The organism is Bacillus sp. 2B09 (assembly GCF_003946835.1).
Taxonomy (GTDB): domain Bacteria; phylum Bacillota; class Bacilli; order Bacillales; family Bacillaceae; genus Bacillus; species Bacillus altitudinis.
On record NZ_RPSG01000005.1, the window covers coordinates 288,358 to 330,978 of the forward strand.

The 42,621-nt window shown below is 40.4% G+C and carries 51 protein-coding genes, 9 tRNA genes, 1 rRNA gene and 1 pseudogene (1 of these 62 only partly in view); 41 read left to right on the forward strand and 21 right to left on the reverse strand.

The annotated features are described in order from the left end of the window. Both EBQ12_RS12455 and EBQ12_RS12460 read left to right on the forward strand, forming a co-directional pair. Positions 1-130 carry the final stretch of a PP2C family serine/threonine-protein phosphatase gene (locus EBQ12_RS12455; protein WP_008346897.1) on the forward strand. It extends 470 nt beyond the left edge of the window, so 130 of the gene's 600 nt are visible here — the last part of the coding sequence; the start codon falls outside the window, past its left edge; the stop codon is at positions 128-130. A gap of 76 nt (positions 131-206) precedes the next feature. Continuing rightward, the gene (locus tag EBQ12_RS12460; RefSeq protein WP_125590228.1) at positions 207-2,366 is read left to right on the forward strand and encodes a Tex family protein; all 2,160 of its coding nucleotides are present in this window, start codon (positions 207-209) and stop codon (positions 2,364-2,366) included. A 19-nt stretch (positions 2,367-2,385) separates the two neighbouring features. Here the strand turns inward: EBQ12_RS12460 and cmpA are convergent, their stop codons facing one another. Then, positions 2,386-2,520: a cortex morphogenetic protein CmpA gene (gene cmpA, locus EBQ12_RS12465; protein WP_008346893.1), complete on the reverse strand. Its 135-nt coding sequence runs from the start codon at positions 2,518-2,520 to the stop codon at positions 2,386-2,388. A gap of 99 nt (positions 2,521-2,619) precedes the next feature. Between cmpA and EBQ12_RS12470 the strand changes: the two genes are divergently transcribed. The 9 genes from EBQ12_RS12470 to EBQ12_RS19620 all read left to right on the forward strand — a co-directional run bounded on the left by EBQ12_RS12470 (position 2,620) and on the right by EBQ12_RS19620 (position 4,320). Next, positions 2,620-3,087: a SprT family protein gene (locus EBQ12_RS12470; protein ID WP_007496463.1), complete on the forward strand. Its 468-nt coding sequence runs from the start codon at positions 2,620-2,622 to the stop codon at positions 3,085-3,087. Positions 3,088-3,204: 117 nt separating this feature from the next. Then, positions 3,205-3,279 (forward strand) — tRNA-Asn (locus tag EBQ12_RS12475). Between the two features lie 4 nt (positions 3,280-3,283). Beyond that, positions 3,284-3,374, forward strand: a tRNA-Ser gene (locus EBQ12_RS12480). A 9-nt stretch (positions 3,375-3,383) separates the two neighbouring features. Continuing rightward, positions 3,384-3,455 (forward strand) — tRNA-Glu (locus EBQ12_RS12485). A 21-nt stretch (positions 3,456-3,476) separates the two neighbouring features. Next, positions 3,477-3,551 (forward strand) — tRNA-Gln (locus EBQ12_RS12490). Positions 3,552-3,581: 30 nt separating this feature from the next. Then, positions 3,582-3,657 (forward strand) — tRNA-Lys (locus EBQ12_RS12495). A gap of 7 nt (positions 3,658-3,664) precedes the next feature. Continuing rightward, a tRNA-Leu gene (locus EBQ12_RS12500) sits at positions 3,665-3,747 on the forward strand. Positions 3,748-3,795: 48 nt separating this feature from the next. Further along, positions 3,796-3,879, forward strand: a tRNA-Leu gene (locus tag EBQ12_RS12505). A gap of 255 nt (positions 3,880-4,134) precedes the next feature. After that, complete coding sequence (locus EBQ12_RS19620; RefSeq protein ID WP_057078423.1) at positions 4,135-4,320, forward strand: ATP-binding protein; 186 nt, start codon at positions 4,135-4,137, stop codon at positions 4,318-4,320. A 238-nt stretch (positions 4,321-4,558) separates the two neighbouring features. Here the strand turns inward: EBQ12_RS19620 and EBQ12_RS12515 are convergent, their stop codons facing one another. The 3 genes and pseudogenes from EBQ12_RS12515 to EBQ12_RS12525 form a co-directional block, all read right to left on the reverse strand. Next, a complete protein-coding gene (locus tag EBQ12_RS12515; protein ID WP_125590230.1) occupies positions 4,559-5,080 on the reverse strand; it encodes a hypothetical protein in 522 nt (173 codons plus the stop codon). A 5-nt stretch (positions 5,081-5,085) separates the two neighbouring features. Next, positions 5,086-5,169 (reverse strand): annotated as a pseudogene (locus EBQ12_RS12520) (toxin C-terminal domain-containing protein); the annotation flags it as partial. Next, positions 5,138-5,695 (reverse strand): S8 family serine peptidase, encoded by a 558-nt coding sequence (locus EBQ12_RS12525; protein WP_164511651.1) that lies wholly within the window; start codon positions 5,693-5,695, stop codon positions 5,138-5,140. The gene EBQ12_RS12525 and the pseudogene EBQ12_RS12520, both read right to left, overlap by 32 nt. A gap of 410 nt (positions 5,696-6,105) precedes the next feature. Between EBQ12_RS12525 and cspC the strand changes: the two genes are divergently transcribed. After that, positions 6,106-6,309 (forward strand): cold shock protein CspC, encoded by a 204-nt coding sequence (gene cspC, locus EBQ12_RS12530; protein ID WP_008346765.1) that lies wholly within the window; start codon positions 6,106-6,108, stop codon positions 6,307-6,309. A 288-nt stretch (positions 6,310-6,597) separates the two neighbouring features. Here the strand turns inward: cspC and EBQ12_RS12535 are convergent, their stop codons facing one another. Continuing rightward, positions 6,598-7,059 carry a CarD family transcriptional regulator gene (locus EBQ12_RS12535; protein WP_113747458.1) on the reverse strand — a complete coding sequence of 154 codons (462 nt, stop codon included), beginning with the start codon at positions 7,057-7,059 and terminating at the stop codon, positions 6,598-6,600. 250 nt (positions 7,060-7,309) lie between these two features. After that, positions 7,310-8,359: an NAD(P)-dependent alcohol dehydrogenase gene (locus EBQ12_RS12540; protein ID WP_017358458.1), complete on the reverse strand. Its 1,050-nt coding sequence runs from the start codon at positions 8,357-8,359 to the stop codon at positions 7,310-7,312. A gap of 223 nt (positions 8,360-8,582) precedes the next feature. On the opposite strand from EBQ12_RS12540, the gene EBQ12_RS12545 reads away from it, so the two are divergent. Further along, a complete protein-coding gene (locus EBQ12_RS12545) occupies positions 8,583-8,984 on the forward strand; it encodes a MerR family transcriptional regulator (RefSeq protein ID WP_017358457.1) in 402 nt (133 codons plus the stop codon). A 42-nt stretch (positions 8,985-9,026) separates the two neighbouring features. Here EBQ12_RS12545 and bglS read toward each other — a convergent pair whose 3' ends face one another. Beyond that, positions 9,027-9,758 carry a beta-glucanase gene (bglS, locus tag EBQ12_RS12550; protein ID WP_039169887.1) on the reverse strand — a complete coding sequence of 244 codons (732 nt, stop codon included), beginning with the start codon at positions 9,756-9,758 and terminating at the stop codon, positions 9,027-9,029. Positions 9,759-10,016: 258 nt separating this feature from the next. On the opposite strand from bglS, the gene EBQ12_RS12555 reads away from it, so the two are divergent. From EBQ12_RS12555 to EBQ12_RS12590, 6 genes are all read left to right on the forward strand, one after another. Beyond that, a complete protein-coding gene (locus EBQ12_RS12555; protein ID WP_057078413.1) occupies positions 10,017-10,589 on the forward strand; it encodes a TetR/AcrR family transcriptional regulator in 573 nt (190 codons plus the stop codon). A 79-nt stretch (positions 10,590-10,668) separates the two neighbouring features. Then, positions 10,669-12,108, forward strand: coding sequence for a DHA2 family efflux MFS transporter permease subunit (locus tag EBQ12_RS12560; RefSeq protein WP_125590234.1), 1,440 nt, complete (start codon positions 10,669-10,671; stop codon positions 12,106-12,108). Positions 12,109-12,298: 190 nt separating this feature from the next. After that, positions 12,299-13,192 carry an alpha/beta hydrolase gene (locus EBQ12_RS12565; RefSeq protein ID WP_125590236.1) on the forward strand — a complete coding sequence of 298 codons (894 nt, stop codon included), beginning with the start codon at positions 12,299-12,301 and terminating at the stop codon, positions 13,190-13,192. A gap of 149 nt (positions 13,193-13,341) precedes the next feature. Continuing rightward, positions 13,342-13,719: an MmcQ/YjbR family DNA-binding protein gene (locus EBQ12_RS12570; protein ID WP_045035188.1), complete on the forward strand. Its 378-nt coding sequence runs from the start codon at positions 13,342-13,344 to the stop codon at positions 13,717-13,719. A 111-nt stretch (positions 13,720-13,830) separates the two neighbouring features. After that, complete coding sequence (locus EBQ12_RS12575) at positions 13,831-14,592, forward strand: SDR family NAD(P)-dependent oxidoreductase (protein WP_125590238.1); 762 nt, start codon at positions 13,831-13,833, stop codon at positions 14,590-14,592. Between the two features lie 916 nt (positions 14,593-15,508). Further along, positions 15,509-16,657 (forward strand): type II asparaginase, encoded by a 1,149-nt coding sequence (locus EBQ12_RS12590; protein ID WP_046527098.1) that lies wholly within the window; start codon positions 15,509-15,511, stop codon positions 16,655-16,657. Between the two features lie 34 nt (positions 16,658-16,691). Here the strand turns inward: EBQ12_RS12590 and EBQ12_RS12595 are convergent, their stop codons facing one another. The 3 genes from EBQ12_RS12595 to EBQ12_RS19625 all read right to left on the reverse strand — a co-directional run bounded on the left by EBQ12_RS12595 (position 16,692) and on the right by EBQ12_RS19625 (position 18,281). After that, complete coding sequence (locus EBQ12_RS12595) at positions 16,692-17,585, reverse strand: alpha/beta fold hydrolase (protein WP_052320377.1); 894 nt, start codon at positions 17,583-17,585, stop codon at positions 16,692-16,694. A 56-nt stretch (positions 17,586-17,641) separates the two neighbouring features. Beyond that, entirely contained in the window at positions 17,642-18,094 is a 453-nt protein-coding gene (locus EBQ12_RS12600; protein WP_007496431.1) for a MarR family winged helix-turn-helix transcriptional regulator, read from the reverse strand. A gap of 64 nt (positions 18,095-18,158) precedes the next feature. Next, a complete protein-coding gene (locus EBQ12_RS19625) occupies positions 18,159-18,281 on the reverse strand; it encodes a hypothetical protein (RefSeq protein WP_017366680.1) in 123 nt (40 codons plus the stop codon). 137 nt (positions 18,282-18,418) lie between these two features. On the opposite strand from EBQ12_RS19625, the gene EBQ12_RS12605 reads away from it, so the two are divergent. The 6 genes from EBQ12_RS12605 (at position 18,419) to EBQ12_RS12630 (ending at position 25,694) form a co-directional block, all read left to right on the forward strand. Then, positions 18,419-19,024, forward strand: a complete 606-nt coding sequence (locus EBQ12_RS12605; protein ID WP_052320378.1) for a TetR/AcrR family transcriptional regulator — start codon at positions 18,419-18,421, stop codon at positions 19,022-19,024. 31 nt (positions 19,025-19,055) lie between these two features. Further along, positions 19,056-20,252: an MFS transporter gene (locus EBQ12_RS12610; RefSeq protein ID WP_125590241.1), complete on the forward strand. Its 1,197-nt coding sequence runs from the start codon at positions 19,056-19,058 to the stop codon at positions 20,250-20,252. Positions 20,253-20,392: 140 nt separating this feature from the next. Then, positions 20,393-21,424 (forward strand): acyltransferase family protein, encoded by a 1,032-nt coding sequence (locus EBQ12_RS12615; RefSeq protein WP_046527102.1) that lies wholly within the window; start codon positions 20,393-20,395, stop codon positions 21,422-21,424. Positions 21,425-21,573: 149 nt separating this feature from the next. Then, positions 21,574-23,751: an MMPL family transporter gene (locus EBQ12_RS12620; protein ID WP_046527103.1), complete on the forward strand. Its 2,178-nt coding sequence runs from the start codon at positions 21,574-21,576 to the stop codon at positions 23,749-23,751. Between the two features lie 102 nt (positions 23,752-23,853). After that, positions 23,854-25,038 (forward strand): sensor histidine kinase, encoded by a 1,185-nt coding sequence (locus tag EBQ12_RS12625; RefSeq protein WP_241215642.1) that lies wholly within the window; start codon positions 23,854-23,856, stop codon positions 25,036-25,038. A 5-nt stretch (positions 25,039-25,043) separates the two neighbouring features. Continuing rightward, positions 25,044-25,694 carry a response regulator gene (locus EBQ12_RS12630; protein WP_017358441.1) on the forward strand — a complete coding sequence of 217 codons (651 nt, stop codon included), beginning with the start codon at positions 25,044-25,046 and terminating at the stop codon, positions 25,692-25,694. A 58-nt stretch (positions 25,695-25,752) separates the two neighbouring features. Here the strand turns inward: EBQ12_RS12630 and EBQ12_RS12635 are convergent, their stop codons facing one another. Beyond that, positions 25,753-26,169 carry a hypothetical protein gene (locus EBQ12_RS12635; RefSeq protein ID WP_072368465.1) on the reverse strand — a complete coding sequence of 139 codons (417 nt, stop codon included), beginning with the start codon at positions 26,167-26,169 and terminating at the stop codon, positions 25,753-25,755. Then, positions 26,166-26,606, reverse strand: coding sequence for a LytTR family DNA-binding domain-containing protein (locus tag EBQ12_RS12640; RefSeq protein WP_057078396.1), 441 nt, complete (start codon positions 26,604-26,606; stop codon positions 26,166-26,168). The genes EBQ12_RS12635 and EBQ12_RS12640 overlap by 4 nt, the downstream gene beginning before the upstream one ends. Before the next feature lie 161 nt (positions 26,607-26,767). On the opposite strand from EBQ12_RS12640, the gene EBQ12_RS12645 reads away from it, so the two are divergent. After that, positions 26,768-27,556 carry a GNAT family N-acetyltransferase gene (locus EBQ12_RS12645; RefSeq protein ID WP_125590243.1) on the forward strand — a complete coding sequence of 263 codons (789 nt, stop codon included), beginning with the start codon at positions 26,768-26,770 and terminating at the stop codon, positions 27,554-27,556. Here EBQ12_RS12645 and EBQ12_RS12650 read toward each other — a convergent pair. Beyond that, positions 27,548-28,021, reverse strand: a complete 474-nt coding sequence (locus tag EBQ12_RS12650; protein ID WP_008346715.1) for a GNAT family N-acetyltransferase — start codon at positions 28,019-28,021, stop codon at positions 27,548-27,550. The genes EBQ12_RS12645 and EBQ12_RS12650 overlap by 9 nt on opposite strands. A gap of 51 nt (positions 28,022-28,072) precedes the next feature. Between EBQ12_RS12650 and EBQ12_RS12655 the strand changes: the two genes are divergently transcribed. Beyond that, positions 28,073-28,342, forward strand: coding sequence for a YesK-like family protein (locus EBQ12_RS12655; RefSeq protein ID WP_017366688.1), 270 nt, complete (start codon positions 28,073-28,075; stop codon positions 28,340-28,342). 12 nt (positions 28,343-28,354) lie between these two features. Here the strand turns inward: EBQ12_RS12655 and EBQ12_RS12660 are convergent, their stop codons facing one another. The 3 genes from EBQ12_RS12660 to EBQ12_RS12670 all read right to left on the reverse strand — a co-directional run bounded on the left by EBQ12_RS12660 (position 28,355) and on the right by EBQ12_RS12670 (position 29,963). Then, positions 28,355-28,879 carry a GNAT family N-acetyltransferase gene (locus tag EBQ12_RS12660; RefSeq protein WP_008346711.1) on the reverse strand — a complete coding sequence of 175 codons (525 nt, stop codon included), beginning with the start codon at positions 28,877-28,879 and terminating at the stop codon, positions 28,355-28,357. Then, positions 28,876-29,271, reverse strand: a complete 396-nt coding sequence (locus tag EBQ12_RS12665; protein WP_017358436.1) for a VOC family protein — start codon at positions 29,269-29,271, stop codon at positions 28,876-28,878. Before EBQ12_RS12665 ends, EBQ12_RS12660 begins: the two co-directional genes overlap by 4 nt. 68 nt (positions 29,272-29,339) lie before the next feature. Beyond that, on the reverse strand, positions 29,340-29,963 hold the full coding sequence (locus EBQ12_RS12670; protein ID WP_048001231.1) for a GNAT family N-acetyltransferase: 624 nt from the start codon (positions 29,961-29,963) through the stop codon (positions 29,340-29,342). A gap of 150 nt (positions 29,964-30,113) precedes the next feature. Between EBQ12_RS12670 and EBQ12_RS12675 the strand changes: the two genes are divergently transcribed. The 6 genes from EBQ12_RS12675 to EBQ12_RS12700 all read left to right on the forward strand — a co-directional run bounded on the left by EBQ12_RS12675 (position 30,114) and on the right by EBQ12_RS12700 (position 34,188). Then, positions 30,114-30,665, forward strand: a complete 552-nt coding sequence (locus tag EBQ12_RS12675; protein WP_035704289.1) for a TetR/AcrR family transcriptional regulator — start codon at positions 30,114-30,116, stop codon at positions 30,663-30,665. A 115-nt stretch (positions 30,666-30,780) separates the two neighbouring features. Next, a complete protein-coding gene (locus tag EBQ12_RS12680; protein WP_430384051.1) occupies positions 30,781-31,284 on the forward strand; it encodes a dihydrofolate reductase family protein in 504 nt (167 codons plus the stop codon). Positions 31,285-31,393: 109 nt separating this feature from the next. Continuing rightward, entirely contained in the window at positions 31,394-31,867 is a 474-nt protein-coding gene (locus EBQ12_RS12685) for a MarR family winged helix-turn-helix transcriptional regulator (protein WP_017358433.1), read from the forward strand. Beyond that, entirely contained in the window at positions 31,851-32,474 is a 624-nt protein-coding gene (locus tag EBQ12_RS12690; protein WP_008346699.1) for a nitroreductase family protein, read from the forward strand. The genes EBQ12_RS12685 and EBQ12_RS12690 overlap by 17 nt, the downstream gene beginning before the upstream one ends. 17 nt (positions 32,475-32,491) lie before the next feature. Continuing rightward, the gene (locus EBQ12_RS12695; protein WP_024719164.1) at positions 32,492-33,544 is read left to right on the forward strand and encodes an LLM class flavin-dependent oxidoreductase; all 1,053 of its coding nucleotides are present in this window, start codon (positions 32,492-32,494) and stop codon (positions 33,542-33,544) included. A 350-nt stretch (positions 33,545-33,894) separates the two neighbouring features. Continuing rightward, positions 33,895-34,188, forward strand: coding sequence for a hypothetical protein (locus tag EBQ12_RS12700; RefSeq protein WP_008346693.1), 294 nt, complete (start codon positions 33,895-33,897; stop codon positions 34,186-34,188). Between the two features lie 43 nt (positions 34,189-34,231). Here EBQ12_RS12700 and EBQ12_RS12705 read toward each other — a convergent pair whose 3' ends face one another. Beyond that, positions 34,232-34,786, reverse strand: a complete 555-nt coding sequence (locus EBQ12_RS12705; protein ID WP_017358429.1) for a helix-turn-helix domain-containing protein — start codon at positions 34,784-34,786, stop codon at positions 34,232-34,234. Positions 34,787-34,900: 114 nt separating this feature from the next. Between EBQ12_RS12705 and EBQ12_RS12710 the strand changes: the two genes are divergently transcribed. Continuing rightward, positions 34,901-35,500, forward strand: a complete 600-nt coding sequence (locus EBQ12_RS12710) for a LysE family transporter (protein ID WP_017358428.1) — start codon at positions 34,901-34,903, stop codon at positions 35,498-35,500. Positions 35,501-35,504: 4 nt separating this feature from the next. On the opposite strand, the gene EBQ12_RS12715 is transcribed toward EBQ12_RS12710, so the two are convergent. Beyond that, positions 35,505-36,056: a GNAT family N-acetyltransferase gene (locus EBQ12_RS12715; RefSeq protein ID WP_125590248.1), complete on the reverse strand. Its 552-nt coding sequence runs from the start codon at positions 36,054-36,056 to the stop codon at positions 35,505-35,507. A gap of 126 nt (positions 36,057-36,182) precedes the next feature. Here EBQ12_RS12715 and EBQ12_RS12720 point away from each other — a divergent pair, with 126 nt between their 5' ends. Together EBQ12_RS12720 and EBQ12_RS12725 are read left to right on the forward strand one after the other, a co-directional pair. Next, complete coding sequence (locus EBQ12_RS12720; protein ID WP_008346686.1) at positions 36,183-36,368, forward strand: CsbD family protein; 186 nt, start codon at positions 36,183-36,185, stop codon at positions 36,366-36,368. Between the two features lie 153 nt (positions 36,369-36,521). Further along, a complete protein-coding gene (locus EBQ12_RS12725; protein WP_017358426.1) occupies positions 36,522-37,184 on the forward strand; it encodes an O-methyltransferase in 663 nt (220 codons plus the stop codon). Between the two features lie 35 nt (positions 37,185-37,219). Here the strand turns inward: EBQ12_RS12725 and EBQ12_RS12730 are convergent, their stop codons facing one another. Beyond that, positions 37,220-37,540, reverse strand: coding sequence for an AzlD domain-containing protein (locus EBQ12_RS12730; RefSeq protein ID WP_008346681.1), 321 nt, complete (start codon positions 37,538-37,540; stop codon positions 37,220-37,222). Beyond that, entirely contained in the window at positions 37,537-38,262 is a 726-nt protein-coding gene (locus tag EBQ12_RS12735; RefSeq protein ID WP_007496390.1) for an AzlC family ABC transporter permease, read from the reverse strand. Before EBQ12_RS12735 ends, EBQ12_RS12730 begins: the two co-directional genes overlap by 4 nt. Before the next feature lie 295 nt (positions 38,263-38,557). Between EBQ12_RS12735 and EBQ12_RS12740 the strand changes: the two genes are divergently transcribed. Both EBQ12_RS12740 and EBQ12_RS12745 read left to right on the forward strand, forming a co-directional pair. Beyond that, entirely contained in the window at positions 38,558-39,433 is an 876-nt protein-coding gene (locus EBQ12_RS12740) for a DMT family transporter (protein WP_017358425.1), read from the forward strand. Between the two features lie 79 nt (positions 39,434-39,512). Next, positions 39,513-40,532, forward strand: a complete 1,020-nt coding sequence (locus EBQ12_RS12745) for a S66 family peptidase (RefSeq protein ID WP_125590250.1) — start codon at positions 39,513-39,515, stop codon at positions 40,530-40,532. A gap of 39 nt (positions 40,533-40,571) precedes the next feature. Here EBQ12_RS12745 and gltP read toward each other — a convergent pair whose 3' ends face one another. Continuing rightward, positions 40,572-41,822, reverse strand: coding sequence for a glutamate-aspartate/proton symporter GltP (gltP, locus tag EBQ12_RS12750; protein WP_024719154.1), 1,251 nt, complete (start codon positions 41,820-41,822; stop codon positions 40,572-40,574). Positions 41,823-42,191: 369 nt separating this feature from the next. On the opposite strand from gltP, the gene EBQ12_RS12755 reads away from it, so the two are divergent. From EBQ12_RS12755 to EBQ12_RS12765, 3 genes are all read left to right on the forward strand, one after another. After that, a tRNA-Arg gene (locus tag EBQ12_RS12755) sits at positions 42,192-42,268 on the forward strand. Between the two features lie 15 nt (positions 42,269-42,283). Continuing rightward, positions 42,284-42,357, forward strand: a tRNA-Gly gene (locus tag EBQ12_RS12760). Positions 42,358-42,491: 134 nt separating this feature from the next. Then, positions 42,492-42,621: ribosomal RNA gene (locus EBQ12_RS12765) — 16S ribosomal RNA — on the forward strand; the annotation flags it as partial.

A 42,621-nucleotide genomic window follows, 5' to 3' on the forward strand; every position in this document is an offset into this window, starting at 1 on the left:
ACTGAATGTGCCAAACATGCGAATGTGTTTAAAGCATAGCCATTCAGTTGCAGATATCGCCAAACAACTTGAAACATACACACAAGACAAGAAAGACGATCTCACCTATGTACTTGGTCAGCTTACATGAAATAGCTGACCTTTTTTCTGTTTTGCCGGTTTTTTTGATACACTAAAAGAGAAGACACAGTGAGAGGATGCAAAGTATGAAGACATCTGACTTTTTATTGAAACAAATTGCGACAGAATTAAAGCTTTCAACAAAACAAATTGGAAGTGTGATACAGCTATTAGAGGATGGCAACACCGTCCCGTTTATTGCACGTTACCGGAAAGAGCAGACAGGCTCACTAGACGAGGTGCAAATTCAAACCATTTCTGAACGCTATACATATATCCAAAATGTGACGAATCGAAAAGAAGAAGTGATTCGCTTAATCGCTGAACAAGACAAATTAACAGATGAATTAAAACAGAAGATCGAACAGGCGCATAAGTTGCAAGAGGTCGAAGATTTATATCGTCCATTTAAACAAAAGCGTAAAACAAAGGCAAATGTAGCCAAAGCAAAAGGACTTGAGCCGCTTGCGGAGTATTTACTGAAGCTGCCAAACGATGATATTGAAAAGAAAGCATCGGCTTTTATCAATGAAGAAAAAGAAGTCACAACAGCAGAAGAAGCACTGGAGGGCGCCCAGCACATCATTGCTGAACAGCTTGCGGATGATCCTGATATGCGGAAATGGATTCGCAGTGAGACGTACCAAAAGGGAAGTCTTGTCACATCAGGAAAAGACGTTGAAAACGACGAGAAAAACGTCTATGAAATGTATTACGACTATCAAGAGCCGATTAAAAAAATTGTGCCTCATCGTGTACTCGCGGTCAACCGAGGCGAGAAAGAAGGGATTTTGAAAGCAGCCATCGAACCGCCTGCTGAAAATATTCGTTTCTACCTCGATAAACAAGTCTTAAAAGGCAAGCAAACGACGGCGAGGCCTTACATTGAAGCGGCCATTGATGATGCATACAAGCGCTTGATTCAGCCTTCAATTGAACGGGAAATACGAAAAGAGCTGACAGAAAAAGCAGAGGAACAAGCCATTCATATTTTCGCTGAAAACTTAAGAAAGCTCCTACTTCAACCGCCGATGAAAGGGAAACGTGTACTTGGGGTAGACCCTGCGTTTCGTACAGGCTGTAAATTAGCCGTCGTGGATGATACAGGAAAAGTCCATCATATTGGCGTCATTTATCCGCATCCGCCTGTACAAAAAAAAGCGGAAGCCAAACAAAAAGTGAAAGAAATCGTTCAATCATCGAACATTGAAGTCATTGCGATCGGAAACGGAACAGCCTCAAGAGAGACCGAACAATTCATCGCAGACTTGCTCCAAGAGCTGGACCAGCCAGTTTCATATTTGATCGTGAATGAAGCAGGGGCAAGTGTATACTCTGCATCTGCGCTGGCAAGAGAAGAGTTTCCAGACTTGCAAGTGGAAGAAAGAAGTGCCATTTCCATCGCCAGAAGGTTGCAGGACCCATTAGCAGAGCTTGTCAAAATAGATCCAAAATCTGTCGGTGTAGGACAATACCAGCACGATGTGAGTCAAAAGCAATTAAACAGCTCGTTAACCTTTGTGGTAGAAACGGTTGTTAACCAAGTCGGTGTGAACGTTAATACAGCCTCACAGGCGCTGCTGCAATATGTGTCAGGTCTTTCAAAAGCCGTCGCAGGAAACATCGTCAAGCGCCGTGAAGAGATTGGGAGATTCACAAGCAGAAAAGAGCTGAATGATATCCCTAGGCTTGGTGCAAAGACTTATGAGCAGTGTATCGGCTTCCTGCGCATCACAGATGGACAAGATCCACTTGATCGCACGGGTATTCACCCTGAAAGCTATAAAGAAACAAAACAGTTCTTACGCATGATCAACATGACGCCAGACGATCTTGGAACAGAACAGTTAAAAGAGAAAATTGCAGGGGTGAAGCTGGACGAAGCAGCAGAACAGCTTGAAATTGGTTCAATCACCCTTCAAGATATCATTGATCAGCTGACAAGACCTGAGCGTGATCCGCGTGATGAAGTACCAAAGCCGCTGCTCAAAACAGACGTGTTGAAATTGGAGGACTTGAAGCAAGGGATGGAGCTACAAGGAACGGTGAGAAACGTCGTTGACTTCGGCGCATTCGTTGATATTGGTGTCAAGCAGGATGGACTTGTCCACATTTCCAAGCTAAGCAATCGATTTGTGAAACATCCGCTCGACGTGGTATCAGTTGGTGACATTGTGACCGTATGGGTAGACTCCGTTGACCAGGCAAAAGGCCGGGTAGCTCTATCGATGCTAAAACCAGAGTAAACAAAAAACGAGGCGCACCTTAGGATGGGGTGTGCCTTGATGTGACTGAATGTTTTTTTCTATAGAAGTACCAGCATTGATTGAGCAATTTGATTTGATAATGATTTTTCTCATAAAATGCTTTCTGCATCTGATTTTTCAGCCAGTTGGGCATCGCCCATTCCTCCTTTGATCAAAACAGTGGGTGTACCTTCAATGTATGCAAAGGGGAAATTGTCCCGTTCGAGGTTTTTATAGAAAGGAACGATCTTGATTGAACGAAAGAGAGTTACAGCAGTTAACAGAAGACATTTCAGAGCAGTTCTTTGGTAAGGCGTTTCGCCATCAGGCTGTTTTTAATGACCGTCTTAAAACGACAGGCGGGCGATATTTACTTGGAACACACCATATTGAGCTAAATCGCCGATATCTTGAGGAGCATGGCAGAGACGAATTGATCGGTATCATTAAGCATGAACTATGTCATTATCACCTACACCTTGAAGGGAAGGGCTATCAGCATCGGGACAGGGATTTTCGTGAACTCTTGCAGCAAGTAGGAGCCCCGCGCTTTTGTACCCCGCTGAAGACCGTTCAAAAGAAAAAAAGAGCGGTGACGCTTCATTACTATGTGTGCACAGGTTGTGGAAGACATTATACGAGGAAGCGCCGATTTGACACAACGCGATATGTCTGCGGGATTTGTCATGGTAAGTTAAAAAAGGAAGGGGAAAAGGCTTGACTGTTATATTAGTATATGTTAAATTATAAAAGCCGTCGCAAATGGAGCAGGAATGAAACGTTTAAAAATTCTTGACACATTTTTCTGGCATAGATATAATGAAACATGTCTTATTATTCCGCAGTAGCTCAGTGGTAGAGCTATCGGCTGTTAACCGATCGGTCGTAGGTTCGAGTCCTACCTGCGGAGCCATAATGGAGAAGTACTCAAGTGGCTGAAGAGGCGCCCCTGCTAAGGGTGTAGGTCGCGCGAGCGGCGCGAGGGTTCAAATCCCTCCTTCTCCGCCATTATCATATGGCCCGTTGGTCAAGCGGTTAAGACACCGCCCTTTCACGGCGGTAACACGGGTTCGAATCCCGTACGGGTCATGTTTTGTTATTTTGATTCGTTGGGCTATAGCCAAGCGGTAAGGCAACGGACTTTGACTCCGTCATGCGTTGGTTCGAATCCAGCTAGCCCAGCCATTTTTTTATATGTTTTTCTGCATAGCAGATGAGCCATTAGCTCAGTTGGTAGAGCATCTGACTTTTAATCAGAGGGTCGAAGGTTCGAGTCCTTCATGGCTCACCATTGTCACGCGGGTGTGGCGGAATTGGCAGACGCGCTAGACTTAGGATCTAGTGTCTTTATGACGTGGGGGTTCAAGTCCCTTCACCCGCATTGTTTTTTCAAACAGTGCACTTATGAATATATGAGCACATCAAACACGCGGTCGTGGCGGAATGGCAGACGCGCTAGGTTGAGGGCCTAGTGGGTGAATAACCCGTGGAGGTTCAAGTCCTCTCGGCCGCATCTAAGAAACCAAAGGTTGTAGACCTTTGGTTTTTTTGTATTATCTAAATGTAGCTGGCAGGATAGCTCAAGATTCACCAAAAGCAAAAAATAGAGTATCAAATGAATGAGGGCGTATTAGGTGCGTTCTTACATTAATGCTAAGTTCTCCATCTCACAATCAATAATGGATGCTTTACATGATGATGAGAAAGGAAACTTTGGTGTCGTTTTTACATTTGACGAACCGGGTGAAAGGGAAGATGCTTGAAATAGATGAATCTTGAACCAAGTGAAGAAGATCAAAAGATGCTTGGATCAATGTTTCAAAGCCAATGCCTGATTAAAGATATTTACGGGCGTACCTCTAAAATCTTAATTGAATGCCTGTTTGAAGAGTGGATGGGGACTTTCGAGACCAATAAAAGTGAAGTGGCCTATGTTGAAGAGATGTATTTTTAAAATTTCGTTCATAATTGAGCGGCTTTTTTATTTGTATAAAATCAACTTTTGGGAGGATTGGTACAATACATAATCTCTAGGTTGAAGGTCTAGTGAGTGGATGAATAACCTAGAGATGTTAAATTCTTCTCAACCGTATTTAAAGAAACCAAAGGTTTATGAACCCTTGGTTTCTTCTTATCGATGGCTTCTTTGCATTTTTGTATCAGAAGCTTAATATAAAGAGCATTGTTTAATTTTACTTTTCATAATATGTGTCATACAATCCTTGATAGTGGTTTTTTAAATTTTGTATTAGATTTTGGTCATAAGAGATAAAGTCGATCACATCTTCGCTAATATAGACAAGATAGTTCTCATTATAAATAACAATATAAGATGAACGCATTCCTTTCACAACACTTTTAATATATTGATACACTTCCTCAAAACGAATGTTTTTAATAGTTGTAAATATGACATTAGCATCTATTTCATCGTGATAAGTAATGGTTTCAGACCAATTTTTGATCTTTATATACTTGCCTATATTTGTTTTTTCTCGATACCTGCGATCATTTTTAATATAACCCGAAATAAAGGTAACATTAATTTCTTGTGGATGATCCAGTGTCTCGGATAATATATCTTTTAGTAAACTAAGTTTCCCATTGTCAAAAAGTTCAACTCCAAATCGAACTCTTAATTGGGGTGAAACTTGAAAAAAAGGAATTTCCATATTTTTTGTAAAATTCATGTGGAATTTTTTGGTTTTATCCATGATATTTAATCTCCTATTCTTCTTAATTCAGCATCATAAGTCCCTGATCTAGTCTTTTTACTTGCTAAATTCTTTACTGTTGAAGCGCCTTAAATGTGCTTTTTCAATAGCAGCTTTTAAACGCGAATCATCTATAGCAAAACCAAAGCTCAAATTAATTATATCTACACCCTGTTTAATACTCCATTCTATGCCTTCTATAGTATCAGAAGGATCGCCTTTTCCGTGTTCATCCAAAACTTGAATATCATATAAATTGGTATTCTCGGTAATTAATATTTTTGTATTTTTAATTTGAGTATTAGTAAGTATGCTTGCAATCATTGTTCCATGTGGAAAAAATGGCTTAGTTTCTGAAGTGCGATCAATTGCATTGTATGTATTTTTAATATGTTTTTTTATTTGGGGTATGTTTTGTTCAATTCCACTATCCAGTACTGTAATTTTTACTGGTTGGGTTTTTGTTATTTCTATTTTCTTATTAGGTAAAATAATACAAATTGACCAATTATTATCACGATGTTCTTTTGATAATTTAAATTTCGTGGTCTCATGTTTTTCACAACCTACAATGTATAAAAGACATAAACAGATCAATATATATTTTTTTATCACCAACTATCACTCCAAATTAAAAATACATGATTTTCTATTGTATATATAAATAATGTGATTTTTAATAAAATATGGGTAAAAAACATTATATAACAAATAATATAATGTTTAAATTCAACTTTGTTAAATATTTATTATTGATATTTATGTTATCGTTCTTTAATATACTTAAATATTTTTAAAACTAATAGGAAGTCTGATTTTTATATAATTGAAATAAACGTTTTGTGTAATGAATTTCGAGTTAACATATTAAAAAATTGCAATAATTTCCGCTTCATGTTACAATAAGAATAATTATTTTTGTTCGGCGTAAAGGATAGCATGAAGAAAGACTTTTCGTCTTGAGGATACTTTGGGCAAGGATAGTATAATACATTGTGTGGTAAACGCACGAGGAGGCAACAAACATGGAACAAGGTACAGTAAAATGGTTTAACGCAGAAAAAGGTTTTGGATTTATCGAACGTGAAGAAGGCGACGATGTATTCGTACATTTCTCAGCTATCCAAGGTGACGGATTCAAATCTTTAGACGAAGGTCAAAAAGTATCATTTGACGTAGAGCAAGGTTCTCGTGGAGCTCAAGCTGCTAACGTTCAAAAAATTGCTTAATCTTCATTCTATCAAAACGGGTTCTCTGTAGAGAGCCTGTTTTTTTGTGCTTTCATTTATTTCTGCAATAAAAAACCCTACTCAACGTACAAGTAGGGAGATGTTACAAGGTAATCGTAAAAAAATTCATGCTTCAAAGGTTTATCAACAGTATAGCATATTGGATTTACAATATGCGGAATTTGCCTAAATAAATTCTTTTTTTCTTTAATAAAATTGAAGGATGGATCGTTCTAGAGAACATGTATTCAAAAATGGTGAGGGATACCGTAAAGAGCGGCATAGTTCTTAACAGAAACTTTTAATTTGTTTTTCTGTAATCCCTTCGATAACTTCTAATTCACTTAACAAAAATTCATGAGCCTCATCTAGCATTTTCTTTTCACTTGCATTTAGTGCTTTCTCTTTCTTCATCCGCATCAGATCACGCACAACTTCAGCACCATCTTGGATGTCACCCGTTTTTATTTTGTTTGTATTAATTGTATGGCGTTCTTTCCATGTCAGTAATTGAGCTGATTCGCCATGCTGAAAAATGTGCATCACATTGTTTAATGCCAGTATATCTGTAACAGGTCTAATACGTGAACTTGACATTTTTCGTGTTGGAATCATCACTTTCATATGACTGATTGACATTTTAATCACATAATACTGTTGTTTTTCATCAGAGAATTCTTTTTCTTCTATGGCTTCAATTATACCTGCTCCGTGCATTGGATAAACAATGTTATCACCAATTTGAAACATATCATCCGCCTCCATATCATGTATCTACTTTAAGGGTATCACACTTAGAGGTAAAATAATCAAATTTTTAATAATAACATGTTTATTTATTTTTTGTCAATAAATTTTGTTCTGGAAAAGAGAGGTTTTTTCATGTGAATTTCGGATGGTTTTTGATCATATCCTCAAGAATCCTTGCTACAAGAAAAACAGAATATCCACCATTAAAAAAAGACCAGCCATTGAGCTGGTCTTTCCAAATAGAATCCGATCATAATGTTGAAATATCAATCACAAACCGATAACGCACATCACTTTTGAGCACACGTTCATATGCTTCATCGACTTGGTTTGCGTTGATCACTTCAATTTGTGGTGCGATCTTGTGAGCAGCTGCGAAATCGAGCATTTCTTGTGTTTCTTGGATGCCGCCAACGAGTGAGCCGGCGATGCTGCGACGTCCGGTAATTAATGAAAACACATGGAAGTTGTCTGGCTTTGGTGGTGCACCGACGTTTACTAATGTTCCATCAACACGAAGTAAGGACAAATAGGCATCCACGTTGATATTGGCAGAGACGGTATTGAGAATGAGATCATATTGACCGGCTAGTGTCTTAAACGTATCAGGGTCACTTGTAGCAAAATAGTCTTTTGCACCAAATGACAGGGCCTCTTCTTTTTTATTCAAAGAGCGGCTTAATACAGTCACTTCTGCGCCAAGTGCGCGTGCAAATTGAATGGCGACATGACCTAGACCGCCCATTCCGACAATCGCCACTTTTTTGCCAGGCCCAGCCTTCCAGTGTTTTAACGGAGAATACGTTGTGATGCCGGCACAGAGAAGAGGACTGGCGACATCGAGGGAAAGCTGGTCAGGAATATTGACAACAAATCGTTCTGTCACAACAATTTTCTGACTGTAGCCGCCGTAAGTTGGTTCTCCATCATAATCCAGGTTATTATAAGTTTGAACGACTCCTTTCTTGCAATATTGTTCATCTCCATTTTGGCAATATTCACATGTACCGCAAGAATCGACAAAACAACCGACGCCTACACGATCACCAATGTTGAATTTCGTGACAGCATCCCCAACAGCTGAAACAACTCCAGTAATCTCATGACCCGGAACCATTGGGAAAATACCGCCGCCCCATTCATCAAAGGCACTGTGGATATCTGAATGACAGATCCCGCTAAACTGAATATCAATTAAAATATCATGTGGACGAAGGGCTCTTCGTTCAATGGTTGTCCGTTCAAAGTTTGCTTTTGCATGGGAAACACTTAAAACGTTTGATTGGTGCGTCTGACACATTCTTGATCATCCTTTCAAAAGTAAGATTCGGTCCTTCCTCTATACTGTACGTCTTAAAGTGAACTTTAAGTCAACATAGAACCCTCTGATCGCCTCAATTCAGGCTTTAGCATCAACCTTGAATCAAGATTTGAGCCAAAAGTATCTTGTCTTCTCGATTAAAATGGAGATGATGGGAAAAGGGAGATCGTCAAGTAAGAGAAAGAAGAGAAGGGTGAAAATAATGAAAATAGCACAAGCCGCCAAGCAGCTCGATTTATCTACTGCTACGCTCAGGTATTATGAGAATATAGGTTTAATTAGACCGATCAGGCGTGATGAAAATGGTGTTCGTGAATATACAGAAGAAGATATTCAGTGGATAGAATTTATTAAATGTATGAGAAATGCGGGTCTGTCAATTGATGCTCTTAGAGAATATACGGCTTTATTTATCGAGGGAGAGGATCGTACATTGTCCTCAAGGAAGAGTATTTTGGTCAATGAGAGAGAAAGACTCGTAGACAAACAAAAGGAAATCGAAGAAACGATTAAACGGTTAGATTACAAGATCGAAAGTTATGAAGATATTATCCACAGTTATGAACAAAAACTAGTTCATCAATTAAAAACGAGCTCTATTTAAATGAAGAAAAACCTGTGACTTGTCACAGGTTTTGTGATGTGGTTATCTTTTTGTGTAACGCACCCAATTGTAATGAGCGTAAAGTGGGGTAACACCGTTGTAGGAGCCGAGCCATTCATCGACACCTGCACCATTCCATAAGTTCATCATAATCTTTCCCGGTGTTTGAGGGATTTGAGTAGTAGCCGTGTGTTTTAATTGACCGTCCACATACCATTTAATTGAGTTAGGCTGCCAGTCGAACGCATATGTGTGATAAGAGTTTGCTGCATCAAAACCAAGGTTGACGATCTTTTCATGATTTCCGACACCATTGGTATAGTAGTTAAACTGAACCTTTGTCGTATCTTTTCCTAGAAATTCGATGTCGATTTCATCCCAAGGCGTACCATCAGTCGGTCCCGTATAAGTAAAGAACGAAGACACGATCCCAACATTTTTTGCTGGTTTCATGCTGACTTCATAAAGCCCATAGCCATATGTTTGAACGGAGCGGTTTTCCCCACAGTCAAACTTATTATACGAAGGACTAGTGAGCGATAATCGCATTTCCCCTAACGACGTCATGGAGACATTGTTTGCGCGCCACGTACAGTTAAACATATTTCCGTTCGAGTACCCATCGGCTTTTTGCCATAACCCGGTATTATAGTTGTTGAACGGCTCATAAAACGACCCGCCCGTTTGTGCCGAGGCACTTGCAGCAAATGTGGACAAACTTAAGAATAATCCAGTGACAAGCAGCATCAACATTCGTTTTACACGGTAAGACATGTAGGCATTCCCCTCTCTTTTTTGAAAGCGTTTTCTTTTTGATCATACATGATTCTCTCAAAATGGAAAATCGGTCTAAATAATGATAAACAGTGTGTTTTTTTAATAGAATGAAAAGAAAATTGATAGGTAAAAAATAATGATTGACAAAGCGGACAGTTGTCCGTAAGATAATACCGGTACAATTGTCCTAATGAAAATGAAAGAAATTTGATTTACACATAGAGATATAAGCAAGGTGGATGAAGGTGAAGCATCATGGAAAAGGATATTGGAAAGGAAATTGAAGAGGTCGCTTTCTCTTTGTTTCAAGAGTTTGGTGTAGAGAATGTCAGCATGCATAAAATCGCAAAAACAGCTGGTGTTGGTCAAGGAACCCTTTACCGCCGCTATGCAAATAAAAGTGATTTGTGTCTCTCTATTCTTGGTGAGAGATTTGAACAGCTGATCCCTGCTTTGCATCTTTACTTAAATAAAATCAGTGATCAGCCGGTTCAAGATCGTTTGCAATATGTTCTCGAGGAGATCCATCTCATCGTTGGTCATCACTTAGACTGGATTCGGATGCTGACGATCTCTGGAAATTTAGAGCAGACAAGTAAAGTATATGATTGTCATTACAGTCAATCACTCAAACAAATCATTCGTGATTTGCTCGAGGAAGCGAAAGTAAAAGGAGAAGCGAACATACAAGACATTGAGTTGACGACATTATGTATGTCCTCTCCAATGACGCCTGAACTCATGTTTTATATTCATGAATCCGGCTACTCAATTGAAAAAATTGCACAATTCGCTGCGGAAAGACAGGTTTTGTCTGTCTTTTCCTAGACATTGAAGTGGCTCATTTCTGTCCAGCCTAACTACTTATGGTTTATCAAAATTGAAAAAGAAAAGGAGCCAACTTAATATGAACAAACAGCAAACAGCAGCTTCCGACATTCGAACGCTGCCCATTATTATTTCATTTATCACAGCTGGATTTATTGGACTGTTCAGTGAAACGGCATTAAACATGGCGCTGAGAAGTTTAACATTAGATTTTGGTATTGAAGCAACAACTGCTCAGTGGCTTACAACCGGGTATTTATTAACACTAGGGATTCTTGTTCCAATTTCAGGCCTCATTCTTCAATGGTTTACAACAAGACAGCTTTTCATCACCTCACTGGTCTTTTCGATCATCGGTACATTTATTGCGGCCGTTGCACCAGTCTTCAGTATTTTAATGGTGGCACGTGTGGTGCAGGCAGTAGGAACAGCCTTGCTCCTTCCATTGATGTTTAATACGATTTTGGTCATCATTCCGCCTCATAAAAGAGGTAGATCAATGGGGATTATCGGTCTTGTCATTATGTTTGCCCCAGCAGTGGGTCCAACGGTCTCTGGTCTCATTCTTAAATCGTTAACATGGCATTGGATTTTTTGGATTTCGCTTCCGTTATTAGTTGCTGCACTCGCATTTGGGTATATTTTTATGCAAAATATTACGGAACCCACAAGACCGAAAATCGACATTTTATCGATTGTGCTATCAACCATCGGTTTCGGTGGAATTGTGTATGGCTTTAGCAGTGCTGGTGAAGGCGGCGGCTGGAGCAGTATGCATGTGATTGTGGCGATTGTTGTAGGTGTCATTGGCATTCTTGTGTTCTCCCTAAGACAGTTAAACATGAAAGAACCGATGTTGAATTTAAGCCCATTTAAATATCCAATGTTTGTGATCGGGTTACTCCTGATCTTAGTGTGCATGATGGTGATGCTGTCTGCTATGATGATCTTGCCATTATATTTGCAAACGTCCTTGGCACTTTCTACATTTACAGCAGGTTTGATGCTATTACCAGGTGGAATTATCAATGGACTGCTATCGCCAATCATGGGTGGGCTTTTTGATAAATTTGGGCCGAAGTGGCTTGTCATCCCAGGCCTTGTCATCGTTGCAGCGACCATGTTTGGCTTCACGAACTTAAGTGTGAATACGTCCATCGGTTATATCGTGACGCTTCATATTACGTTAATGGTTGGGATTGCGATGATCATGATGCCTGCCCAAACAAATGGATTAAATCAGCTGCCGCCAGAGCTATATCCGCACGGTACAGCGATTATGAATACATTGCAGCAAGTATCAGGAGCGATTGGGACTGCGGTTGGTATCTCGATCCTTTCATCAGGAGCTCGCAGCTTTATGGAAAATGTGGCTGATCCCGCAAATCCAGTCAATCAGCTGCTCGCCTTTACAAATGGCGTCCAGCATGCCTTTATCTTTGCTGTCATTATGACAGTGATTGGCTTGGTGATTGCTTTCTTTATTAAACGAGTGAAAGTAGAACAACAAGTATCATAATATATGAAAAGCACTGAGGACTTAGCGCCACAGTGCTTTTTTTATTTATTCATAGGGGTGAATGTTTGTTTCAAAGGAGCTAAAAATGGGGAGATAGATAAAAAGCAACGACTCTCTGACGACATTGAAGGAAAAGACGAAATACGTAACGAATGGATAGAGATAAAAGAATAAGATAGGAGCTGAGATCATGAACTTAGACGAACAAATCAAAATGGCTGAGTCTTTACGCCAACCAGCTGAAGATTCATTAGCTAGTCAATCAGAATTAAAGCCAGTCCACCCTCCTGAAGTGAACAAAATGGAATATGATATCCCAACAGGTGCTGGTGAAACAAAGGTGTGGGTATTTAAACCTGTGAAAACATTGAAACAACCCCTACCTGTTTTCGTGAATTTGCATGGGGGCGGTTTTATCCTTGGAAGTGCTGAAATGGATAATCATTGGTGTCCGGTCATAGCAGATCGTGCGGAGTGTATCGTCGTCAATGTGGAATATCAGCTGGCACCGGAACACCCTTTTCCAGCCGCTCTTCATGAATGCTACGATGTGATGAAATGGTTATATGAACATCCTGATGAACTACAAATAGACCCAAATCGATTAGCCATTGGCGGACATAGTGCAGGTGGGAATTTGGCAACAGCGGTTTGTTTGCTTGATATCCAAAAAGGGAACAAACTTCCGATTGTCTATCAAGTGCTTGATTATCCGCCGCTTGATTTAGCTACTGATCCAGCACAAAAGCCAGCGTTTGAAGAAGCAATTCCAGTTGAAATGGCGAGACTGTTTAATGCCTTCTACCTGCAAGGTCAAGATCCGCACAATCCGCTCGTTTCTCCAGTCTTTGCAGAGAGAGAAGTCTTAGCACAAATGCCCCCAGCTCTTGTTATCACAGCTGAGAAAGATTCACTAGCTGAAGAAGCTGAGCATTATGCGGACAAGTTAAAAGAAGCAGGGGTAGATGTCACATACAAACAATTTAAAGGAGTCCCTCATGCGTTCACTCATGCCGGAGACTTAGAGATAGCTGAAGAGGCTTGGCATCTGATGAGCGATCAGCTTAAGAAGGCGTTTGAATAAGAAATATTAGGATATCAGTAAAAAGCACAGACTTTTTTTCTGTGCTTTTTTTGTGTTCTTGCTGACGTATTGAAAAGAAGTGTAGATACAACAATCACAGTAGTCGATATAATAGTAAGATAGAAGACATCTAAAAAGGAGCTAATAGAATGAAAAAAGAGACACTACAGGCATTTTGTCTTTCTTTACAAGGAGCAACCCACGACTATCAACCTGAGTGGCAGGCAGATCGTTATCATATAGGTGGAAAGATGTTCGCCATGATGGGGGGAGACGTCGATCGCAAGCCAGTTATCACTTTAAAATGTGATCCGCAACGTGCTGAAGAATTAAGAGAAATGCATGAAGGAATTATTCCCGGCTATTACATGAATAAGACGCATTGGAATTCTATTTATCTTGATGCAGATATTCCATCTTCATTTGTCGAAGAGCTAATTGAACATTCCTATCAACTGGTTTTTCACAAATTAACAAAAAAAGCTCAGCAGGCTATCCTCCAACATGATTCAACAGAAACCGATTAAATGCTGAACGTTCAGTTGTTCATGTCTCTTTGAATCTCTTCAAAATTGACTAGAGTCACATGCTCTCGCTATACTTTAAACAGCTAGAAGATACGAATAGGGGGATATACAATGGGCTATACAGTCATTACAGGGGCAAGTTCAGGTATTGGGTATGAAACGGCTTTGGCCTTTGCAGCAAGAGGAAAAAATCTGATCTTAGCTGCACGCCGGCTTGATAAACTCCAAGAACTGAAAGAAAAGATTCTAGAAACATATCCCCATATTCAAGTGAAAGTCCAGTCTGTTGATTTAACAGACAGAGAGCAAGTGTATTCTTTCTATGAGTCATTAGCTGGTGATGAGCTGGATACGTTCATTAATAATGCCGGGTTTGGCCATTTTGGTTCAATAGGAGAGCAGGATGTGAAAAAAATTGGGGACATGCTTCATCTCAATATTGAAGCGTTAACAATTTTATCCACTCTGTTTGTCCGTGATTATGAGCAAAAAGAGGGGACGCAGCTAATCAATATCTCTTCAAGAGCGGGTTATACCGTCGTCGGAAATGCTGTCACTTATTCAGCCACGAAATTTTATGTGAGCGCCTTTACAGAAGGGCTGGCCCTAGAATTGAAAGAAAAAGGAGCCAAATTACAGGCAAAAGTATTAGCGCCTGCTGCGACAGAATCGGAATTTGCAAAGCGTTCATTAGATGTCGATCAATTCGAATATGAAGGCACTATCAAGAAATATCACACATCAAAAGAAATGGCAGCGTGCTTGCTTGAACTTTACGACAGTTCAAAAACAGTTGGTATCGTTGATGGGAAGACATTTGATTTTGAATTGAAGGACCCCATTTTTTCACACGCTGGCACAAGCATGAAATAAAAAGTTCCAGTCACTGAGGATAGATTCTCTTAGTGATCAGCAGGTCACCGAGCCGAAAGATGTCTTGGATAATGTGGAGCACTGTCAACACATACTAGAATAGATAAAAACACCTACACATTAGGTGTTTCAGCGTGTAGACAAACCCTCGCATTCTTTGTCAGTCCTGCGTGCTGGTGCTCACGAATGTGACATTCGCTCCGCGCCAGTACTCGTCCTTCCTAGACTTCAAAGGTTTTCTATCACGCTGAAAAGAAGACAAAGGGCTAAAATCAAGTTCATTTTAGCCCTTTGTCAACAATCTGAAACACCTACACATTAGGTGTTTTTTTTATGCATTCTTTGATGAATGAAAGAATCGCAGGTCCAGTAGATGAGACTGCTGACAATTATGATCGGGAGGGATGTTGAGCTCTCAATTCCATCCATAACAAAAAGCATGACAATCATTGCTATCAGTAAGTAAGCCGCTAAATAAAGAGGATGAAAAGCCTTGGGCTGTAAAGAAAACAACAACTGTAAAGGTACCGCAAAGATGAAATAATAAACAAAAAAGATGGGAGTGTAAAACATCATAAACGCAGGCTCGCCCTGAATCGGTGGATATAAACATACGAACAAGCTGAGTAAAATGGAACTGAAGAATAGTGTGAGTAGGATTTTGTAAAATGGTTGAACGGAACGCACTGTATGTACTCCTTTTTTGTAAGATTTCCTATATTTTATCATAAATGGGTCGAGAACAATTTCTGAAGTCAATTTAGGTATTAAGATATAAATAAATTTTGATAATAGTGTCCTTTTTCCTTTATTTGGTTCTGTGACTTTCACCTCATGCTGATGAATGAAGGAATGGTATAAAGTAAACCCTATAGACAGATAATTATTCATCACATTTAAGAAAAGAGATGATCTTATGAACGTAACAAAATGGTTTGGTGCTGCCCTTCTTACTGTTTCACTATTGGTGACCGCAGCTTGTGCGAACGATAGCACTCAAGAGAATAATCAAAGTAATCAAGAAAGCACTACCAGTGAAACAAAAGAAAAAAACACGGCTGTTGAGACAGGGAACAAGTCTTTATCCAATATTAAGGTGCTGGCAACAGGCGGAACGATTGCCGGTAGTTCAGACAGTAATACAGATACGACTGGATATAAATCTGGTGCACTTGGAATCGATAAAGTCATTGCTTCCGTACCACAGCTGAAGGATATTGCAAATGTCACGGGTGAGCAAGTAGCGAACGTCGGCAGTGAAAATGTGGATAACGCTCTGCTTTTAAAATTAGCGAAACGAGTCAATCAGCTTTTAAATGATGATCAAGTGGATGGCATTGTGGTGACACATGGTACAGATACATTAGAAGAAACGGCCTATTTTTTACATTTGGTTGTAAAAAGTGATAAGCCAGTGGTGGTTGTGGGTTCCATGAGGCCAGCATCTGCCATTAGTGCGGATGGCCCGCTTAACTTGTATCATGCAGTGAAAATTGCTTCGACAAAAGAAGCCAAAGGCAAAGGTGTAATGGTGACATTAAATGACCGAATTGCCTCTGCTCGCTTTATTACGAAGACAAATACCACCACAACCGATTCGTTCAAGTCTCTTGAGCAAGGGTACATTGGAGAAGTGGCGGGTGAAGTTGTCTCTTTTTATAACGAACCGACAAGAAAACATACAACTGACAGTGAATTCGATATTTCAAAGCTAAAAGAACTGCCGCAAGTGGATATCTTATACGGCTATCAAAATGATCAAAAGTATGTGTATGATGCTGCGGTTAAAGAAGGAGCGAAGGGCATTGTCGTTGCCGCCGCAGGAAATGGAACGATGTCAACAGAAGCGATCAATGGGGCAACAGATGCTGTGAAAAAAGACGTGGTGATTGTGAGGTCAAGCCGTGCAGGAAATGGCATTGTCACACATGAAAAAATGGATGATGAACATCATTTTGTCTCATCGGATTCATTAAATCCACAAAAAGCACGCATTCTACTCATGCTGGCTCTGACGAAAACAAAAGATCCAGATAAAATTCAATCCTATTACGAGCAGTATTAAAAAGAAAAAGACCCGACGTATCATTGGGTCTTTTTTATATGTGTACCTGATGTTCAGCCCGTTTTTTTAAAGAGAGTAAAATGTCTCTCCAAACATCATCTATATCAGTCAGAAAATGTCCTGCTTGCTCGATATAGTGCGTTTTGGCGTTTGGAATGTTGGGAGCCATTCTTTCTATCTCTGCAAAAGGGGCCATCTGATCCTCTTTTCCATGCCAGACATCCACAGGGATTTGTATATCTTTCATATCGAATTTCCATGACCGTGAGAGTAAATCTGGTTCATGAATACATTCATCAACCGATTGACGAGTAGCTTCGTATAAATGCCGCATCATCAGCTCCAGTTGCTCATCGGTTTGAAGAAATTGCCGATCCGATGGATGTAAATGTTTGTTCCCTTTTTTCGTTAGTTTCTTGAATTTCTCTGGTTTCTTTTCAATTAGTTTTTTTTGAGCGCGATAACTTGCCTTTAAGAGCCAAGGCATTCTTTTACTGAGGAAAAAGGCAATCTTGTTCTCCTTTAGCATACTTTTAGGCGGTTTACCATCCTGAAATGGGGTGGTACTTGAGACGAGAGCAGCTGAAAGAATGCGGTCTGGCAATTGATAGGCACAACCAGCAGCGAATGCCCCGCCTCCAGAGACACCAATCACTGAAAAATGGGAGATGTCAAGATGATCGGCCACTTCCTGTACGTCTTTTGCCCAGTCTAAAATAGTGCGGTTCGGTTGCGGATCAGATAAACCAAAACCAGGTCTGTCTAAAGAAATAAGACGAATGCCAAGCTCTTTTGAGATTGGATCATCATCTAAAAACATCACTCTCGATCCAGGTGTCCCATGAAAAAAGAATACTGGGAATCCTTCAAGATCACCGTATTGAGACAAACCAATATGACGTCCATCTTGCAAATGAATCCTGTCCATTTGATCACCCCTTTCATCGTTTATCTAACTTACATATTCATGCATGAAACGCCGGGTTAAGGCGTTTCTTTCGCAATTTGATAGATTTTTTCGTAAAGCGATAATAATGTTTTTAGATCTTCTTTTGAAAGCTGGGCATAGTATTTTTGAATAAGATGCAGCTGAATTTTTTCAATATCTTTATGATAGTCATGGCCCTTTTGAGCAAAATCAACAATGATTTCTCTACGGTTATGTGGATTAATCTCTCTTTTCACATATCCAAGCTGCTCAAGCTTTGATATGAGCTGGCTAGCGGCACTAGATGAAATGGAGAAATAATCAGCCAGTTCATTGATTGTTCTCGTCTTCGACCGCAGCAATTCAAGGGTCAGTTCTTGTTTGCTTGTTAAATCTGCATACTCATTTTTTAAGAATCGTTGATACTCTTCTACATAGATAGAACCTAGTGCATTTGAGTACTCAATGATTTTTTTGCTGTAATGAATGATATCCTCATCCAATGACATCACCTCTTTTCTCCTATATTATATGCGATCTTAATATTTAAGTGAAGTTAAATGTTAAGAAAAATTAAATAAAAGGAGGATAGACTACTGAGAAAATGACCTCTACCTCCACTTTTTTCATCAACAATGGACAAAGAATACTTCCTGTTTGGTGATGGGCAAAAATGATCGTTTTGTTTGTTTTCACTTAGATTCACTCCTTAAGAAGTCGATGACTTTTTCATTGTATTATGGGCAATCTCCATTTATAATAAAAAAATAAACCAACTGGTCGGTTTTATTTGTCCGTGTGAAGAAAAGCAAGGTAGAAGGGATTGTTCATAGATGACAAGTGCACAGAGCGGGGCTGGAAAAAGTGAAAAGACGAAGCAGAAAATTGTCACCGCTTCACGTGATTTATTTGCGAAAAAAGGATATTCCGAAACATCCGTGCGAGATATTCTAGAGGCGGCTGAGATAAGTAAAGGCAACCTTTATCATCATTTTAAAGGAAAAGAGTTTTTGTTCCTTCATATTATGGAAGAGGATCATCGATTCATGATGGAGACGTGGCATGAAGAGAAACAAGCGCTGCACCGGGCCATTGATAAGCTCGCAGGGTTTGCAGAGCTACTTAGTCAAATGGGGATTAACTATCCTTTAATGAGAGCAAGTGAAGAATTCTGTGCCAGTGCATTTACATCAGATGAAGTCATGGAGCGGCTGAACAAGATTGATGTAGACTTTGATGATGTGATGAGAGACATCCTGCTTGAAGGAAACGAAGATGGCAGCTGGTCGATTCAGCATGTTGAATCAAAAGTGAAAATATTACTTTCTGTATTTTATGGATTAGACGTGTTATATAAAAATGACACGATGCAGCAGAAAAAGGAATTACAAAAAGAGGCGATCTCATTGTTTATTCACGGAATCAACCATCATGAGTAACAAGTGAGTCAGTAAAGGGGAAACAAACATCATGCAAAAACCGATTCGTGAGCAAAAAGCCGTACTTGTTATTTTATTAAGTAATATATTTATTGCGTTTTTAGGTATCGGTCTGATTATACCTGTCATGCCGCTCTTTATGAATGTCATGCATTTAACGGGCAGTACGATGGGATATCTTGTGGCGGCGTTTGCCGTTGCACAGCTTATCGCATCACCTATTGCGGGAAGATGGGTAGACCGATACGGAAGAAAGATCATGATTGTGTCTGGGCTGTTTCTATTCGCGTTATCAGAACTCGTTTTTGGCTTAGGAACACACGTATATGTTCTGTATTTTGCAAGGGTTCTTGGCGGCATTAGTGCAGCATTTATCATGCCGGCTGTCACCGCTTATGTCGCCGATATCACGACTGTTCAAGAAAGATCAAAGGCAATGGGGTATGTATCCGCTGCTATTAGTACCGGATTTATCATCGGCCCAGGAATTGGCGGATTTATTGCAGAATATGGCGTTCGCCTGCCGTTTTTCTTTGCAGCAGGGATTGCATTTATTGCTGTGATTTCATCTATGTTTATGCTGAAGGAACCATTAACAAAAGAAGAGCGAGAGAAACAAATGGATCATGTGAAAGAATCGACCTTCTTTAAAGACTTGAAAAAATCGATTCATCCAAGCTATCTCATCGCCTTCATCATTGTCTTTGTGCTGGCGTTTGGACTATCTGCATATGAAACGGTCTTTAGCTTGTTTACAAATCACAAGTTTGGATTTGGTCCGAAGGATATTGCGATTATCATTACCGTCAGTTCAATTGTAGCCGTCATCATCCAAGTCCTCGTGTTTGGTAAAATGGTGAATGCGCTTGGGGAGAAACGAGTTATTCAACTATGCTTGATTGTTGGAGCAGTTCTCGCTTTTGTTTCCACAGTCGTGTCAGGCTTTATGGTTGTGCTGATCGTGACGTGTGTGATTTTCCTTGCGTTCGATTTATTGCGCCCTGCCCTCACGACCTTCTTATCAAAAATCGCTGGCAATCAGCAAGGATTTGTCGCAGGGATGAACTCTACCTACACAAGCCTTGGTACGATTTTTGGCCCGGCACTTGGCGGCATTTTATTCGATCAAAATATTCATTTCCCATTCCTGTTTGCAGGTGTTGTCTTATTTCTTGGATTGGGCTTAACCCTTATTTGGAAGGGGAAGGCGACGGTTGAATCTGATTAGATGAGGGGCTCTAACTAGGGCTCTTTTTTTTGTTCCTTTTGGATAGATGATTGAAAAATAATCACAAGGTCCCTGTTGATAAGGTGTTATACATGTTAATCTAATACATGTTTTACCAAAATGCAGGAGGAGGATGTTCAATGCAAATTAAAGAAATTTTTTATATTCGGTGTATCTCGTGTTTGAGTGTTGTGTTCATTCATGCAATAGCCATTTTATCTAGCCCCCATTCATCATCTATTCTTGTAGCACTACTCATGTTCAGTACCCCGAGTTTTATTTTCATTTCTGAGTTTTTATTGGCTCATGCTTATCCGAATGGTACCCCTAAAGGATTTATGTGGAAGAGGGTGAAAGCCATCTTTTTCCCATTTGCTTTTATTGGGATTGTCGATGGTTTTTTGCATTCGGCATCGTTAAATGGAGGGGCAGTTGACTTTTTTAAAAGAGCTTCAGCAAATGTCTTATTGGGAAATTATATTGGTTATTTTGTTCTGATTATTTTTCAATTTTACTTTTTGCACATGTTTTTTCACAAAATGGCTAAGCGTACCTCAGCCAAATGGGTATTGCCGATCTCCTTTATCATCACAGTTGGTTATTTAAGTGTCATGAACCTCGTCAAAATCCCACAACCTCAATTACCTAATCCAATGTTCGGCTTAGAATGGATTCCATTTCCAGGGTGGTTGTTCTATTTTTGTTTAGCCTATTATTGTGGAGCGAATTATCAGCAGTTTATCACAAGACTTCATCGTTTTAAGTATGCCGTGTATGGACTTGTTTTGATTTCAGCAGCGACCCTTCTAAGCAATTCATATGTAGGTTTTTTCGAGTCTTCTTCTAAGAGACCAGACATTGTTCTTTATACAGTCAGTATTGTCTTCTTATGTTTTCTCTTGTTTTCTAAAGTGAAAAGCGTTCCACCTTTCGTAGCTGTCATTAGTCAATATTCATTCACCATCTATTTGCTTCACGGGTATTTTCTAGGTATTTCTGTGTTACTATGGGGACAATTAAAAGATTATCCATTCTTTGTAGGGACAATCATCATATCAGCACTTGCAATTGCAGGACCTATCCTATTGTCACGGATAGCAAATCATTATAAATATGGCTATATGTTTGTCGGTAAAATCAACAGAACGAGGCGAAAAACAGTCGCTTCATAAACGTTTTAAAGGGGATCTTAAGAAGATGCCCTTTTTTTGTTGCCTAAAAGTACAATGCTTCTTGCCCGAAAGTACAATTTCAATCGACCATCTCATTGCTTAGAATAAAGAGGTCAAGTTCACGAAGTTGAAGAAAAAGGAGTAAGTGAATGGCAAAATTTTTATATCATTTAGGAAAAAGTGCATTTTCTAAGCCGAAACGGATGATTATCGGTTGGTTACTTGTTTTAGTTGCTGTTGTGGCGGCAACAATAGGGACAGGTGTTTCATTTAATGGCGATATGTCGATTCCAGGAACAAAATCAGAAAAGGCAATGGATCTCTTGCAGAGAAAGTTCCCAGCAGGTGATGATGGCGGGACGATTCGTCTGATCTTTAAAGCACCTAAGGGTGAAACATTAGAAACAAAAAAAGTAAGAAACAAATTGAACGAAACGATCAAAGAAGTCAAAAAGGATAAAGCAGTCAAGCAAGTGACGGATTTATATCAGACATTTGCTATTAGTAAGGATAAGAAAATAGGGTATGCGGATATTACATACCGGGTAAAGGCGGATGAGGTAAAAACATCCTCAAAAGAGAAAGTATTAGATAGTATTAAGATTTCAAGAAAAGCTGGCATCCAAACAGAATTAGGCGGCTCCGTCACATTCTCAGAAATTGAGGTAGGCGGGATTTCGGAAGTCATAGGTATTGTCATGGCCTTCTTTATTTTAGCCTTTACCTTCGCTTCACTATTGATTGCAGGACTACCGATCTTGACGGCTGTCATTGGGTTAATAATCGGCGTGATGGTCATATTAATTACCTCAAATTTTGTTGAGATGTCTGCATTTAGTCTTACATTAGCTGTGATGATTGGACTTGCAGTAGGAATTGATTATGCATTATTTATCATTTCTCGTTATCGACAGTTATTAGCAGAGGGTTACGAATTGAAAGAAGCAGCTGCTAGAGCTGTTGCTACAGCAGGCAGCGCTGTATTGTTTGCAGGTGTTACCGTCGTAATTGCACTATGCGGACTTGTTTTAGTCGGTATACCATTTTTAGGCGTTATGGGTCTTGTAGCTGCATTCATGGTACTATCAGTTATGCTTGTGTCTCTCACAATTGTTCCTGCCATACTAGGGATTCTTGGTGATAAAGTCAGCCCTTCAAGAAAGAATAAATGGTTCTCTAAATTACAATCTCAACAAAAAGAAGAAGCCACAGCTTGGGGAAGGTTTATCAAGAAGTATCCAGGTAAGATCATCCTAGGTGTCATTGTATTGACTGGTCTACTCAGTTGGCCAGCACTTCATATGGAGTTGGGTCTTCCTGATAACGGCATGAAGGGGAAGGAAACAACTGAACGTAAGGGCTATGACCTGTTAGCAGAAGGGTTTGGTAAAGGGTTTAATGGGCCACTGGTTGTTATCATTGATGCCTCCCATGCAAATAACGCAATGAAATCTATTGAGAAAACAACAACAGTACTAGAGAAGATGGATGGCATCAAACAAATGGCACCGCCTGTTCCTAATCCATCGGGTAAGTACGCCATGCTGACCATTTTACCGAAAAGTGGTCCAGAAGATAAGGCGACAAAGCAATTAGTCAAAGATATACGAAATGAATCTAGTCAGACTGCTGCAAAGTATGATACGAAATTACTTGTTACTGGGTCTACGGCAGTTAATATAGATATTTCAGATAGACTCAGTGAAGCGTTACCGAAATTTGCAGGAGTCATTATTGGATTTGCTTTGATTTTAATGATTCTTGTTTTTAGGTCATTCCTTGTTCCATTAAAAGCGGTTTTAGGATTCCTTATGACATTGACCGCCACACTAGGTTTTTCAGTCTTTGTTTTACAGGATGGACACCTTGCGCCATTGTTAGGAATACCAGCAAATGGCCCATTGTTAAACTTTATGCCTGTACTAGTGACAGGAATATTATTTGGTCTTGCAATGGATTATGAGGTCTTTTTAGTCAGTCGAATGAGAGAAGATTTCCTTCTATCAGGTGATGCGAAAAAGTCCGTTGTATCAGGTTTGAAGCATAGTGGAAGAGTAGTGACTGCCGCAGGCTTAATCATGATCCTCGTCTTTGCTAGTTTTATCTTTGCAGATGACTTGATTATCAAAACAATGGGGTTAACGTTGGCATTCGGCGTTCTGTTTGATGCATTTGTCATAAGAATGACTTTTATCCCAGCATGTATGATGCTAATCGGACGAGCTGCTTGGTACTTACCTAAATGGTTCGAAAGCTGGCTTCCACGTATAGACATTGAAGGTGAGTCTATTTCTCAGAAGGATGAGAAAGAAGAGAAGGTGATTTAGTCACTGATAGTCTTACATGGTATGATTGATGATACCGCCATTACCTCGATAAAGGGTGGGCGGTATTTTTTGAGTGAATATGAGGCTCGGATGGTGATATTTATGGCGAAACGACGGGTAGACCCTTTTAATGAAATGATCTATTCGCGAATTCCAACCTTATTATGGGTCATTCTTGTTTATATTGCAGCAATGATATTTCAGTTTATAACCACCCCATTAGCACTTTCTGGCCTGTTTTTTTCTGCACTTATTGCTATACATCTGATTCTGCATTGGTGGTCATTTTACTGGTTTCAGCAGAATCCATGGGTATATTTTCTGATTCAAGGAATAGTGATTCTACTTTGTGTTTCAGTCATGCAGGCGGCTTCCCCTGTGATCTTAATTGGTCTGTTACCGGTACTAATAGCGCAAAGTATTGGGGTATATTATCATACATTGAAGGTGATTTTGACAGGGCTTAGTTTTTATGTTCTTTTTTTTCTTGCCCTTATTTTGGTCAATGATACAGATGATTTGACCGTATACATTCCTATTTTGTTTTTGATTCTGATTGTAGTCATCGCATACTCCATTTTATTTTTTAGACAAGTCAAAGCTAGAATTCGTACACAAACATTTTTAAAGGAACTTGAATTGGCACATCAACAAGTGGAAGAGCTGACACTTGCAAATGAGCGTCAAAGAATGGCGAGAGATTTACATGATACCCTTGCACAAGGGCTGGCAGGTATTATTATGCAGCTAGAAGCGGTCCATGCCCATTTAGAGAATCAGAATGTTGAGCGTGCTCAAAGCATTATTAAAGGTTCAATGAGCCATGCGCGGACGACATTAGGTGAGGCGAGATTGGTCATTGACGACCTTCGAACATACAGCCAGGATCAATATGACTTAGCTGATTCTGTGAAAGATGAAGTGAATCGGTTTATGACGGCGACGAATATTCCAGTTCATACAAAAGTGGCTGTCTCTTATCAAGTGTCCCCTTTCCTCATCGAACATACTGTATACATTGTCAGTGAATGTTTGACGAATATTGCCAAGCATGCCAAAGCAAGTAAGGTCGAATTGATGATGAAGCAACAAGATGATCACATCTCCTTGCAAATCACAGACAATGGAGTGGGTTTTGATGAGAAAAAACAAGAATCCACTTCCGGGCATTACGGTCTAATTGGTATGTCAGAACGTGCCCGACTGCTTGATGCACAGCTACACTTGAAAAGCGAAAAAAATGAAGGTACACAAGTGACGGTAACCATACCTTTGAAAAAGGAGTAAAAACAATGTCTTATCAAATTGTGATTGTCGATGATCATTTTGTTGTTAGAGAAGGATTAAAATTAATTCTTGAGACAGATCAACGATTTGATGTTGTTGGTGAAGCAGAAGATGGAGCAAAGGGTTTAGATATCTTGAAAGAGAAGGCTCCAGACCTTGTATTACTTGACCTCAACATGCCTAACATGAGTGGGCTTGAGATGTTAAAAGAGATGCAGTCTCTTCAATTAAAAGTACCGGTCCTGATTCTCACTACCTATAACGAAGAGAAATTAATGATTGAAGGGCTGCAACTTGGAGCAAAGGGCTATCTTTTAAAGGATGCCAGCAGAGAAAATTTATTTTATACAATTGAAGCAGCTATCAGAGGGGATATTCTTCTTCAAGCAAACGTCGCTGCTAAAGTATTTGAATCAACAGAGCATCAAGTGACTCCGACCCATTTGAAAAAAGAAATAAACATGCTGACTGAAAAAGAGATGCTTGTCTTGCAAGCAGTGGCTAGAGGATATCGAAGTAAGGAAATTGCATTTGATATGGGGATTTCCGAGAGAACTGTCAAAGCTCATTTAACAAATATTTATCAAAAGCTGGAGGTCACTTCAAGAGCGGAGGCAATTAAAGCAGCAGTGGAATTAGGGGTGATTCATTTTTAGAGAGAATGAGTTAGCAGCAGCCTTAAAAAAAGAGACCTTTCAAATAAGGTCTCTTTTTTTAAGGCTGCGGCTTCAGGTGATTCAGTGCCTGCGCCAGTTTTTGATTTTGTTGCTTTTTGTAAAATAGAAAGGCGATGATATGGCCTACTAATGTGAGAAAGGCTATACCGATAAAATAAGGCATGATCCATTCGAGCAGTGTAGTCGAATATAAAGCGACGGCTCCTACTTGAAACCCTAAATTGACGACAGTGGAGATGAGAATGTTGGTGGGTGCTGGAAAGGTAAAGTAGTTCCATAGTAAAGGATACATGACCCCAAAGACGATGCCTGCCAGAGTACCGATGCCAATGATGTGCCACACGTAATGAAAAGGGATAGAGGATGACCATTGAGTGATTGACAGGATGAGTGTCAGCCATACGATAGAGACAAAAGCTGTTTGCATAAATTGATGTTTTAGTTCCTTGATCATTTGAATCGCTCCTTTATATATTTGGCGTAATGACGACTGACGGTGTAGCTGTTTTTCGAGATGGTTTCGACCTCTAAGCGAGCGTACGTACCAGCGACAAAGCTGTCGACTTGCGCTAAATTGAGAATGACTGCATTGTTGATACGATAGAAATGTTCACGCTCTAGCGACTTCAGATCCTTCAGCCGTTTACTGAGAAAATATGTCGTACCCTGAGTCGTGATCACCTTTGACAGATGTCCAAGCGCAGAGATCGCTTCAATTTGTTCTAATGGTAAAAGAGACTGCCGATCATTTTTTGGATCTTTGACCGTTAGAGATGTACTAGTCTCCATCATTGATGTCATCTTTTGTAAACGTTCTTGATTATGTGGATGGCTGATGACGTCTACTTCCGTCACATCCTTTTCTTGATTCCAGATCAAACGAAATTTCATCCATAAACCTCCTCTCACAATGAGCATAGCAATAGATGAAAGCGAATGCGATGGAATGTTGCTTTGATGCAGAAGAATTCTTTTTGTTGCAAAGATTCACCGCGTGTCTGCGGCTTTCCTTTATAATGAAAAGATACTCGTTCGTGAATGGAGGAATGATGTTGTATCTTGTAGATCAACAAAGGACAGGAGCGGTAAAAGAGGAAATTCGGCGGATTGATCCTGCCTATCCAGTGTTCGTAGATGCGATACTCGATGGGGTGATACAAGGAGATTTATATGTGGATCACCGAGATCACCCGTGTGTCTATTTTGCAGGGACGACAACCGGCATTTATTATGTCGCAGGCAGGACAGAAGCCGCACTCTCATTATGTTCAACGTTCATTGTGGATGTTTATAAAAAGCAGAAAAGAGAGAACAGACGGTTCACTTTGTTTTCAGCAAATCCAGCATCAGATGAGATGATGAAAAAATGCTTCGGTTCCCATCTGAATGAAATGCAAAGACATGCGTATTCTTATGACTTGACCTCTCCTGATCTGATTGTGCCTAATCAAGACGAAATGATCAAACGCACGAATGAACAAGTCATTGCCGCAAGCAAAGTATTCCCATCCAGCTATTATGAAGCATATTGGGGAGGAGTAGATCACTTTTTATCTAATGGCGTCGGAGTTGCCATCTTAAATGGTGAAGACGTGGTCAGTGAATGTATCTCTATTTTTTCAAGTGAAAAACGTGTGGAAATTGATATTTGGACAGATGAAGCCTGCCGTGGAAGAGGGTTGGCTTTGTTAGCAGCTCAGCAAATGATCAGCATCTGTGTTGAAAAAGGGAGGACACCGCATTGGGATTGCGATGTCCATCACGCAACCTCGGCCAAATTGGCAGAGAAGCTAGGTTTTCAGTGGACAAAGACGTATCGCTTATTTTATGCCTCACGCTGAAAAGGTTTTGAGATACCAAGCATCCATGGCAGAATGCTCTGAGCCTTCAATCGGTGCAGGAAGAAGAGAAAAGTCATACCGTTGATAAAGACCAGTAGCGGCTGTTAATTCACTGCGGGTTTCTAAATAACAAGCATCGTAGTATGTAGCAGCATATTGGAGGGCCGTATCCATCAGTTTCTTGCCCGCACCTTTGCCTTGTGCTTTTGGGCTTAAATAAAGCTTTTGCAGCTCACAAATGCCATCTGTGAAAGGGGCAATGCCAACGCCACCAACAATTTCACCATGTTCTTCGGCAATCCAATAGGCTGCATGAGTCAATGATTGATAGTATTCGAAAAGCTGATCAAGGTGTGGGTCTGTGTAGGCTGTACCTTCAATCGCAAGATTCGCTGATTCTAATGACTGGCGGATAATGGCCGCGATAAAAGGATTGTCCTGCTTTTGAATCGGTCTAATATTCATTGGAAAAACCTCCGTTGTCATAGGATAAAAAAGAAAAGGAGTTGATGCGATATGTTCTGGCTGCAAACCGCTATTTTTACTGTCATTGTGCTCTGTCTCTCGTGGTGGGCGGGAAAAAGACGTAGGCATCGCCATGCCAGGCTGATTGTCCCGATATGTATCACTATGTTTGGATTGCTCTTATTGATCGGCAGTTTCTTCATTGGCAGATGGGAAGGGATGGCGCTCAGCATATCAAGCGTCTCTATCGTTCTCTCTTCTATCATTTGTTTGATCATCGTTACAGGGCTTCATTTGTTAAAAAAAGATGACCCTTCGTAGGCTGGGACATCTTTATGATTTGATTCTATCGTATTCCTCACGAAGGATGCCCATCATGATGACATCCGAATAAGCACCGTTGAAATAGAGCGCTTGACGTCTTTTTCCTTCATATTGAAATCCGGCTTTCTCATAGCTTCGAAAGGCTCGTGGGTTATGGGAAAAAACTTCAAGCTCAAGCCGATTGAGTTCTAACGTCTCAAAGGCAAATGTTTGAACCATCCGAACAGCCTCAGTGCCATATCCTTTGTGAAAATGCTCTGGACCATGTAGCGCAATGCGGAAACTTGCCGTATGGTTTATCGGATCAATATCCACAATCGCCGCATCCCCAATCATTTCTTTCGTGTCTAGCAGACAAATAGCAAAGTCTCGTCTACTGTCATCCTGCAGAAAACGGGTATAGGCTGAACGAATTTCTTCTAGTGTGAACGTTTTGCGTGTGCCAGTCATATAAAGTGTTTCTGCATGCTGGCATCCTCTATGAATACCAGGATAATCTTTTTCTTCAATCGGTCTCAAGAATAATCGAGTCATGATGGATCAGCCTCCTCTATATATCGGGAGATTTCAATTAAGTTCATATCAGGATCACGGATATAAATGGATTCAATCGGACCTAATGCACCAGAACGTCTGACCGGACCTTCTTCAATTGGAACAACCTGCTTTCGAAGATGAAGCAATAAACTGTCTATATCTAAATCGGTGATAAAACACAAGTCAGCAGATCCAGGCTTGGGATGAGCAGCTTTTGGTTCAAATTCATGACCCGCTTCATGAAGGTTGATCTTTTGTAAGCCAAAACGAAGGGCTTTACGGCCTTCTCCAAAAGTTTCTTCCTTCATTCCTAATACGTTTGTATAAAAGCGAATGGTTTCCTCCATATGTTGAACAGTCAACACGATATGATCAAGTCGTCGTATCATCAGTCTCTCCTCCAAGTATGATCATTGTTTGAACTGTTTCTATTATATCATCCCTTGAAGAAGATACCTTATTTGATCACGGTTTTATAACTCCAGCTTTCTAGGGACATGTTTTCTCCGTGCAGTACTCTCTCATCAAACTCCGTCCACCCATTTTTTCGATAGAAATGACGATTGGCCTCGTTGTGTGTAATCAGTGTGAACAGTCCGCCACCTTGCCGGGCGATAAAGGGGAAAAGACATTGCTTTAACATACGGCTTCCAAGTTTTTTTCCTTGTTGGTCTTTTGCAACGACAAGAGCTTCTAAATACCAGTAAGGTTTCTTTAAGGAGGAACACGCTTTTTTTGCCTCCTTTAACATACGGAACACATGCTGAATCGCCGATATGCCACCAGTAAAGAGTAGCTTTAACCCACCAGATAACACATAATCCATGAGTCCTGGTTCAGGAAGACGGGGATGTTTTAACAGGGCGGCAGACACAATTTTCTCGTTCTCAACCCCGACCAAACAGATTTGATGCTGAAAATATACCTTTGTATTGATCAAATGCAACTGACGGGCGAAAGCAGAACGATTGGTCACCTTTTCGCATAATAAATCAAAAAATGAATAGTTCTGAAATGAATCATCTAACAACGCTGCCACTTGAGGCAGTTCATCCTCTCTAGCAAGTCTGAATTGAAACATATGATGGTCCTCCTTTTTTTGAACAGATATAGATTATTGAACATGTGTCCATTATAATAAGAGGAAAATAAACCGAACATCGGCAATGAATGATCTCTTGTTCATAAATAGACAGGTATAGCCAGATTGTTCAAAAATGGAGGGTGTTTGATGAAGGACAGACGAACAATCAAAACCAAAAAGGCGATACGGGAAAGCTTTCTTGAGCTTTTAAAGGAAAAAGATGTTCAACAAATTACAGTATCAGAGCTATCTAGAAGAGCGGATTTAGGAAGAGGGACCTTTTATTTGCACTACCAAGATGTATTTGATTTGCATGAACAGCTTGAGAAGGAACTATTTAATCAGCTTGGCGGACTATACGATGAATCGTTTCCAAGCCAGGACCCGCTTGATATGCTGTCCTTTTTAAACAAAACAACTGAGTATTTAAAAGAAAAACAATTCATGATGACGTTATTTGTCAAACCGAATAGCCCAACGACGAATCAATTTAAAGCGTTTTTTAAAGAAAAAATCATGAAAGAGTGGCAACTTGATCAGCGTCAGATTACGGAACGTGAACAGATTGAGGCTTCATTTGTTGTGTCTGGTGTTGTTGGTGTACTGGAGGAATGGATTCATGAAGGGATGACAGTCGAAGCGGGGCAGCTTGCGCACATCTTGTACAAGCTTCTTATGAAGGTAGAACAGGAATCGTAAGAAACGAATTGATCATATATCATTTTTCTATTCATTCTGTTAAAATGGGAATATACGTTCTTATTTGAGGCGGGGAGTGGTGAGATTGAAAAGGAAATTACTATTTTATGGGGCAATGAGCATTGATGGATATTTAGCAAGGGATGATCACCGTTTAGATTGGCTCATAGGCACAGAGGGCGAAGAGGATACGAGATATGAGGAATTTTATGCAACAGTCGATACGCTGATCATGGGACGGAACACATACGAACAGGTTCTCAAACTTTCACCTGATGAGTTTCCTTATGAAGACAAGACGTGTTATATCGTTTCTCACACTTTACAAGACAGTCATACAGGAACCCACATCGTTCGTGAAGATGTTCTCTCGTTTATCAAAAATTTAAAAAATGAAAAAGGCCAGCATATCTGGATAGTAGGAGGCGGGGAACTGCTTCAAGCATTATTAAAAGAAAAATTAGTCGATGAGCTGTATCTCCAAATCGCACCTGTCATGATTGGAAAAGGAATCCCTCTTTTCCCTCCAACTGAACAGGAATCTAGATTTTCATTACAACAAGTGAATCAATACAAGCAAATTGCTGAAATGAACTTTGTGTTAAAAGAAGATCACTGAATCACAGGGGTCTTTTTTTTAATCAAACAAACACGTTGACAAGAAAATATCCTAGTGTTAGGATAAATTTATCCTAGTTTTAGGATTTATTGAAAAAGGAGTAGTTGCCATGGTGCAGCAAGAACAGGAATTAGACTTAAGGCTTTTCCGAGTATGGATGAAAGCCTACCATGCCCTTTTTGCAAATATCCAAAAAGACATTGAACGTTATGATATCGGATTTGAAAACTTTCAAATTCTTGAATTACTGTATAGTAAGGGACCGCATCCCGTTCAAAAAATTAGTGAGATTCTATCCATTCCAAGTGGGAGCATCACCTATGTGGTCAACAAATTAGAAAAACAAGAATTAGTCAAAAGACAATGTGCACCTTCTGATAAACGTGTATTCCATGTATTACTGACAGATAAAGGGAAGCAGCTATTTGACGATATTTTTCCAAAACATACAGATGTCATTTCACAAAATCTGTCCTTTATCGAAACAGAGGAAAAAGAGCAGCTCATTGAATGGTTGAAAAAAATCGGTTTAGGTGCAAAACAACTTCACGAAAAGGGGAAACAAGATGACACGCAGCTTTGATACATTGGTACGTGAAAGACGATCAGCATCAAATTTTTTGCCAAATATCTCGATTTCGAGAGAAGAGCTTAATAGTATCTTTGAAGAAGTGAAGCTGGCACCTTCAGCCTTTAATTTACAGCATACGCAATATGTCGTCGTCCAATCAGAAGCGCTTAAAGAGCAAGTAAGAGATGCTGCATTTGGACAATATAAGGTGCATTCCGCTTCAGCAGCGATCATTGTGCTCGGCGATCCGAAAGCTTATGAGCAAGCAGGAAACATTTATGAAGGCCTAAAAATGCTCGGCATCTTAAATGCGCAACAATATGAGGAAATGGTCAGAGAGACGATGAGTTTTTATGTGCAGAGAGGATCAGACTTTCAGAAAGAAGAGGCGATTCGAAATGCTTCATTATCTGCCATGCTATTTATGCTTGCCGCCAAAAACAAGGGATGGGATACTTGCCCAATGATCGGCTTTGACCCCGAAGCAATGAAAAAGGTGTTAAACATCGAATCAGATTTGGTTCCTGTATTAATGATTACACTCGGAAAAGAAAAAGTAGAGAGCAGACAAGCGAGAGGCTACCGCAAGCCGGTCTCTGAATTTGTGACATATTTATAAGATAGGGGGTTCCATTCATGGAACTAGGAATTAGTACATTTGTAGAAACAACACCTGATTTTCAAACAGGAAAAACAGTCAGCCACGCACAGCGCATTCGTGAAGTAGTAGAAGAAATTATTTTAGCAGATCAAGTGGGTCTCGACGTTTTTGGTGTAGGAGAGCATCATCGTGAAGATTTCGCCGCATCAAATCCAGCAGTCGTATTAGCAGCTGCGGCAACGCAAACAAAGAATATTCGTCTGACAAGTGCCGTAACTGTTCTTTCATCGGCAGATCCTGTTCGTGTGTTTCAAGATTTTGCGACATTAGATGGCCTTTCTAACGGGCGTGCAGAGATCATGGCTGGCCGTGGATCATTTATTGAATCGTTCCCGCTTTTTGGCTATGACTTAGATGATTATGAAGAATTATTTGAAGAAAAACTAGATTTACTGTTGAAATTACAGCAGTCAGAGCGTGTGACGTGGAGCGGTAAGCATCGTCCTTCCATTCAGGATGTCGGCGTATACCCAAGACCTGTTCAAGATCCGCTTCCGATCTGGATTGGCAGTGGAGGAAACAGAGAATCTGTCGTACGTGCTGGATTATTAGGATTACCACTTGTCCTTGCCATTATTGGCGGCAGCCCTAGACAGTTCGCACCGCTAGTGCAGCTCTACAAGCAAGCTGCGATTCACGCTGGACATGACCCTGAGAAATTAACGGTGGCATCCCATTCACATGGATTTGTTGCGGAGGAAACAGAATTGGCAGCAGATCAATTCTTCCCTTCTACACAGCATGTCATGAATACATTAGCAAGAGAACGAGGCTGGGGACCTTATACCCGTTCTACATTCGATGCAGCAAGAACATTAGAAGGTGCATTGTATGTAGGAGATCCAGATGCCGTGGCAGAGAAAGTGATTCATCTGCGAAAAAATGTAGGCATTACGCGCTTCATGCTGCACGTACCGGTCGGTTCGATGCCGCATGATCAAGTGCTGAAAGCTATTGAGTTATTTGGAAAAGAAGTGGCTCCTAAAGTAAGAGAAGAGGTTGCCCGCTGGGAAGCCGAACAAGCATAACAAAAAAGTCGATCAAGGGAATAGGCTTGATCGACTTTTTCTTATGCTTAAGGATCAATAACACATGGTTTCACTGTAGGGCATGAAGCAGCAGAAGCAAATGGTGTGGCCGTCAAGGTGAAGAGGAAAACAAGTTGAAAACAGATAAGCCATTTTTTCATGAAATCACCTCCGTTATCAATTGTTTCACTAGAAACGAGATGAGGATAAAAGCATAGAAGTATGTAACACCCTCTATCCAGTATAAGACAATCATATCATAATTTTCAAAAAAATGAAAAAATAACTTACGAAAGTTCTAAATTATGGTATGGTTAATATGTTCAACAAAAAAAGGGAGGGATTTTTGTATGAAAAAGGTCATAACTTCTGTTTTGGTTGGAGCAATTGTTTTAACGGGTGCGGGTGTCACCGCTGTCCCGGTAGAAGCGAAGGGGAAAGTAAACAGTGAAGTTACGGTACAAGCAAGTCGAACCGTCTCGGAAACGAGAACATATACGACGTCAAACATCCCATCAAGTATTACATATGCAAAGGATGGATGGGTCGGTATTCTCTATCAATCGTCAATTGAAGAGTTAGGTTTAGGAAAATATAGAGTTACCTTTACTGGAACGGTTGTACGCGATCCAGGATTTAATTAAATAAAATGTAAAGCTGACAGGTGGACAAGCCTGTCAGCTTTTTTTAATGGGGATAATAAAGAATCATTTGCAGCCGGACCATCTGTTCTCCTGATTGTTTATACTCATGGGCACGGTCAGCTTTAAACCGAATCGAGTCGCCAGCTTGTAATGTGTATTGCTCATCACCGATCGATAAATCAAGTGCTCCCTCAAACACGGTAATCAATTCCTCTGTACCGCCGATATGTTCTTCCGCACTTAACGACCCATGAGGATCAATTTCTACCTGATAGACTTCAAATTTTCTCAGGTCATCAAATGGGAACGTCGTATATACCCGATACCTTCCCTCGTCCTCTGTTAAAACTTGTCCTTCTTCTTTTCGCACAAACTTAATCTCAGGCTGCGGTGCGTAAATAAGTTCACTAAAAGACACCTTCAACCCATTGGCGATTTTCCACAGAGTGGTGATGGTCGGTGTGGATTCTCCTCTTTCGATTTGTCCGATCATCGTTTTACTCACATTTGTTACCTCAGCCATCTTTTCTAGGCTTAATTTCTTTTGCTCTCTTAGCAGTTTTACATTTCTAGCAATAATCGATTGTACATCCTCCATCAAAAAACTCCTTTCTGCATTTACTTTATAACGACTGAATAGTACAATAAAACGTAATATATACGCAATAAAGACTTTTAAGTCTAAATAACGTATGAAAAAGGAGGTAACAGTTTGATTGTTTCCATGTTGATTTATGCTTTTGTTACCAGCTTTACCCCTGGACCGAATAATATCATGGCGATGGTCTTTACGAATAAATATGGGGTCAAGCAAACATTTCGATTTTGTTTAGGTGTTGGGATCGGATTTTTGGTCATTTTGTGTTTGAGCGGTTTCTTCAATATGATTCTTTATCAAGTCATGCCGAAAATAGGCTGGGTCATGGCTTTCATCGGAGCCAGTTACATGATCTATTTGGCTGTCAAAATCATGAAAAGTAAAGGCGGAGATGACGAAACCCTAGACCGCTATAATCATTTTATCCCGGGGATGCTGCTGCAATTTATTAATCCGAAAGCCATCTTGTATGGATTAACCGTCATTTCCACTTTTGTTCTGCCGTATGGACAGTCCAATATGCAATACATGTTATTGACACTGATTCTTGCCATCATCGGTTTTTTAGGCACATTTAGCTGGAGTTTATTTGGCTCTGTATTCAAGCGGTTTTTAACTCTTTATCAGCGGCCGTTCCAGTTCGTCATGGGGCTTCTGCTTATCTATAGTGCGATTTCGATGATCTGGGGATATGTCATGGGATATGTCATGTAAGCGGTCAGGAGACTGGCCGCTGCCTGCCCATCACAACCGTATCATAATACATGCCGTCCGCCAGCCGTTTATCTTTTTTTAACAAGCCTTCAATCTCAAAGCCATAGTGTTCATATAAACGAATGGCTTTTTGATTGGTTTCCATTACTTGAAGTGACATCTTTTGAATGCCTTGCTGATCTGCCCAGTCAATCGATGCAGCTAAAAGTTCTTTCCCGATGTGATAGCCCCAAGCGGCCTTCTGTACGGCGACGCCAAACGTTACTTTGTGAGCAGAGCGCTTAAGAGAATGCCCTTCGCATCTTGAAAAACCGACAATGTCTCCTTCAATATCTGCAACTAAAAAGAGATGACGGCATTCCTTGGAATCCTCTTGAATCAACGCCTCGAACCCTTTCTCATCAATAAAAGCTTCACCCGGTTCACGATCTAAATATTCGGTTTCACCATCGATTTTCAGTCTGAGAGCTGATAACTGTTTGGCATCTGCTAATGCAGCAGAGCGAATACGATAAGTCAGACCACGTACAGTGAACATACTTTCAGAAATGATCATTGAACAGACCACCAACCTTTCATTCCATTATGTCTATCATACCTGAAACGCGCACACAGCACACTCAGATGTTTTGTCATGTGCAAAAAGGCTAAATAAACAGTATCAAACGTGGAGGTGGAACAAATGAGTGAACAAAATGGACATATGGATAAAGCGAAAGGAAAAACAAATCAAGTCAAAGGTCAAGTGAAAGAAAAACTTGGCGAAGCTACAGATCATGAAAACCTGAAAGCAGAAGGAAAGAAAGATCAAGTAAAAGGAAAGCTTCAAGATAAAAAAGGTGACGTGAAAAATAAGCTGAATCAGTAGTTTGCACATACTTACAGGTACTTGCCCCATGTATCCATCATCCCATTCCTTTCATCAATAAAATGAATAGGTGTGTGAAAAGAATTGATTATAAATTCTCGCTTCCGTCATGTAGACTTTAAATAGAAGACATGAACAAGGGAGATGGATGACTTGGAGCAAGTATGGGGGAAAGTTGACGAGTATATCAAAGACAAATTGATGGCTAAAGATGACGTATTGGAGCAAACTCTTATCAAGAATAAGCAAGCCGGATTACCAGAAATAGATGTGTCGCCGGCCCAAGGAAAACTGCTTTATTTGTTAGCAAAAACCAAGGGTGCAAAGCGCATTTTAGAAATCGGTACACTTGGCGGTTATAGTACCATTTGGCTTGCCCGTGCACTTGAAGCGGATGGAGAACTCATGACATTAGAGGCTGTCAGTCATCATGCAGAAACAGCACAGCAAAACATAGACAGAGCAGGCCTAGCAGAACGTGTCACCATTTTACAAGGAAAAGCGTTAGATACTTTATCTCAGTTAAAAGAGCAGGATGCGCTCCCGTTCGATTTGATTTTCATTGATGCAGACAAACCAAACAACCCGCAATATCTGAAGTGGGCGTTACACTTCTCAAAAAAGGGAACAGTCATTATTGCAGACAATGTGGTCAGAAATGGAGCAGTTCTTCATGCCTCTGATCAAGATGAGCGAGTGAAGGGAACGCGTGAATTCTTCGATTTACTCAAACAAGAGTCGAGAATTGAGGCAACCGCTATTCAAACTGTTGGCGAAAAAGGCTATGACGGCTTTGTATACGGTATCGTAAAATGAAAAAAGCTTAACCGCATCCGGTTAAGCTTTTTCTATTAGAAAAACCATCTAGCTGTGCCCATCAGCATGACGCCTACTAGAACGGTGAGGGACAAGCTTTTTGTCCAAACAGCGATTAACACAGTTGGAACCAAGACAGCAAGGTACATCCAGTGAATGGTGACGCCTGCTGTAGTATGTATGAATAGATGCTCTGCAATCAAAGCGGTAAATATACAAATGGGGATAAATGATAACCATTTGAGCACCACTTCTGGCATCTGTATACTCCTTACAAATAAAAATGGAACGACTCTTGGGATGATGGTCACAATCATACAGCCAAGAATGAGCCATAACATAAAACTGCTAATCATTTATCTGTCACCACCCCAATAGTGGCAACAAGCACAGTTGCCAACAAAACAGCCACGTGTGAAGGAACAAAATGAAGCAGCACAAACATCGCAACAAACATATATAAAACAAGTGATAAGCGATGGGTGAGCTTATTTTTTGGCACCGTCTGTAAAGAAAGAATGAGCAGCGCAGCAAACATCGCGGATAGGGCAAAATCAAGACCAAGCGCCTCTGGATTTGAAATCCAGTGTCCGAATATTCCGCCAAGTGTACACGCAGCAATCCAGCATAAATAAGCTGTAATGTTCAGTCCATGCATCCATCTGTTATTCAATTTTCCTTGCTGTGCTAATTTATTCATCGCTACGCCAAAGGATTCATCAGTAAGCAGAAGACCAAATCCGATGTTCTGCTTTACAGAGTAGCGTGTAAAATGGGGGGCAAGCGTAAGGCTGAGTAACAAATGCCGTAAATTGACAATGAACGTGGTGAAAATAATAGCGGAAAGAGGGCTTCCTGTCACAAGTAATGCACAGATGATAAACTGTGAAGCGCCAGCATAAATAAAGATAGATAACAGCGCGATTTCCCATATACTTAACTGCGAACTAATGCCAACAATTCCAAAGGCAAACCCAATGCTCATATAACCAAGCAAGGTTGGCACACAATCTTTTATTCCCTCAAGAAACGGTTCGTTTCCGGCAGTGGGAATGTGTTTCCTAGCTTCAACATCCAAATACCTCTACTCCTTTTCTATGTAAACATCAATTGTTTTACTTACTATAAGAAAACGAATTCATCATGTCAATCCTATTGAACTTCTATTATATGAAGAAACATGGCGATAAAAAGGATTGAAGTGAACCAGATTTTGTTATAAAGTAATCAGAAAATAAACACAATTGGGGTGACTGATATGCAATGGAAGCCTTTATTTGAACATGATGTACCAAATCACCTCCGTCCATAACGGAGAGTGATCTCCGTTTGTGGATATCGCAGTGAATATATCCAGTAACGGAGGGGAAAAAATGAATGGAAAATATATAGGAGCCCTCTACTTAGCGTTAGCTGCTAGTATTTGGGGCGGTATGTATGTAGTGGTCAAAGTAACAGTTGCGGTTGTCCCGCCACTTGAGCTCGTCTGGATGAGATATGCAGTAGCTGGAGTCGTTCTTGTGTTCACGATTTGGCGTTTGGGCTACTCTTTTCGGTTAGACAAAAAGGATATCCCGCTGATTGTGTCGATTGGATTGATTGGCAACTTTCTTTCGATCGTGACCCAAGAAATTGGCACAATGTATACGTCTGCACAAATGGGTGCCGTCATCACATCGGCCACACCTGCTTTTATGGTGCTTTTCGCTTTCTTTCTATTAAAAGAATCTTTCACAATGAGAAAGTGTGTCTCCATTCTGCTTGCTACAGTAGGTGTGCTGACGATGATTGGGCCTGTCGCTGTTCAAACGGATGAGTTTGTTGGTGGTCTTTCACTGGTTATTGCTGCATTAACATGGGCACTCATGTCTGTTCTTTTGAAACGAGTTCCAGGAAAGTATCCTCAAGTAGTGACGACAACATATGCGATCATTGTGGCCTTTATCGTATTAACACCACCTGTCTTGTTTCGTTTGCCTCATCTGGATGTGCATCAAATGGCAAGACCGGAAATATGGGGCGGCATTCTGTATCTAGGTATCATCTCAACGGCCCTTGCTTTCTTTTTGTGGAATAGAGGGCTTCAACTGATGGACGCTTCAAGCGGTGGTCTGTTTTTCTTCTTTCAACCAATCGTTGGTACGGTCCTTGGATGGCTGCTTCTAGGTGAAGAGATGGGCTTACGTTCGTTTGTTGGGATTTTGTGTATTTTCGCAGGTGTATATACTGTCCTGCGTCAGAGAGAGTAAGACGAGATTCCCCTTGAAGAAGGGGAATTTTCTTTACAATGAATAGATGAGAGATTCATAGAAGGTGGAGGTGAGCAGGATGATCCAGTATCCATTTTTGCAAAAAGGACAAACGATTGGGGTGACAGCACCGTCCTCAGGTGTACAACCCTCTTTGCATGAGATGTTTCAACTGTCTTGCGATCGGATGAAAAAAAGAGGCTATGAAGTCATATGTGGAGAGACAGTATGGCAGCAGGAAAAAGCGAAATCAGCCCCTGCAATCAAGCGAGCAAATGAGTTACAGTGGATGATGACTTGTCATGAGATTGACCACATCATCCCGCCATGGGGCGGACAGCTGCTTATTGAAGTGTTAGAGCATCTTGATTTCTCAGTGATGCAAAAAAAGTGGATTCTTGGTTACTCAGATACAAGTCTCCTTCTATTAGCTTTGACATTAAACACAGGCATTGCGACAGCGCATGGACCGAACCTGGTGGATCTTCAGGGGGAAGAGCTTGATCAGGTGACTTCTATGTGGGAACAAATACTTTCCACTCCAGAGAAAAAGGACGTTACTCAATTTTCTTCTGATATGTATCAAAAGGAATGGCAGTATGACCATCCAAGCATTCATGTCTTTCATTTAACCGAACCAACCGCATGGCGTACTGTTGATCACTTAGAGACGACGATGAAGGGAAGACTGATGGGTGGCTGTATTGATGTGATCCGGCACTTAGCTGGCACGCCTTTTGGAGATGTCAAAGCTTTTCAAGAAACATATCTAAAAGGTGAACCCATTCTATGGTATTTTGAAAACTGTGAATTAAATGCTGCGAGCATGAAGAGGTCTCTTGTTCAATTAAAACTAGCAGGCTGGTTTGATCATTGCTCTGGCATCATGTTTGGCAGGAGTGCAGTGGACACTCCTGTGGAAGGATATGAATATACAGATCTATATGAAGAATTGCATAAGGAATTACAAATACCGATTGTTTACGATATTGATTGTGGACACGTACCGCCGCAAATGACCCTCATTAACGGAGCATATGCGGAGGTGCAGTTGCAGCAAGAAGGTAAAGCCGTGCTGAAGCAGACATTTTTGCCATAAAAAAAGGAAAGGGCGACCCCTTTCCTTCATAAAAAAACATTACATTCCTTTTGTTTCTTCACCTGCTTTTGGAACTTCCCATGCAGACTCTCGGAATACTTTTTCCCATTTAGAAACGACAATACAGGCAACCGCATGTCCAGGAACATTCACGCCTGTTCGAGCCATATCCATAATCCGATCAACACCGGCGATAATAGCGACACCTTCTGCTGGCAGACCTACTGCATGAGCTGTTGCCAAAAGAACGACAAGTGAGCCAGACGGGACAGCTGCAATGCCTTTACTTGTTAAAACAAGGACAAGCATCATAAGGAGCTGCTGGGATAAACTCATATCGACACCAAACGCTTGTGCAAGAAACACACAGGAAACCGATAAATATAAACTTGAACCATCACAATTAAGAGAAAGACCTGACGGGATGACGAAGGAAACAATTCTTTTCGGACAGCCGTATTTCTCCATCCGTGACATGAGCTGTGGAAGAACAGTTTCTGTACTTGTAGTAGAAAAGGCCACTAAAAACAAATCCCAAATCATTTTCAACACTTCGAAGTAGTTAAAACGGAAGATCAGTGCGACAAGAGGGAACAAAACAAATAGAATAATAAACAATCCTAAGAAGACAGTGCCAACAAGTTTCATCATAGGAATGAGTAAAACAATGCCGTATTGTCCGACAGAAGCTGCCATTAATGCTAAAACTCCAATAGGAGCTGTCACCATGACCATTTGTGTGAGCTTAAACATAATTTGTGCTACTGATTCAAAGAAGGTAAGGACAGGAGCGGAAGCTTTCCCAATACCGCTTGCGGCTACACCGAATAAAATAGCGAAGAAAATCACTGCTAGTAAATCATTCTGAGCCATGACATCGATGATATTGGTTGGAATGATGTCTAAAACCATCTGTTTAAAATCGACGACCTTTTGAGTATAACCATCGAGTTCCCCAATATCTTTCTTAGCTAATTGAGAGAAATCGAGTCCAACGCCTGGCTTTAACACGTTGGCCAATAAAAGCCCGATTCCAAGAACGATGGTCGTAATGACTTCAAACCAAATGATTGTCTTTAATCCGAGACTACCCATTTTCTTCATTCCACCACTGCCAGCTGCGCCGATGACAATCGTAGAGAAAACAATAGGGACTACAATCATTTTAATCAATCGGATAAAGCCATCCCCAATGGGCCGCAGTGCCATTCCGAAATCAGGGAAGAAGTGGCCGATAAGAGCTCCTATCACCAAAGCGATCATGATTTGAAAAGCGACAAACTTTTTCATCATCTCCTACCTCCTTTAAATGCATGGAAAATATTAAGAATTTTCCAATAAATAAAAATTCTAGGTGACCATGTTTTGTCCTCCTTTGGATTTAGAAAGATTTTATTTAAGAATCATTAGAATTATGAAGAAAGAAACGAAAATAGGGCGATTGAAACTCTATTTATCTAACAAAAGAGCACTTCTTAAAAAACATTAAACTTTTTTAGAAAAATGTATTGACCCTTTTGTATGATCCATGGTATATTTTTATTCGTCGCTGATGACGCATCTGAAACACTGATGCTCAGACAGATACGACAAACAAACTTCAAAAAGATGTTGACTTAATAAAAACGATATGTTAAGATAATTAAGTCGCCTGATTAAGCGCCCGTAGCTCAATTGGATAGAGCGTTTGACTACGGATCAAAAGGTTAGGGGTTCGACTCCTCTCGGGCGCGCCAATAACATTTAACCACGCGGGTGTAGTTTAGTGGTAAAACCTCAGCCTTCCAAGCTGATGTCGTGAGTTCGATTCTCATCACCCGCTCCATTTTTAAAAAATGATCTTTGAAAACTAAACAAGACAAAACGTACCTGTTAATTCGAGTTTTTATAAAAAATCCTATGATACATCATAGGTAGTCAGTCAAACGCTGACGAAAAACAAAACTTCGGTTTTGTACTTTTTCGGAGAGTTTGATCCTGGCTCAGGACGAACGCTGGCGGCGTGCCTAATACATGCAAGTCGAGCGGACAGAAGGGAGCTTGCTCCCGGATGTTAGCGGCGGACGGGTGAGTAACACGTGGGTAACCT

Coding starts and splice junctions, on each gene's coding strand:
- EBQ12_RS12535 (WP_113747458.1), bottom strand. CDS start 7,059: ATGTTTCAAATTGGTGATAACATTGTTTATCCAATGCACGGAGCAGGT.
- EBQ12_RS12660 (WP_008346711.1), bottom strand. CDS start 28,879: ATGACTCGATTATTCTTGAGACCGATTGAAGAAAAAGATTATCCTGGT.
- EBQ12_RS12625 (WP_241215642.1), top strand. CDS start 23,854: ATGGCGAAACGACGGGTAGACCCTTTTAATGAAATGATCTATTCGCGA.
- EBQ12_RS12590 (WP_046527098.1), top strand. CDS start 15,509: ATGAACGTAACAAAATGGTTTGGTGCTGCCCTTCTTACTGTTTCACTA.
- EBQ12_RS12715 (WP_125590248.1), bottom strand. CDS start 36,056: ATGATCATTTCTGAAAGTATGTTCACTGTACGTGGTCTGACTTATCGT.
- EBQ12_RS12730 (WP_008346681.1), bottom strand. CDS start 37,540: ATGATTAGCAGTTTTATGTTATGGCTCATTCTTGGCTGTATGATTGTG.
- EBQ12_RS12545 (WP_017358457.1), top strand. CDS start 8,583: ATGAAAATAGCACAAGCCGCCAAGCAGCTCGATTTATCTACTGCTACG.
- EBQ12_RS12670 (WP_048001231.1), bottom strand. CDS start 29,963: ATGTTTCAATTCAGACTTGCTAGAGAGGATGAACTGCCTCAAGTGGCA.
- cmpA (WP_008346893.1), bottom strand. CDS start 2,520: ATGCCCAACTGGCTGAAAAATCAGATGCAGAAAGCATTTTATGAGAAA.
- EBQ12_RS12515 (WP_125590230.1), bottom strand. CDS start 5,080: ATGGATAAAACCAAAAAATTCCACATGAATTTTACAAAAAATATGGAA.
- EBQ12_RS12620 (WP_046527103.1), top strand. CDS start 21,574: ATGGCAAAATTTTTATATCATTTAGGAAAAAGTGCATTTTCTAAGCCG.
- EBQ12_RS12685 (WP_017358433.1), top strand. CDS start 31,394: ATGGTGCAGCAAGAACAGGAATTAGACTTAAGGCTTTTCCGAGTATGG.
- EBQ12_RS12555 (WP_057078413.1), top strand. CDS start 10,017: ATGGAAAAGGATATTGGAAAGGAAATTGAAGAGGTCGCTTTCTCTTTG.
- EBQ12_RS12575 (WP_125590238.1), top strand. CDS start 13,831: ATGGGCTATACAGTCATTACAGGGGCAAGTTCAGGTATTGGGTATGAA.
- EBQ12_RS12640 (WP_057078396.1), bottom strand. CDS start 26,606: ATGAAATTTCGTTTGATCTGGAATCAAGAAAAGGATGTGACGGAAGTA.
- EBQ12_RS12740 (WP_017358425.1), top strand. CDS start 38,558: ATGAATGGAAAATATATAGGAGCCCTCTACTTAGCGTTAGCTGCTAGT.
- EBQ12_RS12695 (WP_024719164.1), top strand. CDS start 32,492: ATGGAACTAGGAATTAGTACATTTGTAGAAACAACACCTGATTTTCAA.
- EBQ12_RS12570 (WP_045035188.1), top strand. CDS start 13,342: ATGAAAAAAGAGACACTACAGGCATTTTGTCTTTCTTTACAAGGAGCA.
- EBQ12_RS12705 (WP_017358429.1), bottom strand. CDS start 34,786: ATGGAGGATGTACAATCGATTATTGCTAGAAATGTAAAACTGCTAAGA.
- EBQ12_RS12615 (WP_046527102.1), top strand. CDS start 20,393: ATGCAAATTAAAGAAATTTTTTATATTCGGTGTATCTCGTGTTTGAGT.
- EBQ12_RS12690 (WP_008346699.1), top strand. CDS start 31,851: ATGACACGCAGCTTTGATACATTGGTACGTGAAAGACGATCAGCATCA.
- cspC (WP_008346765.1), top strand. CDS start 6,106: ATGGAACAAGGTACAGTAAAATGGTTTAACGCAGAAAAAGGTTTTGGA.
- EBQ12_RS12565 (WP_125590236.1), top strand. CDS start 12,299: ATGAACTTAGACGAACAAATCAAAATGGCTGAGTCTTTACGCCAACCA.
- EBQ12_RS12560 (WP_125590234.1), top strand. CDS start 10,669: ATGAACAAACAGCAAACAGCAGCTTCCGACATTCGAACGCTGCCCATT.
- EBQ12_RS12635 (WP_072368465.1), bottom strand. CDS start 26,169: ATGATCAAGGAACTAAAACATCAATTTATGCAAACAGCTTTTGTCTCT.
- EBQ12_RS12610 (WP_125590241.1), top strand. CDS start 19,056: ATGCAAAAACCGATTCGTGAGCAAAAAGCCGTACTTGTTATTTTATTA.
- gltP (WP_024719154.1), bottom strand. CDS start 41,822: ATGAAAAAGTTTGTCGCTTTTCAAATCATGATCGCTTTGGTGATAGGA.
- EBQ12_RS12700 (WP_008346693.1), top strand. CDS start 33,895: ATGAAAAAGGTCATAACTTCTGTTTTGGTTGGAGCAATTGTTTTAACG.
- EBQ12_RS12655 (WP_017366688.1), top strand. CDS start 28,073: ATGTTCTGGCTGCAAACCGCTATTTTTACTGTCATTGTGCTCTGTCTC.
- EBQ12_RS12630 (WP_017358441.1), top strand. CDS start 25,044: ATGTCTTATCAAATTGTGATTGTCGATGATCATTTTGTTGTTAGAGAA.
- EBQ12_RS12540 (WP_017358458.1), bottom strand. CDS start 8,359: ATGTGTCAGACGCACCAATCAAACGTTTTAAGTGTTTCCCATGCAAAA.
- EBQ12_RS12680 (WP_430384051.1), top strand. CDS start 30,781: ATGAGCATTGATGGATATTTAGCAAGGGATGATCACCGTTTAGATTGG.
- EBQ12_RS12650 (WP_008346715.1), bottom strand. CDS start 28,021: ATGAATATTAGACCGATTCAAAAGCAGGACAATCCTTTTATCGCGGCC.
- EBQ12_RS12600 (WP_007496431.1), bottom strand. CDS start 18,094: ATGTCATTGGATGAGGATATCATTCATTACAGCAAAAAAATCATTGAG.
- EBQ12_RS12745 (WP_125590250.1), top strand. CDS start 39,513: ATGATCCAGTATCCATTTTTGCAAAAAGGACAAACGATTGGGGTGACA.
- EBQ12_RS12595 (WP_052320377.1), bottom strand. CDS start 17,585: ATGGACAGGATTCATTTGCAAGATGGACGTCATATTGGTTTGTCTCAA.
- EBQ12_RS12675 (WP_035704289.1), top strand. CDS start 30,114: ATGAAGGACAGACGAACAATCAAAACCAAAAAGGCGATACGGGAAAGC.
- bglS (WP_039169887.1), bottom strand. CDS start 9,758: ATGTCTTACCGTGTAAAACGAATGTTGATGCTGCTTGTCACTGGATTA.
- EBQ12_RS12720 (WP_008346686.1), top strand. CDS start 36,183: ATGAGTGAACAAAATGGACATATGGATAAAGCGAAAGGAAAAACAAAT.
- EBQ12_RS12665 (WP_017358436.1), bottom strand. CDS start 29,271: ATGATACGACGACTTGATCATATCGTGTTGACTGTTCAACATATGGAG.
- EBQ12_RS12460 (WP_125590228.1), top strand. CDS start 207: ATGAAGACATCTGACTTTTTATTGAAACAAATTGCGACAGAATTAAAG.
- EBQ12_RS12605 (WP_052320378.1), top strand. CDS start 18,419: ATGACAAGTGCACAGAGCGGGGCTGGAAAAAGTGAAAAGACGAAGCAG.
- EBQ12_RS19620 (WP_057078423.1), top strand. CDS start 4,135: ATGAATCTTGAACCAAGTGAAGAAGATCAAAAGATGCTTGGATCAATG.